Source organism: Variovorax paradoxus (assembly GCF_030811855.1).
Taxonomy (GTDB): Bacteria; Pseudomonadota; Gammaproteobacteria; order Burkholderiales; family Burkholderiaceae_C; genus Variovorax; species Variovorax paradoxus_L.
In genome coordinates, this window is sequence record NZ_JAUSRN010000010.1 from 35001 (window position 1) to 92671 (window position 57671).

The 57671-nt window shown below is 66.2% G+C and carries 44 protein-coding genes and 1 rRNA gene (2 of these 45 cut by a window edge); 20 read left to right on the plus strand and 25 right to left on the minus strand.

What is annotated here, in order from left to right:
* Positions 1 to 165, minus strand: a 16S ribosomal RNA gene (locus tag J2X92_RS18710) (it extends 1370 nt beyond the left edge of the window).
* Positions 166 to 759: 594 nt separating this feature from the next.
* On the opposite strand from J2X92_RS18710, the gene J2X92_RS18715 reads away from it, so the two are divergent.
* Positions 760 to 2664 (plus strand): ATP-binding cassette domain-containing protein, encoded by a 1905-nt coding sequence (locus J2X92_RS18715; RefSeq protein ID WP_307577589.1) that lies wholly within the window; start codon positions 760 to 762, stop codon positions 2662 to 2664.
* A gap of 93 nt (positions 2665 to 2757) precedes the next feature.
* A complete protein-coding gene (locus J2X92_RS18720) occupies positions 2758 to 4506 on the plus strand; it encodes a phospholipase D family protein (protein ID WP_307577591.1) in 1749 nt (582 codons plus the stop codon).
* 36 nt (positions 4507 to 4542) lie between these two features.
* Here J2X92_RS18720 and J2X92_RS18725 read toward each other — a convergent pair whose 3' ends face one another.
* The 4 genes from J2X92_RS18725 to J2X92_RS18740 all read right to left on the minus strand — a co-directional run bounded on the left by J2X92_RS18725 (position 4543) and on the right by J2X92_RS18740 (position 9468).
* A complete protein-coding gene (locus J2X92_RS18725) occupies positions 4543 to 5448 on the minus strand; it encodes a copper chaperone PCu(A)C (RefSeq protein WP_307577593.1) in 906 nt (301 codons plus the stop codon).
* Positions 5449 to 5487: 39 nt separating this feature from the next.
* The gene (locus J2X92_RS18730; RefSeq protein WP_307577595.1) at positions 5488 to 7773 is read right to left on the minus strand and encodes a TonB-dependent receptor; all 2286 of its coding nucleotides are present in this window, start codon (positions 7771 to 7773) and stop codon (positions 5488 to 5490) included.
* 118 nt (positions 7774 to 7891) lie between these two features.
* Positions 7892 to 8263, minus strand: a complete 372-nt coding sequence (locus tag J2X92_RS18735) for a DUF2946 family protein (RefSeq protein WP_307577597.1) — start codon at positions 8261 to 8263, stop codon at positions 7892 to 7894.
* An 11-nt stretch (positions 8264 to 8274) separates the two neighbouring features.
* Positions 8275 to 9468: a TraB/GumN family protein gene (locus J2X92_RS18740; protein WP_307577599.1), complete on the minus strand. Its 1194-nt coding sequence runs from the start codon at positions 9466 to 9468 to the stop codon at positions 8275 to 8277.
* 64 nt (positions 9469 to 9532) lie between these two features.
* On the opposite strand from J2X92_RS18740, the gene J2X92_RS18745 reads away from it, so the two are divergent.
* Positions 9533 to 9946, plus strand: coding sequence for a VOC family protein (locus tag J2X92_RS18745; protein WP_307577601.1), 414 nt, complete (start codon positions 9533 to 9535; stop codon positions 9944 to 9946).
* Positions 9943 to 11136 carry a toxin-antitoxin system YwqK family antitoxin gene (locus tag J2X92_RS18750; protein ID WP_307577603.1) on the plus strand — a complete coding sequence of 398 codons (1194 nt, stop codon included), beginning with the start codon at positions 9943 to 9945 and terminating at the stop codon, positions 11134 to 11136. The genes J2X92_RS18745 and J2X92_RS18750 overlap by 4 nt, the downstream gene beginning before the upstream one ends.
* 20 nt (positions 11137 to 11156) lie before the next feature.
* Here J2X92_RS18750 and J2X92_RS18755 read toward each other — a convergent pair whose 3' ends face one another.
* The 3 genes from J2X92_RS18755 to J2X92_RS18765 are packed head-to-tail and all read right to left on the minus strand — an operon-like array spanning position 11157 to position 14145.
* On the minus strand, positions 11157 to 12131 hold the full coding sequence (locus J2X92_RS18755; protein WP_307577605.1) for a Bug family tripartite tricarboxylate transporter substrate binding protein: 975 nt from the start codon (positions 12129 to 12131) through the stop codon (positions 11157 to 11159).
* Between the two features lie 5 nt (positions 12132 to 12136).
* Positions 12137 to 12367, minus strand: a complete 231-nt coding sequence (locus J2X92_RS18760) for a hypothetical protein (protein WP_307577608.1) — start codon at positions 12365 to 12367, stop codon at positions 12137 to 12139.
* On the minus strand, positions 12364 to 14145 hold the full coding sequence (locus tag J2X92_RS18765; RefSeq protein ID WP_307577610.1) for an FAD-dependent monooxygenase: 1782 nt from the start codon (positions 14143 to 14145) through the stop codon (positions 12364 to 12366). Before J2X92_RS18765 ends, J2X92_RS18760 begins: the two co-directional genes overlap by 4 nt.
* A gap of 81 nt (positions 14146 to 14226) precedes the next feature.
* Here J2X92_RS18765 and J2X92_RS18770 point away from each other — a divergent pair, with 81 nt between their 5' ends.
* Positions 14227 to 15015: a helix-turn-helix transcriptional regulator gene (locus J2X92_RS18770; RefSeq protein WP_307577612.1), complete on the plus strand. Its 789-nt coding sequence runs from the start codon at positions 14227 to 14229 to the stop codon at positions 15013 to 15015.
* 9 nt (positions 15016 to 15024) lie between these two features.
* On the opposite strand, the gene J2X92_RS18775 is transcribed toward J2X92_RS18770, so the two are convergent.
* Together J2X92_RS18775 and J2X92_RS18780 are read right to left on the minus strand one after the other, a co-directional pair.
* A complete protein-coding gene (locus J2X92_RS18775; protein WP_373424860.1) occupies positions 15025 to 15789 on the minus strand; it encodes a M48 family metalloprotease in 765 nt (254 codons plus the stop codon).
* Positions 15790 to 15930: 141 nt separating this feature from the next.
* The gene (locus J2X92_RS18780; RefSeq protein WP_307577614.1) at positions 15931 to 17001 is read right to left on the minus strand and encodes a fumarylacetoacetate hydrolase family protein; all 1071 of its coding nucleotides are present in this window, start codon (positions 16999 to 17001) and stop codon (positions 15931 to 15933) included.
* 134 nt (positions 17002 to 17135) lie between these two features.
* Here J2X92_RS18780 and J2X92_RS18785 point away from each other — a divergent pair, with 134 nt between their 5' ends.
* Both J2X92_RS18785 and J2X92_RS18790 read left to right on the plus strand, forming a co-directional pair.
* Positions 17136 to 18338, plus strand: coding sequence for a DUF3108 domain-containing protein (locus tag J2X92_RS18785; protein WP_307577616.1), 1203 nt, complete (start codon positions 17136 to 17138; stop codon positions 18336 to 18338).
* An 87-nt stretch (positions 18339 to 18425) separates the two neighbouring features.
* The gene (locus J2X92_RS18790) at positions 18426 to 18737 is read left to right on the plus strand and encodes a BTH_I0359 family protein (RefSeq protein ID WP_093017097.1); all 312 of its coding nucleotides are present in this window, start codon (positions 18426 to 18428) and stop codon (positions 18735 to 18737) included.
* A gap of 69 nt (positions 18738 to 18806) precedes the next feature.
* On the opposite strand, the gene J2X92_RS18795 is transcribed toward J2X92_RS18790, so the two are convergent.
* On the minus strand, positions 18807 to 19868 hold the full coding sequence (locus J2X92_RS18795; protein ID WP_307577618.1) for an AbrB family transcriptional regulator: 1062 nt from the start codon (positions 19866 to 19868) through the stop codon (positions 18807 to 18809).
* A gap of 60 nt (positions 19869 to 19928) precedes the next feature.
* On the opposite strand from J2X92_RS18795, the gene J2X92_RS18800 reads away from it, so the two are divergent.
* The gene (locus J2X92_RS18800) at positions 19929 to 20774 is read left to right on the plus strand and encodes a ChaN family lipoprotein (RefSeq protein ID WP_307577620.1); all 846 of its coding nucleotides are present in this window, start codon (positions 19929 to 19931) and stop codon (positions 20772 to 20774) included.
* 15 nt (positions 20775 to 20789) lie between these two features.
* On the opposite strand, the gene J2X92_RS18805 is transcribed toward J2X92_RS18800, so the two are convergent.
* Positions 20790 to 22124, minus strand: a complete 1335-nt coding sequence (locus J2X92_RS18805; RefSeq protein ID WP_307577622.1) for an aminotransferase class III-fold pyridoxal phosphate-dependent enzyme — start codon at positions 22122 to 22124, stop codon at positions 20790 to 20792.
* A 127-nt stretch (positions 22125 to 22251) separates the two neighbouring features.
* On the opposite strand from J2X92_RS18805, the gene purU reads away from it, so the two are divergent.
* From purU to J2X92_RS18820, 3 genes are all read left to right on the plus strand, one after another.
* On the plus strand, positions 22252 to 23097 hold the full coding sequence (gene purU, locus J2X92_RS18810) for a formyltetrahydrofolate deformylase (protein ID WP_307577624.1): 846 nt from the start codon (positions 22252 to 22254) through the stop codon (positions 23095 to 23097).
* A gap of 159 nt (positions 23098 to 23256) precedes the next feature.
* A complete protein-coding gene (locus J2X92_RS18815; protein ID WP_307577626.1) occupies positions 23257 to 23901 on the plus strand; it encodes a DUF2846 domain-containing protein in 645 nt (214 codons plus the stop codon).
* Entirely contained in the window at positions 23898 to 25175 is a 1278-nt protein-coding gene (locus tag J2X92_RS18820) for a S1 family peptidase (RefSeq protein WP_307577628.1), read from the plus strand. Before J2X92_RS18815 ends, J2X92_RS18820 begins: the two co-directional genes overlap by 4 nt.
* Positions 25176 to 25247: 72 nt before the next feature.
* On the opposite strand, the gene J2X92_RS18825 is transcribed toward J2X92_RS18820, so the two are convergent.
* The 4 genes from J2X92_RS18825 to J2X92_RS18840 form a co-directional block, all read right to left on the minus strand.
* Positions 25248 to 25625: a hypothetical protein gene (locus J2X92_RS18825; RefSeq protein ID WP_307577630.1), complete on the minus strand. Its 378-nt coding sequence runs from the start codon at positions 25623 to 25625 to the stop codon at positions 25248 to 25250.
* 119 nt (positions 25626 to 25744) lie between these two features.
* Positions 25745 to 27070, minus strand: a complete 1326-nt coding sequence (locus tag J2X92_RS18830) for a GDSL-type esterase/lipase family protein (RefSeq protein WP_307577632.1) — start codon at positions 27068 to 27070, stop codon at positions 25745 to 25747.
* 63 nt (positions 27071 to 27133) lie between these two features.
* A complete protein-coding gene (locus J2X92_RS18835; protein ID WP_307577634.1) occupies positions 27134 to 30436 on the minus strand; it encodes a carboxyl transferase domain-containing protein in 3303 nt (1100 codons plus the stop codon).
* 10 nt (positions 30437 to 30446) lie between these two features.
* The gene (locus J2X92_RS18840) at positions 30447 to 32060 is read right to left on the minus strand and encodes an AMP-binding protein (RefSeq protein WP_307577636.1); all 1614 of its coding nucleotides are present in this window, start codon (positions 32058 to 32060) and stop codon (positions 30447 to 30449) included.
* 86 nt (positions 32061 to 32146) lie between these two features.
* On the opposite strand from J2X92_RS18840, the gene J2X92_RS18845 reads away from it, so the two are divergent.
* The 3 genes from J2X92_RS18845 (at position 32147) to J2X92_RS18855 (ending at position 37506) form a co-directional block, all read left to right on the plus strand.
* Positions 32147 to 32836: a TetR/AcrR family transcriptional regulator gene (locus tag J2X92_RS18845; RefSeq protein WP_307577638.1), complete on the plus strand. Its 690-nt coding sequence runs from the start codon at positions 32147 to 32149 to the stop codon at positions 32834 to 32836.
* 63 nt (positions 32837 to 32899) lie between these two features.
* Positions 32900 to 34165: a branched-chain amino acid ABC transporter substrate-binding protein gene (locus tag J2X92_RS18850; RefSeq protein ID WP_307577640.1), complete on the plus strand. Its 1266-nt coding sequence runs from the start codon at positions 32900 to 32902 to the stop codon at positions 34163 to 34165.
* A 122-nt stretch (positions 34166 to 34287) separates the two neighbouring features.
* The gene (locus J2X92_RS18855; RefSeq protein WP_307577642.1) at positions 34288 to 37506 is read left to right on the plus strand and encodes a bifunctional cytochrome P450/NADPH--P450 reductase; all 3219 of its coding nucleotides are present in this window, start codon (positions 34288 to 34290) and stop codon (positions 37504 to 37506) included.
* A 16-nt stretch (positions 37507 to 37522) separates the two neighbouring features.
* On the opposite strand, the gene J2X92_RS18860 is transcribed toward J2X92_RS18855, so the two are convergent.
* The 5 genes from J2X92_RS18860 to J2X92_RS18880 form a co-directional block, all read right to left on the minus strand.
* A complete protein-coding gene (locus tag J2X92_RS18860) occupies positions 37523 to 38296 on the minus strand; it encodes an esterase/lipase family protein (RefSeq protein ID WP_307577644.1) in 774 nt (257 codons plus the stop codon).
* Positions 38297 to 38382: 86 nt separating this feature from the next.
* On the minus strand, positions 38383 to 39018 hold the full coding sequence (locus J2X92_RS18865) for a TetR/AcrR family transcriptional regulator (protein ID WP_307577646.1): 636 nt from the start codon (positions 39016 to 39018) through the stop codon (positions 38383 to 38385).
* A gap of 41 nt (positions 39019 to 39059) precedes the next feature.
* Positions 39060 to 39590, minus strand: a complete 531-nt coding sequence (locus J2X92_RS18870; RefSeq protein WP_307577648.1) for a phasin family protein — start codon at positions 39588 to 39590, stop codon at positions 39060 to 39062.
* A 17-nt stretch (positions 39591 to 39607) separates the two neighbouring features.
* Positions 39608 to 40162 carry a hypothetical protein gene (locus J2X92_RS18875; protein ID WP_307577650.1) on the minus strand — a complete coding sequence of 185 codons (555 nt, stop codon included), beginning with the start codon at positions 40160 to 40162 and terminating at the stop codon, positions 39608 to 39610.
* Positions 40163 to 40300: 138 nt separating this feature from the next.
* Positions 40301 to 41980 (minus strand): WS/DGAT/MGAT family O-acyltransferase, encoded by a 1680-nt coding sequence (locus J2X92_RS18880; protein WP_307577652.1) that lies wholly within the window; start codon positions 41978 to 41980, stop codon positions 40301 to 40303.
* Between the two features lie 177 nt (positions 41981 to 42157).
* Here J2X92_RS18880 and J2X92_RS18885 point away from each other — a divergent pair, with 177 nt between their 5' ends.
* Positions 42158 to 44209, plus strand: coding sequence for a prolyl oligopeptidase family serine peptidase (locus tag J2X92_RS18885; RefSeq protein ID WP_307577653.1), 2052 nt, complete (start codon positions 42158 to 42160; stop codon positions 44207 to 44209).
* Positions 44206 to 45129 carry an arginase gene (rocF, locus tag J2X92_RS18890; RefSeq protein WP_307577655.1) on the plus strand — a complete coding sequence of 308 codons (924 nt, stop codon included), beginning with the start codon at positions 44206 to 44208 and terminating at the stop codon, positions 45127 to 45129. The genes J2X92_RS18885 and rocF overlap by 4 nt, the downstream gene beginning before the upstream one ends.
* A gap of 16 nt (positions 45130 to 45145) precedes the next feature.
* On the opposite strand, the gene J2X92_RS18895 is transcribed toward rocF, so the two are convergent.
* The 4 genes from J2X92_RS18895 to J2X92_RS18910 all read right to left on the minus strand — a co-directional run bounded on the left by J2X92_RS18895 (position 45146) and on the right by J2X92_RS18910 (position 50992).
* Positions 45146 to 45826 carry a DUF2242 domain-containing protein gene (locus tag J2X92_RS18895; RefSeq protein WP_307577918.1) on the minus strand — a complete coding sequence of 227 codons (681 nt, stop codon included), beginning with the start codon at positions 45824 to 45826 and terminating at the stop codon, positions 45146 to 45148.
* A 93-nt stretch (positions 45827 to 45919) separates the two neighbouring features.
* On the minus strand, positions 45920 to 46573 hold the full coding sequence (locus tag J2X92_RS18900; RefSeq protein ID WP_307577657.1) for a nucleoside/nucleotide kinase family protein: 654 nt from the start codon (positions 46571 to 46573) through the stop codon (positions 45920 to 45922).
* Between the two features lie 34 nt (positions 46574 to 46607).
* Positions 46608 to 47882 carry a Glu/Leu/Phe/Val family dehydrogenase gene (locus J2X92_RS18905; protein ID WP_055808107.1) on the minus strand — a complete coding sequence of 425 codons (1275 nt, stop codon included), beginning with the start codon at positions 47880 to 47882 and terminating at the stop codon, positions 46608 to 46610.
* 137 nt (positions 47883 to 48019) lie between these two features.
* Positions 48020 to 50992: an L-glutamate gamma-semialdehyde dehydrogenase gene (locus J2X92_RS18910; RefSeq protein WP_307577659.1), complete on the minus strand. Its 2973-nt coding sequence runs from the start codon at positions 50990 to 50992 to the stop codon at positions 48020 to 48022.
* Positions 50993 to 51080: 88 nt separating this feature from the next.
* On the opposite strand from J2X92_RS18910, the gene J2X92_RS18915 reads away from it, so the two are divergent.
* The 4 genes from J2X92_RS18915 to J2X92_RS18930 all read left to right on the plus strand — a co-directional run.
* Positions 51081 to 51554: an Lrp/AsnC ligand binding domain-containing protein gene (locus J2X92_RS18915; RefSeq protein WP_055808103.1), complete on the plus strand. Its 474-nt coding sequence runs from the start codon at positions 51081 to 51083 to the stop codon at positions 51552 to 51554.
* A 269-nt stretch (positions 51555 to 51823) separates the two neighbouring features.
* The gene (locus J2X92_RS18920; RefSeq protein WP_307577661.1) at positions 51824 to 53617 is read left to right on the plus strand and encodes a type IV secretory system conjugative DNA transfer family protein; all 1794 of its coding nucleotides are present in this window, start codon (positions 51824 to 51826) and stop codon (positions 53615 to 53617) included.
* Positions 53618 to 53875: 258 nt separating this feature from the next.
* Entirely contained in the window at positions 53876 to 55111 is a 1236-nt protein-coding gene (locus J2X92_RS18925; RefSeq protein ID WP_307577663.1) for a WD40 repeat domain-containing protein, read from the plus strand.
* Positions 55112 to 55116: 5 nt separating this feature from the next.
* Positions 55117 to 57671 carry the 5' portion of a hypothetical protein gene (locus J2X92_RS18930; protein ID WP_307577665.1) on the plus strand. It continues 238 nt past the right edge of the window, so the window shows 2555 of its 2793 coding nt (coding positions 1-2555); its start codon is at positions 55117 to 55119; its stop codon lies beyond the right edge, outside the window.

Consider the following 57671-nt stretch of genomic DNA (forward strand, 5'->3'; position numbering starts at 1 on the left):
TAGCACAGCTTTCGCTGCGTTATCCCCCACGATTGGGCACGTTCCGATGTATTACTCACCCGTTCGCCACTCGCCGCCAGGATTGCTCCCGCGCTGCCGTTCGACTTGCATGTGTAAGGCATGCCGCCAGCGTTCAATCTGAGCCAGGATCAAACTCTATAGTTCGATCTTGATTTTTGCGCCTGACCTCGCGGTCAAGCAAAACTCATAAAAAAAGAATTAAAGTGAACTTCACTTCTATCTCATGAGCGTTTTTTAAGTCTTGCGACTTGTTCCGAAGAACTTACGCAATTACCTTCAAACGCCCACGCTTATCGGCTGTAAATTTTTAACGAACCCCGAAGCAACTTTCGTCTACTTCGTCTTGCTTTGCTGCGATCAGCGAAGCCTTGTAGTCTATCACGGTTTTTTAAGTACCGTCAAACTTTTTTCGCTTTCAACATCTTCTTGTCGCACCCCGCAACCTTCGCTGCGAGACGCTGAAGCTGTTTCAGCGGAGCCTTCGATTATGCACTGTTTTTTCAAACCGCGTCAACTTCGAAGGAAGTTTTTTCGACTTTCATCTTCTTGCTGCAACCCCTTTGGAGCTACTGCTTGAAGCGCTTTGCAGCGTTGTTAGCCGAGCCCACGAGTATATGCCAATTTCAGGGCACTGCAAGACTGCGGTGAACAAATTTGGCGGCTGAGCCTTTGAACCCGGGGGCAGCGCTTCGCGCCGCCCCCGGGTGCAAAGGAGGCTCCTCCGATAATCGGAGCCACATGGCACTCATCACACTCCTCGACGCCCAACTCGCGTTCGGTCACGTCCCGCTGCTCGATCATGCGGACTTCTCTCTTCTTGAATCGGAACGCATTGGCCTGATCGGCCGCAATGGTGCTGGCAAGTCTTCGCTGCTCAAGATATTGGGAGGTCTGGAGAAGACCGATGACGGCACCCTGCAGATGCAGCAGAACTTGCGGGTGGCCTACGTTGCGCAAGAGCCTGTGCTCGATATGGATGCGGATGTATTCACCGCAGCCAGCGAGGGCCTAGGAAGCGTGATCGCCGTGCGAGATCTTTATCTCTCTGGTGCGGAGGGGCTGGATCTGGACGCTCTCCAGTCGCAGATCGAAGCTTTCGATGCCTGGAACTGGGAGCAGCGCGTCGAAGAGACGCTGCATCGCCTCCACCTCGACCGCAATGCCCGCGTTGGCTCTCTTTCCGGCGGCACCCGTAAGCGTGTGGCGCTGGCCCAAGCCCTGGTGGCCGCCCCCGACGTCCTTCTATTAGACGAGCCCACCAATCACCTGGACCTGGATTCCATCGAATGGCTGGAGCAGCTGCTGATCGACTTCAAGGGAAGCGTGGTCACCATCACCCATGACCGCAGCTTCCTGAACCGTGTCGCCACCCGCATCGTGGAGCTGGACCGGGGCAAGCTGGGTTCCTATCCAGGCAATTTCGAGCAGTACCTCTTGCAAAAGGAAGAACAGCTCGCCCAGGAAGCGGTTATCAGCGCCAAGGCCGACAAGCTCCTTGCCCAGGAAGAGATCTGGATTCGCAAGGGCGTGGAGGCGCGCCGTACGCGCAGCCAGAGCCGCATCAGCCGGCTCGAAGCCCTGCGGGCAAGCCGCACGGCGCGCCGCGAGGTGCAAGGCAGCGTCAATATGGACGTGGCCTCGGGCCAGTCGAGCGGCAAGATCGTGGCCGAACTGGCGGGCGCCACCAAGTCCTTTGGCGAAAAGACCGTCATCCGCAACTTCACGGGCACCATCCTGCGCGGCGACAAAGTCGGCCTGCTGGGCCCCAACGGCGCCGGCAAGACCACGCTGCTCAAGCTCATCCTGGGCGAGCTCGAACCCGACAGCGGCAAGATCCGCCGCGGCACCAACCTGCAGGTGGCTTATTTCGACCAGATGCGCGATAAGCTCGACCTGGACGCCACGCTGGAAGACTTCATCAGCCCGGGCAGCGAATGGATCGAGATCGGCAGCCAGCGCAAGCACGTGAAGAGCTACCTTTCCGACTTTCTCTTTTCCCCCGCGCGCGCCAATTCTCCGGTGCGCTCGCTCAGTGGCGGCGAACGCAACCGGCTGCTGCTGGCCCGCCTGTTCGCGCGTCCGGCCAACGTGCTGGTGCTGGACGAACCGACCAACGACCTGGACATCGACACCCTCGAACTGCTGGAAGGCCTGCTGCAGGACTACGACGGCACCGTTTTCCTGGTCAGCCACGACCGGACCTTCCTGGACAACGTGGTGACCAGCACGATCGCGTTCGAAGGCGACGGCCATTGGCGCGAATACGAAGGCAGCGTGCAGGACTGGCTGATCCAGTCGAAGCGCGCGCGCGAGATCGCGGAGCAACGGCAAGCCGCCAGCCCCCCGTCTTCACCCGCGCCGGCTCCGACACCTGCCGCGGCCGAATCCGCTGCCACCCGCCCGGCGGCAGCGCGCAAAAAGCTCAGCTACAAGGAACAGCGCGAACTCGAGGGGCTTCCGGCGCAGATCAAAGCGCTGGAAGCCGAGCAAAAGCGCATTACCGAGATGCTCGAACTCGATGGCGGGGCGATCTATGCCACCGACGCTTCGCGCGCGGCCGAACTGAGCCAGCGCCACGCCCAGATCGACGACGAATTGCTGGCCGCCCTGGAGCGCCAGGAGGAATTGTCCGCCGGACGTTAGTGCCTTAGTTTTGCATCGGGCTGTCACGCCGTCCCACGCGCAGACGCCGCCAACTGGGCTATATATGCGGCTTCAAAGCTCCCAGAACGCCGCATGTCTTCCATCTACGCGCTCTTCGGCCGGTCCGTTGCACTCCTGGCCATTGTCCTGCAGGGCGCTTGCGCACAGCTGCCCGAGCACGTCGACCGCCCGGTATCGGTGGCACTTCCCTCGCCCAGCGGCACCGCCCTGGAGGCCTTGGTCCAGCAGCGGCGCAGAGCCGACGCGGCGCGGTTCGAATCCGGCTTTTTGCTACTCGGCGGGCCTCCTGCCGCCTATGGCAGCCGGCTCGCATTGATTGAAGGCGCCCAGAAGACGCTGGACCTGCAGTACTACGCGATCCACGCCGACGCCAGCACCGGCCGGCTGTTGCGGGGAATCCGGGCGGCGGCCGGGCGCGGCGTGCGCGTCCGGATCCTGCTCGACGATCTTCACAGCACCGGCCGCGATGCGTTGGTGCTGGGCCTGGCCTTCGTACCCAACATCGAGATGCGCCTGTTCAACCCGCTTGCCGGCGCGCGCGGGTCTTCGTTGGCACGCATCTTCAACTCGATCGGAGACGCCTCGCGGATCCAGCAGCGGATGCACAACAAGCTCTTTCTCGCCGACAACGTGCTCGGCGTGACCGGCGGTCGGAACCTGGGCGATGCCTACTTCGGCAATGCACTGAAGGGCAACTTCATCGATCTGGACATCCTGGCGGCCGGCCCGATCGTGCAGGACCTGTCGCGCAGCTTCGACAGCTACTGGAACAACGAGCGCGCCTACCCTGTGCAGTCGCTGGTCAAGCGCGAAGAGCTGAAGGCCATCCGCGAACGTGCGGAACAGGCCGACCGGGAACTGGCCGATGAATCGGCCCGGGCCTTGAACGCGCCGCCGACATCCCAGACGCCGGCGCCCGCGGAAGGCGAACCGAAGCCCGGCGCTCCCCCAACGGCGGCACAGCTGGCCCGCGCCTGGGACGAAAAACCCCTGGATCTGCGCACCGCCCGCTTCGTCTGGGCGCCCGCGGTGATGCTCGCCGACCAGCCCGGCAAGATTCCCGCCGACAAGGGGCCGAACCAGACGAAAGCACCGGGCCTGGTGGTGAGCCAGCCCAACGACAGGGCCAACCCGTCGCGCCGGGCCGCATCGCTCGAGGCCAGTTCCGACATTGCCGCCGGCAGCGACACGGTGGTGGAAGGCCTGTTGCAACTGATCGGACAGGCGAACAGCGACCTGCTCATCATCTCGCCCTATTTCGTGCCCGGCCCGGACATGAAGCAAGCCTTTGCGACGGCCCGGGGCCGCGGGGTTCGCATCCGCGTGCTGACCAACTCGCTGGCGTCGAACGACGCGCCGGTGGCGCATGTCGGCTATTCGCGCCATCGCCAGGATCTGCTCAAGATCGGCGTCGAGCTTTACGAACTGCGCAGCGAGCAAGCCAGTGTCAGCAACGCCTTCGGCTCATCGGGCGACGGCAGCGTCGGCGCATCGCGCTCCATGCTGCACTCGAAGGTGCTGGTGATGGACGGCCGGCTGCTGGTGGTCGGCTCGATGAACCTCGACCTGCGCTCGCAACTGCAGAACACCGAACTCGCCCTGCTCGTGCGAAGCGCCGAACTCTCCCGCACGGCGTCCGAGCAGATCGAGCGCGGCATGCGCGAAGGCTCGTGGCGGATCGAGCTGAACGACGGCTCGCTGGTCTGGCGGGCGCCCGAAGGCAGCGGCTTGAAGGACACCACCACCGAGCCCGACGCCAGCCTGACCCTGCGCCTGATGCTCAAGCTGTTCGGCCCGCTGGCGCCGGACCAGCTGCTGTAGCCCGAGAGGCCGAGCCCCGCCGCTCGGGACGGCAGGTCAGTGCTTGTGAGCAGCCGGGGCGGCCGCGTCGGCGCCTTCCGGCGCGCCCACCGGCAGCTTCAGGTCGAGCGAGGTCTTCTGGCCCTTCGCATCCTCGAACCTGAGCGTCATCGGCACGGTCGAACCCTTGGCCAGCGCCTGCTTCAGGTCCATCATCATCACGTGGTTGCCGCCCGGCTTGAGCTCGACGGTCTGGCCGGCGGGGAGTTCGAGCCCGCCCGCCAGCTCGCGCATCTTCATGGTGTCGCCTTCCATCTTCATCTCGTGCACTTCGGCCACGCCGGCGGCTGGTGTCGAGACGCCGACCAGCCTGGTGCCAGTGGGCGCGGTGAGCTTCATGAAGGCGCCGGTGCCGCTCTGGCCCGGTACCGTCTGGCGCACCCACGCATCACGCACGTCGACCGTAGCCACGCCTTGCGCCACCACGTCGAGCCTGGCGGCAGGCGTCTTGAGTCCCGCGGTCGAGCTGCCCGACGCCGGCACCTCGGCCCAGTCGATCCGGCCCACGTCGCAGGTCTGCAGCACCTTGAACCACAGCGGCCCCGGCGTGCCGGGCACCTTGCCGCGCAACACGAATTCGGCGCGTTCGTTAGCAGGCAGCGCCGTTTGCGGGCTGTCCGCAGTCCAGCGCACTTCGCCGTCGCCGGCGTTCTTTTGCACGTCGAGCTTCCAGCCCTTGCGCGCCTGCGCATCGCTGAGGATGAAGCCCTTGGGCAGGCGGACGGCCAGGCCGGTGGTGGCCTTGGCGCCTTCGCAGGCATGGCCCACGCGGAAGGCCGCGTCGTAGTCGCTGCCGACGGTGACGCCGCCGCGCGGCAGGGTGACGTGGGCGAACGCGGTTGCGGTGCCCGCCAGCATGGCGCATGCGGCGACGGTCTTGAGGGTGATTCGCGGGTGGTTCATCTGGAACTCCTTGAAGAAAGCGGTGAAAAGAGAAAAAGGTCAAAGGTCGAACTTGAGTTCGGCCACGTAGGTGCGTTGGGTATAGGGATGGAAGGCCCAGTACTTGTTGTTGTTCAGGTTGTCGATGCCCACAGCGGCGCTCCATTGCCGGTCGATGCGATAGCGAATGCGCGCATCGACCACAAAGAACTTCGAAAAGCCCGTGTACGCAGCGCCGTTCGTGTCGCTGTTGTCCAGCGTGCCGTATTGCTTGCCGCTGTAGCGCGCGCCGACCGTGTAGCTCCATCTGGCGTCGGGCCGATAGGTGGCGAGCAGCGTGGCCCGCACCTTGGGCACGCGCGGCTGTTCATGGCCCACGCTGGCGGGAAAGCCGCTGTTGGCGGCGATCTTCGATCGCGTCAGCGTGAGGCTGCCGCTCAAGTCCAACCCCTTCGCGCCCACATCGACCGCGTTCAGCGCCACCTCGAGCCCCCGCGTGCGGATGGCATCGACGTTCTGCACCGTGCTCACCAGGTTGGTGAGTGCCTGGCTGTAGAGCGCGTCCTTGGTGTTCTCTAAGAAGAGCGTGGAGCGGAGAACGCCGTCGAGCCCCCATGTTTTCAGGTCGCGCTCGGCGCTGAGCTCCGTGGTCCACGAACGCTCCGGCCGCAAATTCGGGTTGGTATTGACGATGCGGCTGCCGTCGATCGAGCCCTGGTAGAGCTCGCTCACGGTCGGCATGCGCACCGCGCGGCCAGTCGAGGCCTTGAACAACCAATCGGGCGTAGCCTGCCAGGCGATGGCGGCCTTGGGCGAGTCGTAGCTGTTCTTGCGCGGCGCAAAGTCCAGCAGCCTGGTCGCATTGCCGAGCTGCCCGCCATAGGCTTCCCATCGCTCGTGGCGCAGGCCCAGCGTCGTCTTCCAGTTCCTGGCAAAGCGCCAGGTGTCCTGCACGTAGAGCGACTGGAGCCGCGTGTTGCCGTTGAAGGCGGAAAACGGCGTCACGGCGGGCCCCTCGGTCCAGTCGAGCGTGTTGCCGACGCTGGTGCGCAGGCGCGCCGTGTCCTGCTGGAAACCGAAGTCGACCACATGCGCGCCCACGCCGTCGGCCGAGCCGGTGGGCCGCCACGTGCCTGCCGCCTTGAAGGTGTGCCAGCCAGAGCCGCCCATGTCGGTGGTGCGCCCGGGGCCGCCGTTGAAGGCGCCGGGCAAGGGCGTGGTCGGCGTGCGCGAGGTGTCTCTCGAATAATCGAACAGGCTCGCGGCCACCTCCCAGTCGAACACGCCGCCGGTGTGGCTCTTGGCCGAAAGGCCATGCATGTAGTGCGTGAGCGCTGTCTCCGTCGGCGCCAGCGCGGCGCTCGGCGAATCCAGGTTGTAGGTACGCCCGGCGATATTCACCCGGCCCGAATACACCGGCCGGCCGAGGCCATCGCGCAGGTAGGTGTCGACGCTGCCATGCGTGGTGTTGTTCCAGGCGCCCAGCGTATAGGTGGCGCGAACGGTGGGCGAAAAGTCGTAGGCCACTTTCAGCTTGGCCTGCTCCTGCGTGGTGTCGTAGATGGTGGAGCCGCCCACCAGCCACCAGGGTTGGTTCGACGGGTTCAGCCCCAGCACCGCGCCGGTGACCGGCGTGCCGGCATTGCCCACCATGCCGGCGCTCACCAGCCGGTTGCCGAACACCAGCGCCTGCCCCTTGCTGTGGGTGCGCGAGGCACTGATCCACCACGACCAGTCGCCGCTGCGGCTGCCCAGCGACAGGTCGAGCTGCTGGCCCGCGGGCGACGAGTGGCTGTTGTACAGGTCGAAGTTCGAGGCAAAGCCGCTGAGCTTGACGTGCGCTTCGAGCTTGGTGGGCATGCGCGTCACATAGTCGACCACGGCGCCGACCGAGTTGCCCGGGTAGGCGGCCGAAAACGGGCCGTAGAGCACGTCGACCCGTTCGATCTCTTCGGGCGACACCATGCCCCAGCGCGGCGCATAGGTGGCGCCGTTGCCCAGCGGATTCGACAGCATGATGCCGTCCGCGTACACCATCGAGCGTGCACTGTTGCCCGTGCCCGAGGCGCGTGTGGCAAGCACCGCGTGGTTGAAATCGCCGATGTAGCGCTTGCGCACCACCAGGCTCGGCAGGTACTTGAGCGCGTCCTCGCTGTCGGTCGCGTTGACCGTTTCGACGATCTGCTCGTGCGTCACGCCCTCGATGGTGGTTGGAATCTGCGTCGGCAGCGAGGTCGGGCGGCCGTCACTGACGGTGACGGTGCTCAGCGTACGCGGACCGCCGCCGTCTTTGGGCGGGTCAGGCGCGTCTTGCGCCCACACGGGCGCGCCAAGGGGAAATACCATGGCGATCGCCAAGGCGCGGGAATGCTTTTTCACTGGGAACCTGCTCCACGAACTTCAAGCCGGAAAGGCCGCATGCGCCCCTCGAATTGGGGCGCGCGCGGCTACGGTTTTGGGAGTTTCAGGAGAAGGTCGGGGGTCCGCGCGCCGGCAGCGGCGCGGCGGTGGCCGCGGCAAGTCGCGCGGCGGGAATCGACTGGAGCACGCGGCCCAGCGGCAAGGGAAGATCGAAGGCCACGGCGGCCGGCGACGGAGGTGGTGCGCCAGTCAACAGGCACAGCGGGCAGTCCATGTGCGAGGCGCCCATTTCCTGAACGCCGTCATCGGTCTGCACCACCGCCTTGATCGAACCGGCGCTCGAGCACACCAGCTCCACCGCTTGCGGATGCACGATGGGCGATGCCACCGCCACGCCGAGCGAGAGCATAAACCACAGCAGCGCCCATCGGCCGACGAGGCCGAGGAAGCGGGGGTGGTTTCGCAGCAGCTGCATGGCGAAGGAGATTATCGGCGCTGTTTGCCCTTGGGTGCCGAAGTGCTGCGCTGTGCCGGCTTGGCATTGCCGGCGCTCCTGGCGCCGCTCTTCGCGGTGGAACCCTTGGCGGCCCCCTTGGCGTTCCGCCCGCCCCGCGCCGCGGCCTTGGGCGCTGGCGCCGTCGGCACCGACACCGGCGGCTGCGCGGACAGCGGCACCGCTGAGACGGTGAATCCACGCGCCGCCAGCAACGCAGGCAAGCCCTGCGGCCCCACCATGTGCAATGCACCCACGGCGGCGAAGACGCGCTTGCCGCTCACATGCATGCGTTCGATGCCGTCCGCCAGGGTGGGATTGCGGTCGTCGAGCAGGCGCTTCATCAGCCGCCGCTCGGCCGGCGTGTTGAGGCAGTTGCACCACTCCGGATAGCGGCCCAGCTTGTCGGCGTCGCCGTTGGCCCAGATGTCGGCCAGCTCTTTCATCTGCGTGCGCAGCTGGCCCGATTCGAGTTCGTCCAGGGCGGCGTCGATCTGCTCCGCCTCCTCCGTTTCGGAATCGCCGGTCAGCATCTTCAGTTGCGCAGCGGCGCTTTCCAGGGCGAACACCGGCTTGCCGTTGTTGCGCGCGGAGACGGCGAGTGCCTCGTCCGCACCGAACTCCGGGTAAAGGCCGTCGAAACGTGCCACAAGGCCGGTCAGCGCCATCACCTGCAGGATCGGCTGCAGCCCGGCCGTGGTCTCGGGCGATACACAAGCCACCTCTCTCTGGCGTGCCAGCCGCTGCGCGCGCTCGCCGCTGAGCAGCCGCGCCACCAAGCCAGGGTCCGCCGGCTGGGTCAGGGCGCGCATCGCGGCCTGGTCACGCGTGTCGAGTTCCAGTGCCAGCGCATCGCTCTGCTCCAGCGCCTTCTGCACGGTGGGTCCAGGCCGAACCCATTCGGCGCGCCCAAGATGGATGGTTCCATAGAGCCAGACGGTTCGGCCGTCTCTGTCGGCGCGCCACAGCAGCCCGCGGTCGGCGGCGTTCCATTGCCCGACCGCCGCGCCTGGTTTTCCAAGGCTGGCAATGGCCGTCGGGGGGCAAGCGGCATGCGCTGCCGCGGCAAGAAAAGAACAGGCGCCAGCCAGCGCGAGGCGCGGCAGGCGTTGAAGAAAAGAGGGGCGCAACGGCGCCTTCAGATCGGTTTTGCGCCATGGCGCAATCAGGGCCCGGAGTATCCGCAAGGCTTGCTCCACGATGAAAGAAAGTCCGGCATTCTCACAGCACCGCTGCCCATAATCCGAAACCATGCAGAGCATCTTCCATCTTGCCTTTCACGTCCGGGATCTCGATGCGGCTCGCCGTTTCTATGGCGCCGTCCTGGGCTGCGCCGAAGGCCGCAGTACCGACACATGGGTCGACTTCGACTTCTTCGGCCACCAGATCTCGCTGCATCTGGGCGAACCCTTCGCGACCACGCGCACCGGCCGGGTCGGCGATGCGATGGTGCCAATGCCGCATTTCGGCATCGTGCTCGCGCTCCCCGACTGGCAAGCCCTCGCAGAGCGGCTGAAGGCCGCCAATACCGACTTCGTGCTCGAACCCCAAGTGCGCTTCGAAGGCCAGCCGGGAGAACAATGGACCATGTTCTTCTGCGACCCGTTCGGCAACCCCATCGAGGTCAAGGGCTTTCGCTCTCTGGCGGCTCTCTACGACAAATGAACCCCCTGCGCCGGGCCGCTCCCAGCCGGCTCGCAGCTTCTGCGCGAGCTCGCGGGGTCGCGCCTCGCATTGCGACCGCCGCGCTCTGTTTCTTTGCGGCCGGTGCCGCTCACGCCGCGCTCGACTGCGAGTTCAATGGCCGCAGCATCAATCTTTCGGACGCCAGCAGCATTGCGGGCAAGACAGGGCTCCTGCGCTGCAAGGAACGCGAAACCGGCGAACTCCAGCGCGAGCAGCAAGTGCAGAACGGGGTTTTCACGGGTCTTGCGCGCTTCTACGAAAAAGGCAAGCTGGCCAAGGAACAGACCCTCAATGCCAAGGGCAATATCCACGGCCTCGCGCGTGAGTTCGCGCCCAATGGGCAGGTATTGCGCGAGGCGGTTTACGACGACGGCCGGGAGCGCGGGCTGGTGCGCACCTTCTATCCCAGCGGCCAGTTGCGCCGCGTGACCTTTTATCCCGACGTTGGGACCGACCGTGCCTTCGTCGAGTTCACCGAGCGCGGCAAGATGGCGGCGCTGCGCTGCGGTGAAAAGCCGATGCTCGCGCCGGCGGCAGACGACGCAGCGCTGTGCGGGTTCACCGGCGGGCCTTCGCAAGTAGAGCTGTTCGACGAGCGAGGCATCCTGCGCTCGCGCCTCTCGTACCTGGCGGGCAAGCGGGTGCGGTCGCAGAACTTCTATGACAACGGCAAGCCCTCGGTGCAGGACGAGATCATCGGCAACCAGCGCACCGAACGCCAGTTTTCATCCGAGGGTGTGAAGCGCCGAGAAACCGTTTGGCGGGTGCTCGATCGCGGCGCGGTGCGGCAGCGCGAGCAGGAGTTTTCCGAAAAAGGCGCGCTTGTCCGCGAGCAGCGCTGGAACCCTGCGGGCGAGCCCGTCAGCGACGACAGCTACTACCTGAATGGCCAGCTTCGCAGCAAGGCCGTCTATCGCGCTTCCGGCGATTCGCGCACGGTCGAGATCACCGAGTTCTACGACAGCGGCCAGCGCGCCGCCTTCGGCCGCTTCCTGGTTGTGGGCCGCGGCCGGCAGGTGCCCATTGGCAAGCACCAGCGTTTCAGCGAAAAGGGAACGCTGCTGGCCGAGTCGATCTTCGATGCCAAGGGCCGCGTGACCCGCGAGCGCAGCTGGGACGAGAACGGAGTGCTGGAGCGGGACGACCAGGTCTTCGACGAAAAGAAGTAGCCCGCCCCAGCCTTGCTCGCTCAGTCCAGCTTGACGCCGGCCTGCTTGATGATCGGACCCCAGCGCTGAGATTCGGCGCGCGACAGCGCCGCGAACTGTGCCGGCGTGCCGGGCATCGCTTCCATGCCGAAATCGTCGAAGCGCTTTTGCACCGCCGGCGCGCTGAACGCGCGGTTCAGGTCGCCGTTGAGCTTGGCCACCACGGCGGGCGGCAGGCCGGCCGGACCGAGCACGCCCTGGAACGCGAACACCTCGCTGTTGGGCACTCCCACTTCCGCCAGCGTCGGCACGTTGGGCAGCAGCTTGCTGCGCGCGCCCGAGCCGATGGCGAGCACGCGGACCTTGTTGGCCTGCATGATCGAAAGGCCCGAGGCCAGGTCGAGGAACATGCACGGCACCTGGCCGCCCATGACGTCGGCCATCGCAGGCGCCGCGCCTCGGTAGGGAATATGAGTGATGAAGGTGCCGGTGCGCACCTTGAACATTTCCATGGCCAGGTGGTGCGGCGAGCCGTTGCCTGGCGACGCATAGTTGACCTTGCCGGGATTGGCCTTCACATAGGCCAGGAACTCCTTGAAGTTCTTGGCCGGGAAATCCGGGTGGACCACCAGCGCGAGCGGAAACTTGCCGATGGCGCCGATGTAGGTGAAGTCTTTTTCCGGATTGAACGGCAGCTTGCTGAACAGGTGCTCGTTGAAGGCCAGCACGGCATTGTCGGCCGACAGCACGGTGTAGCCGTCGGGCTTGCTCTTGGCAACCAGGTCGGCGCCAATGTTGGTGGAGGCGCCGGGCCGGTTGTCCACCACGATCTGCTGGCCCAGCGTCTGGCGCATAGCCTCGGCCAGCGTGCGCGCGATCACGTCGGTGCCGCCGCCCGCGGGATAGGGCACCACCCACTTGATGATCTGCGAGGGATAGTCCTGCGCGCGTGCGAAGGGCGTGGCGGCCACGGCGGCGCTCGAAGCGAGCGTGGCAAGAAGTGTGCGTCGGTCCATGTCGATCAGTCTCCGGTTTGTAGTATTTCTGCTGCGGACAGCGATGGTACGGGCAGCGCATGCAGCGCGTCGGCCAAAGCTCGGCGGCAGCGTGCCTCGTCGCCGACCTGCTCGAACAGCAGCAGCGCGAGCCGCGCAAGGAACAGCGATTCGCGCTCGGCGCCGGCTTCGCTGATGGCGCGCGCGCACTCGGCATAGAGATGGTCTCGCGCGTCGGGGTGAAGCGATGTCGTCATGCGGCAATCTCCTTGGTCGCAACGGCGGCGCGCGCGAGCGCGTTCGTCAGTTCGCCGGGTGGCATGCGCCGCCAACGCGCGGCCACGTGGCCGTCGGGGCGCAGCAGGTAGGCGGCTCCATCGCTTGCGCCAAGCGCTTCGAACACGGCCTGGCTGGCGTGCGCATTCGCGCCCGCGACGCCCGGGCTTGCAATGGTGCAAACCGCGAACGGCAGGGCGCCGCCGCGGGCTTGCGCCACCTCGTCCTCCGGCAGCGGGACGGCATCGGCTCCCGGCTGCAGTACCAGCAGCGTGAAGACAGGGCCGATCCAGTCACTCAGGTGGCCACGCTCGAGCTGCTGCTCGGCCACGACCTCGCCAGGCAGCGGCCCCGCCGGCAGCGCATCGCCTTCGCTGGACAGCGCCGAATCTTCGTAGCGCACGGCCTGCGTCTGGCGGGGATTGATCAGTTGCGCAATGCCGCGATGCGATTCCGACAACGAAAGCGCGGCCTCGCGCAGCAGATCGAAGCCGCGCGAAGGCGGCGACATGAACTCGGTGCTGCGCATCGCGTTCTCGGCATTCACGTGAAAGGCTGCAATGCGCTCTTGCGAGTACGAATCGAGAAGCGCCGCGTCCGACAGGCCGCGCGCCACGAAGGCCAGCTTCCAGGCCAGGTTGTCCGCGTCATCGAAGCCGGAATTGAGGCCGCGCACGCCGAAGATCGGCATGGCGTGCGCCGCGTTGCCAGCAAAGAGCACACGGCCATGCCGATAGCTTGCGAGCGTCATTGCGCCCGCGCGGTAGACCGAGGTCCACACCGTCTTCCATGGCAGATGGCCTTCGCCGATCGCGTCGAGATGGCGCTGCACGAATGCGGCCACCGCCGCCGGCTGCAGCGCTTCTTCGGTACTCTGGCCCGCGCGCAGCTGGTAGTCGATGCGCCAGATGTCATCGGGCTGGCGGTGCATCAGCACGGTCGAGCCGGGGTTCCACGGCGGATCGAACCACGCGCGGCGCTCGGTCGGGTGCTTGCTGTGCAGCTCGATGTCGATGATCACGTAGCGGCCTTCGTAGCCCGTGCCCTCGAGTGCGAGCCCCATCGCCTTGCGCACGAAGCTCTGGCCGCCATCACAGGCCGCGAGCCACTGGCCTTGTACCCGATGCGCGCCATCGGCATTGCGCACGTCGAGCGTCACGCCGTCTTCATCCTGCACGATGCCGGTGAGCTCGGTGCCCCAGCGGATGTCGATGAGCCCCGGCGCCTTTTCGTTGCGGCGGAAGATCTCTTCCAGCAGGTACTGCTCGATGTAGTACTGCTCCAGGTTGATCATCGGCGGCAGCTTCTGGCACTCGTCGTGCGGCATCTCGAAGCGGAAAACCTCCGACGTCTTGTAGAAGCTGCGCCCGCCGGTCCACGGCAGCCCCTTGGCCATGAAGGCCGGCAGCACGCCGAGCCGTTCCATGATCTCTAGACTGCGGCGCGAGATGCAGGCCGCGCGGCTGCCCACGCACACCGTGTCGTCGGCTTCGAGAATCACACAGCGCACGCCCTGGTTCGCAAGCCCCAGCGCGAGCGCCATCCCGACGGGTCCGCCGCCCGCAATCACCACGGGGTGGCGGCCGGGCTCCATGCCGCCCTGTTCGAGCGGTGGCGTCCACGGCTTGTAGCGCGTGTAGCGAAAGGCGCCGACGGAGGGCGGCAACGCGGAGGCGCTGGCCATTGGCGGCACGGGGCCTGTCGCGGCATCGGCGGCGCGCGTGCCGGGCGCCTGTGCGGCAATGGTGGGGTTCGTCATGCAGCGGGATTGTCCCGATGTGCGGCGCCGGCCATTGTCATAACTTCGTACGAAGTAATTACCCTAGGGCTACCTGCTCACATGAGGCGCTGGCGCATTCAACCCGCAGCGGACAGCACGCTGTCTACGGCCATCGTCGGCGACGTGCTGGCAGGTGTCGCCACGCCGCATCTGGCGGCCAGCTGCCTCGCGGCCATGCACCGCGTGATGCCCGTGACCTTCTGCACCGTGTTCGCGGTCGATGCCACCGGCCGCATCGAGGCGGTGTCGGCCGCCAGCAGCTACGGCACCACGGCCGAACGAACGGCCGAACGCTACGTGGCGCAGCGCTTCGACCTTCTCGATCCCAACATGACTTGGCTTGCGGCGCGCAAGCTGCCCAAGCGCCCGCAACTCTGGCTAGGCCATCAGCGTGCCGACGAAGTGGCCGACCCCGCCTACCGGGCAGCCTGCTATGGGGACGTAGGCATCAGGGAACGTGCGTCGGTGCTGCTGTTGACACCGGCCGGCCAGCGCGTGGCCGTAAGCTTCTACCGCAGCCTTGCGCAGCCCGAATTCGATGCCGCCGACTTCCAGGCGATCGAAAGGCATGCCACGCTGCTGGCCGATGCCACCCTGGCCCATGGCCGCAGCGCGGTGGGCACACGCGAAGCGGCGGCGCCCGCCCTCGCCTCGGGCCTGATGACTCTGAGCTTGCGCGAACGCGAGGTCATCGGCCACCTGCTGGCCGGCAAGACCGCCAAGCAGGTGGCGCGCGACGTGGGCATCGAACTGACCACGGTGCGCACCCACCAGTACCGGGCGTTCCGCCGGCTCGGGATACGCACGCAGAAGGAACTGCTGCTGCGCGTGACACAGGAAGCGCCGTAGCGCTTCGCCTTACTTGCCGGCGTCCAGGCGCTTTTGCATGCGCGCCGAACGCTCGGCCGATGGCGGATGCGAGCTCATGAGCGAGCTGCCGGAGCCTCCACCGTCGAGCTTCGCCAGCTTGTCGAACGCGCTGACCAGTCCCTTGCGCTCGAGCTTGCGTTCGGTGAGCAGGTCGAAGGAATAGTTGTCGGCCGCGCTTTCGTTCGCTTGCGAGAACTGCGCGTTGACGAACTTCTCGCCCAGGTCGCCGGCTTGCGACTGCGACAGCTGGGCCACCACGCCGCCGGCGGCGCCGGCCAGACCGCGAACGGCCGAGGCGGCGTAGGCCGTCTGCATGCGCGACTTCGAATGGCCCAGCGCCACGTGGCCGATCTCGTGGCCGATGACGCCGCGCAATTCGTCGTCGTTCATCAGGTCCATGAGGCCGCTGTACACGCGGATGCAGCCGTTGGCCATGGCCCAGGCATTCACGTCCTTGGTCATGTAGACCTTGTAATTGGCTGTCTTGCCGTTCACGGTGGTGGGCATCTGCTTGATGACCTGGTTCAGGCGCGTGGCGTAGCGGCTGCTGGCCGGCGCGATCTGGTTCTTCTGGTCCATGGCGGCGCACGACTGGTCGGACATCGTGGCGATCTCGCCGTCGCTCAGCGACATGGCCTTGAAGGCCGAGCCGCTCGCCTGGGTGAGTGCGCCGGTATCGGCGTTCTTCATGGTTTCGCAGCCGACGAGGGCGAAGGCCGCAACGGCGGCGGCCGCAATAGGCAAATAACGCATCGAAAACTCCCGTTTTTCTTGATTTGAATGGCGACCGCGGAAGCAGCCGCCGAACGCACTGCCGCTCGCGAATGATTCCGAGTCGCGGCAGCGGGAGGATCATAGCCATGGCGGGCGCGATGCCCGCGAAGCGCGGAGGCTTCAGTCCTCGCCGGCGTCCTCGGCCGGCGGATTCACCAGCGACACCGGCGCCACCTTCGGCCGCCCGCTCGTCGACACGATCTCCTGGTCGATCGCACCGAACAGCGAACGGCCGTCCAGGCCCTTCATCTCGATGCGGATCGTGTCGCCGAACTTCATGAATTCAGTGACGGGCTCGCCGCCCTGGATGGTCTCGATGCAGCGCTTCTCGGCAATACACGAATAGCCCTTGGGCCATTCCATCTGGCCATTTCTTTCCACGCCCTTGTTGCTCACGGTGCCGCTGCCGACGATGCTGCCGGCGCGCACGTTGCGCGTCTTGGCGATGTGGGCAATGAGCTGGCCGAAGTGAAAGGTCATCTCGGGCCCGGCCTCGCACATGCCGACCTTGCGGCCGTTCCAGCTGCTTTGCAGCGTGAGGTGCACGCGGCCGTCTTGCCAGGCTTCGCCGAGTTCGTCGAGCGTCACGGCCACGGGGCTGAACGCCGTGGCGGGCTTGCTCTGGAAGAAGCCGAAGCCCTTGGCCAGTTCGGCCGGAATCAGGTTGCGCAGGCTCACGTCGTTGGCCAGCATCACGAGGCGGATGCCGTCGAGCGCCTGGTCCGGTGTGGCGCCCATCTTCACGTCGCCGGTGATCACGGCGATCTCAGCCTCGAAGTCGATGCCCATGGCTTCACTGGGCACGACCACGTCGTCGGTCGGGCCGACGAAGTCGTCGCTGCCGCCCTGGTACATCAGCGGGTCGGTGTAGAAGCTCTCGGGCACTTCGGCGTTGCGCGCCTTGCGCACTAGCTCGACGTGGTTCAGGTACGCCGAGCCGTCGGCCCACTGGTAGGCGCGCGGCAAAGGCGCCATGCACATCGAGGGATCGAAGGGAAAAGAATGGCGCGCGCGGCCCGTGTTAACGGCGTCATAGAGGTCCTGGAGCTGCGGGCTCATGAAGCCCCAGTCGTCCAGCACCTGCTGCAGCCGGCTCGCAATGCCGGTGGCGTAGTGCGCGAGCGTGAGGTCGCGCGAGACGACGACGAGCTGGCCGTCGCGCGAGCCGTCCTTCAGGGTGGCAAGTTTCATGATGGCAAAAGCGTGATGAAGGACACGGCGCGAACACGAGAGCCGGCGCCGCGCCCACTAAACTGGTTGAACGGGCGGCAGTGTACCGAGGTGCTCTTGGTGAACCTCGGCGCTGGCGCCCACTCCACCATCCCATGCCGACGCTCGTCGCCCCCCTGACGCCATCCATCTTCCCTCCGAGCCGCCCCTCGTGGCGGGTGCTGGCGGGGCTGACGCTGGCAGTGGGCCTGGTGCACGTGCTGCTCCTGGGGTTGGCGCCGGCCGCCATGGGTCCGGATCCTTCGCCGCTTGCGAACAAGTTCATCACGCGCACCATCGTGATCGCACCGCCGGTTGCCGAGCCAACGGCTGCACCCGCGGCCGCGCCGCCGCCCGCCGCAGCCAAGCCGTCGCCGCCACCAAAGCCGCGGCGGCCACGGGAGCCATCCAGGCCCCGGCCGACAGAACCTCCGGCGCCTGCTCCCCAGGTTTCCGAACAGCCTGCGTCTCCAGCGCCGGATCTCACAGCGCAGAATGCTACTGATTCAGGAGCAGCCACGCCAGAGCCTGCAGCCAGCGCCCCGGCAGGCGCCGCGTTGGGCGGCGCCGGCAGCACGGCCAACACCGGCATGGAGAACGGCGCGTCCGGCGATCCTGCGGGCGCGGCCTCCGCCGCGGCAGGCAACGTGGTCGGACCTGAAGCCTTGCGCATTCCCGGCTCGGTGAGGCTGGCCTTCGCGGTCACGGGCCAGCAGGGCGCCTCGCCGATGCAGGGCGTTTTCGGCGACCTGGTCTGGCTGCAGGACGGCAGCAGCTACGACGCCCGGCTGTCGCTCAAATTCCTGTTCAAGACCATCCGCAGCCAACACAGCACCGGCCGGATCGGCGCTACCGGCATCGAACCGGCGCGCTTCTCCGAAAGCCGCAAGGGCGAGGTGGCCTCGCATTTCCTGCGCGACCAGGGACAGGTGATGTTCAGTAACAACGCCCCGAGCGTGCCCCTGCTTCCGGGGGCGCAAGACCGGCTCAGCGTGGTGATGCAGCTGGGCGGCATGCTGGCCGGGGACCCGGCTCGCTACCCGGCCGGAAGCCGCATTTCCGTCCAGACGGTCGGGCCGCGCGACGCGGGTGTCTGGGTTTTCAACATCGAGGGCGCAGAGCAGATGACCGTGCCGGCCGGGGAATACGCGGTGCGCAAGCTCACGCGCAGCCCTCGGCGCGAGTTCGACGACAAGGTCGAAATCTGGCTTGCGCCGGCCATGGGGTACCTCCCGGTACGGATGAAACTGACACAGCCCAACGGCGATTTCGCCGACATGCAGTTGCGTGAAACCCTTCCCGCCGGGCCGGCCAGCTGAGAGTACAAATAAAGTAAAGAAACACCGTTGTGACAGCGATGCGACAACCCTTCTTGAAACTGGCGCGTTGATTGCTATCTAAGCCTCATGAACGCTATCGACATCCTCACAGGCCCCGCAATGAACATGCTCTATGACTCGGAGTCCTTCGTCGTCGTGCACGTGCAGCCGAACGAAAGTGATACACCGGCGCAACCCAATGTGCCGGTTCTGGAACGCCACGGCTTCGAGATCGTCGACAAGCGTTCCGGCAAGGAGGTCTACCTCGATGGTTCGTGGGCCGAACTGTTCCAGCAGCAAATTGCCGCCTGGCAGCTCAACACGCCGACCCAGGAAGAGGTCGAGGACACGCTCGAGGGCTATGCCGAGCTGGCCCACACGCCCGTGCTGGTGCACTGAAGTCCGCCTCGCGGACCCAGAAAAAGCGCCCGATGGGCGCTTTTTTTGTTTCTTTTCAGGCCGAACCGGTCATTTCTGTCCGTAGATCCACCGGTACATCGGCCCGACCAAGAGCAGCACCGCCACCAGCCGGCACACCTGGAACGCCGTCACCACGGGCACCCCGAGCTGCAGAACCTTGGCCGTGATCGACATTTCCGCAATGCCTCCCGGCGAGGCAGCCAAAATCATCGTGGCGGGATGCAAGCCCGTGGCCCAGGCCAGCAGCCAGGCGGCGCCCGCGCACAGCACGAGCATGGAGGCGGTGCCCAACGCCACCGACCCCAACCAGCGCGGCGCCGTGTGCAGGAACTCGCGGCTGAAGCGCACACCCAGGCTCACGGCAATCACCAACTGCGCGGCGTTCGACACCCAGGTGGGCACCGCCGAAAGCGACTGGCCCGCAATGGTGAATGCCATCGCCACCACCAGCGGACCCATGAACCATGGGTTGGTTCGGCCCAGCGCACGCATCGCAAGGCCGCCGACGCCCGTGGCCAGCGCCAGCAGCAAGAGCCCGCCCGCGTTCACGTTGCGCAACATGGGCGGGTTGATTTCGAGCCCGTGAAGGCCGCTCCACTGCATGGCAAACGGAATTGCGATGGTCACCACCACCAGCCGCAGGCTGTGCGCCGCGGCCACCAGGTCGGTGCGTGCACCGGCCGATTCGGACAGCAGCGTCATCTCCGAGGCTCCGCCGATGGCGCCTGCAAAGTAAGTCGTCGCTCTCATGGATCTCGCCGGCACATGCGGCATGCGCCTGGCGTGCAGCCCGTGCAGCCAGCGCCCAAAGCCCCAGCCGAGCAGCAAGGCCCAGACAATGGCGAGGGCAATGGCCCACCAGACGCCGGCCACCAGCGCAACCACCTGCGGCGTGAAGTAGAGCCCCAGAGCAGTGCCGATGGTCCATTGGCCGGCATTGCGCAGCGGCGTGTAGCTGGCGGTGGGCGCACCCGCAATCGATGCCAGCGACACCGCGAGCAGCGGCCCGATCATCCACGGCAGCGGCGTGCGCAAGGCGAGGCAGAGCACCGCCGCGGCGAGGGCAAGCAACAGCGTGGCCAGCACGCGAACCGGAAAGCGGAAAGACACCACAGGAAAAAGCGGAATTGGACGGCACGGCGTGCGGGCGCCAACGCATAGTATGTCTCGATGCATTGCCCACCCTCCCCCGCGCGGGCCACCCGTTTGCCGTTGCCCGTGTTCGCGGTCGTGGCCGCAGCCATTGCGCTGGCGGGTTGCACAGCCTTCTTCAACGGTCCCAATGCACCCGTGGCACGCCGTGCCGCGGCGCTGCTGCCCACAGACGCTCTGATCATCGGCGAACAGCACGACGCCCCGGAGCACCATGCGATCGAGCGGGAAACCGTCGAAGCGCTGGCGAGCAAGGGCAAGCTGGCCGCGCTGCTGCTCGAAATGGCCGAGGAAGGCCACAGCACCGCCCGACTCGACACCGCGGCCACCGACGCGCAGGCACAGGCCGCGCTCGGTTGGAACGACAAGGCCTGGCCCTGGGACAGCTACGGTCCGGTGGTGATGGCGGCGGTGCGCGCCGGCGTGCCGGTCATCGGCGCGAACCTGCCGCGGGCGCGAATGAAGAACGCCATGACCGACGTCTCGCTCGACGTGCAGCTCAATGGCGAGGCCTACACCGCGCAGCAGGACGCCGTGCGGGAAGGCCACTGCAAGCTGTTGCCCGAGCCCCAGATCGTGCCGATGACAAGGATCCAGGTGGGGCGCGACCGCGCCATGGCACAGGCCATCGTCAAGGCTCGCCAGCCGGGCAAGACGGTGTTGCTGATCAGCGGCGCGGGCCACGCCACCAAGGTGCTGGGCGTGCCGCAGCACCTGCCCACCGATGTATCGGTCAAGGCCGTGCGGCTGCAGGCCGGCGAATCACCTGAAGAAAACGAAAACAACAAAGGGGCTTACGACGCCGTCTGGCGCACGCCCCCTCTGCCGCCCAAGGACTACTGCGCGGGAATGCGCACCGGCTAGCCCGCGCCCCGTGGGTCAGGCAAATTTTTTGATCGAATCCGCCAGTGTGTTGACCAGCGTGTCGATGTGCTGCTTCTCCACAATGTAGGGCGGCGCAATCACCAGCACGTCGCCCGCGGGCCGCACCAGCGCGCCCTTGTGGAAGCAATCCAGGAAGATGTCGTAGGCGCGCTTGCCGGGCGTGCCGGCAATGGGTGCGAGCTCCACCGCCGCGGCAAGGCCGAGGCTGCGGATGCCGACCACGTTCGGCAGGCCCTTGAAGGTGCTGTGAAACGCGTCGCCCAGCACCTTGCCCATTTCGCCCGCGCGAGCAAAGAGGTTCTCCTGCTTGAACAAGTCGAGCGTGGCAATGGCCGCTGCGCAGGCCACCGGGTGGCCCGAGTAGGTGTAGCCGTGAAAGAACTCGACCACGTGCTCGGGCGCGTCGGTCTTCATCATCGCGTCGTACAGCTTGTCGCGGCAGATCACGCCGCCCATGGGTATCACGCCGTTGGTCACGCACTTGGCAAAGTTCAGCATGTCGGGCACCACGCCGTAGTAGTCCGACGCGAAGTTGGTGCCCATGCGTCCGAAGCCGGTAATGACCTCATCGAAGATCAGTAGGATGCCGTGCTTGTCGCAGATGGCGCGCAGCTTCTGCAGGTAGCCCTTGGGCGGCAGATACCAGCCGGCCGAACCCGCCACCGGCTCGACGATGATCGCTGCGATGTTGCTCGGGTCGTGAAGCGGCAGGATGCGGGTCTCCAGCTCGACCAGCGGGTCTTCGGCCCACACCGGCTCCTCGTTGTGGATGTACGCATGGTTCACCGGATCATGGATGAAGCGCATGTGGTCCACGCGCGGCAAGAAGGCCGAGCCGAACACCTTGCGGTTGCCCGGAATGCCGCCGACCGACATGCCGCCGAAGCCCACGCCGTGATAGCCCTTCTCGCGCCCGATGAACACGTTGCGGTGGCCCTCCCCGCGCGCGCGGTGGTAGGCCAGCGCCACCTTCATCGAGGTGTCGGCCGCCTCGCTGCCGGAGTTGCAGAACAGCACCTTGTTGAGGTCGCCCGGCGCCATCGACGCGATCATCTCCGCCGCCTTGAACGCCTTGTCGTTGCTGACCTGGAAGGCCGTGGCGTAATCGAGCGTGTCGAGCTGCTTCTTGATGGCTTCGTTGATGGGCTTCCTGTTGTGGCCCGCGCCCACGCACCACAGCGACGAGATGCCGTCGATCACCTTCTTGCCGTCGTGCGTGGTGAACTCCATGCCGTCGGCCGCCACGAAGATGCGCGGGTCTTTCTGGAAGTGGCGGTTTGGAGTGAAGGGCAACCACTGGTTGCCCATGTTGAAGTCCTGGTAGGCCATGCGTGCGTCCTTCTCTTGTCTCTTGGAATGCCGCCGTCGAGCGCGGTCGCTGGCATTCTTGCACTTTTGCCCGCCGGACGCCCTTCCCGGCGCGTCCCCTCGCCCGCGCTGCGACAATCGGGGCCTCATGAGTGCATACATCCTGACCCTTTCCTGCCCGGACCGCGTGGGCATCGTGCATGCCGTTTCGGGCTTCCTGCTCGAACGCGGCGGCAACATCGAGGAAGCCGCCCAGTACAACGACCACGACACCGGCCTGTTCTTCATGCGCGTGCGCTTTGCCTGCAGCGACCACACCGAGGCGGCGCTGCGCGAGCAGCTCGCCACCTTTGGCGCCGGCTTCGGCATGAGCCTGCAGCTGCACGCGGCGGCCCAACCGATGAAGACCGTGATCCTCGTCAGCAAGGAAGGCCACTGCCTGAACGACCTGCTGTTCCGCTGGAAGAGCGGCCTGCTCGCCATCGACGTGCGCGCCATCATCTCGAACCACCGTGACTTCTACCAGCTGGCGGCCAGCTACAACGTGCCGTTCCACCACATTCCCGTGACGGCGGCCACCAAGGCGCAGGCCGAAGCCAGGCAGCTGGAAATCATCGAGGCTGAGGGCGCCGAGCTCGTGGTGCTCGCGCGCTACATGCAGATCCTGAGCAACGACCTGTGCAAGAGCCTAGCGGGACGGGCGATCAACATCCACCACTCGTTCCTGCCCAGCTTCAAGGGCGCCAAGCCCTACTACCAGGCTCATGACCGCGGCGTGAAGCTGATCGGCGCCACCGCCCACTACGTGACGGCCGACCTCGACGAAGGCCCGATCATCGAACAGGACGTGGCGCGCGCCGACCACACCGACACGGTCGAAGACCTCACAGCCCGCGGCCGCGACACCGAGAGCCAGGTGCTCGCACGCGCCGTGAAGTGGCACAGCGAGCACCGCGTGCTGCTGAACGGGCACCGCACGGTCGTGTTCCGCTAAAGCGCTCGCCGGTACACCGCTACCCGTGTGTAAGCGGGTGTAGCATCCAGCGCCAAAAGAGGAGAAGGCGCAATGCGACGTTGGATCGGTGGTTTTCTGTTGGCCGCAATGGCGGCCTGCCTGTTCGGGTGTTCCGCCACGGGACCGCGGTATTCAGAGATGGCTGAAAGCCTCCCTTCGCTCGGCGAGAACGCGGGACGGATCTATTTCTATCGCAACACGCTAGCTGGCATGGCGGTTCAACCCGAGGTCACCATCAATGGACAGGTCGTCGGCAAGTCGCAACCCAACAGCTTCTTCTTCATCGATCGGCCGGCCGGCACCTACCGGGCCAGTGCCCGCACCGAAGCCGAGAACAGCATCGACATCGTGCTGCTCGCCAGGCAGACCGCCTATGTCGAAATGAGCATCGGCCTGGGCTTCGTTGTCGGCCGTCCGGCGTTCGAGCGGGTGGCGGAATCGGAGGGCCGGAAGGCGCTGCCATCGCTGGCCTACGGCGGAACGATGCCGGTGATGGCCAAGGCGGCGAATGCATCGGCGCCGGCACAAGCCGCTCCGATTGCACCGGCTACCACCGCTGCCGTAGCAACTGCCTCTACGGCAACACCGTCTTCCGGCGCGCCAATGGCCGCACCAGTCGTGCAGCGCACATCCATTTCAACAGCAGCGCCGCCCGCCACACCACCGGCACCTCCACCTGCATTGCCGCCGGCCCGCAGCACCGCGACCGCGGCGCCCGAAGCGACGCCATTTGCCAAGACTTCGATCAACGATCTGCGACTGCTTCTGCAAGCCAACCGATGAGATACCTGCCTCTGCCTTTCACACTGGCCCTTGCAGCAGCGCTGGCCGTTCCCGCAGCGTCGGCGCAGGAAGCGCGAAGCGGCGCGGCGCTCGCGCCCGACGCACTCTTCGCTCGTGTTTCGTCCAACGTCTGGGTGGTTCAAGCCCATGACGCGCAAGGCAAAGTGCTGGCCACGGGCAGCGCTGTCGCCACCGGCGCCGGCACCGCCGTCACGAGCTGCCAGCTGCTCGCAAAGGCTGCCAGCGTGGCGCTGAAGCGCGACAATGTGAGCTACGGAGCCACGTTGGTCTACCCGGACGTGGCACGCGATCTCTGCCAACTGCGGATCGCAAATTTTTCCGCGTCGCCAATCGGCATCGCGCCCGCGAATGCGCTGCAGGTCGGCATGCCGCTCTTTATCGTCGGATCGCCGCGCGGCAAAGAACTGACGCTTGGTACCGGCATGCTCGCCGGCTTGCGGCGCAACGATGCCGGCGAACTCGAAGCCTTGCAGCTTGCGGCACAGCCGGAGGCGGGCCTCGGTGGCGCAGGACTGTTCGACGCGCAGGGTCGGCTGGTCGGCTTGATGAGCGGCGCGGCCGCCGGTTCGGGCGCGGCAATTCTCGCCATGCCGGCGGCGTGGATTGCCGACGTGCCGGTGCGTGGCCAGCTTGCTATCGAGCGATTGGCCACGCAACCCGCAGCGGCCTTCGCAACCGGCGTGCCAGCACCGGGCCAGAGCGCCGCCCGGCCGAGCGTCGTGGAGTACCAACTGCACGACCGTCTCACAAACATCTATCGCAAGGTGATCTACCGCGCGGACCCCGCCACGGAGGATCGAATCAGCTTCAACAGCGGTGGGTGGGTCGAGAAGCCCGGAGGCGAAGTAGTCAGCCTAACCAGCGCCATTGCGGGCGAGTTCGACGCAGCGATGCCGCCAGGCGGCTGGGCCAAGACAAACTTCAAGCAGGAAGCCGCCTGGAAGACGCGCTACAACTCCACGTTGGGCGGGACTCGCATCAACATGGATCTGTCTGCGACGGTGATGGAAGACACTGTGCTGACGGTAGGCGGGCAGGAGATCAAGGCCGTTCGCATCGAATACCGCGGATTCACGCAACGCTTCGCGGATGCGGGCGCGGTTACCGGCAACCAGTACGGTCCCTACCGGGCCCAAGTGTGGTTTTCACCCGAGCTCGGGCGTGTCATTCGCTTCGAAGTCAAAACGCGCGGCGGCGCAAGCGGCGGAGCATTCCAAGTCAGCGAAGTCCTGGAGCTGGTCAGCCTGCGTTAGGCCCGCCTCGCGGCGGCAGGCGGACGCCCAGCATTGCCGAGGTCGTGGCCGCCTGCCGCCGCGGAGACCGCATCAGTTCCGGTTCGGATTGTCCGGACGGCTGTCGCGGCGGTTCGGCACGCCGTCGCCGTCACGGTCCCATTCGCCACGGCGGTATTCCCAGCGGCCGTCGCGTTCGCGCCATTCCGGCGGACGGTAGGCATAGCCCCGACGGGCACGCACCCACGAGCCCCGGACCCACACGTGTTGTCCGTTGCGCCATTCGTAGTGCCCCGGAGCCCACACGTAGCCACGGCGCGGAGGGGGCATGCGCTCCGATCGCGGCGGCGGCGGCGGCGTCTCGACGATCACTGCGCGCTGCGCATGCGCGGTGGTCGGCAGCGTGAGTGCGCCCCCGACGGAAAGCAGCGAAGCTGCGCCGATGGCCAAGGTGATTGCGACTTTTTTCATGGGTGTCCCCTCATGAGTGGTTGGAGCCTTCATGCTGCCGCGGTCATGTGAAGCGCCTGTAAGCACTCGACGGGACTTTGTGTAGAGGTGTTTCGCAGGAATGACGCCTTTGTTGGCACTCACTCTTGCAATTCGCGAACATCGATGGCGGCGGCCATGGCGGCGTGGCCCGCCTTGTTGGGATGCAGGTGGTCGCCGTTGTCGTACAGCGGGTTCAGGGACTGGGGATCGGCTGGATTGCGCAGGATGGCATCGAAATCGATCACGCCGTCCACGTCCTGGCGGCTGCGGATCCAGCGGTTGACCTCGCCGCGCATGGCCTCGGAACTTTCCGCCCAATAGGGCGTGTTCTTGAACGGCGGAACGGTGCCGATCAGCACTTTCACACCCTTGGCCCGGGCTTGCTTGGTCAACTGCTGCAGGCCTTCCGTGATGCGCGCAGCGGTCGCCACCTCGTGCTCGGGCGTCGGCCGCGCCGGCAATACGAACACGCTGCGGCCGATGTCGTTGGTGCCGAGCAGCACGATCACGTGCGTCACGCCCGACTGTCCCAGGGCATCGCGTGCAAAGCGCGAAAGCCCATTGGGGCCGATGCCGTCGACCAGCAGCCGGTTACCGCCGATGCCCGCATTGAGCACCGACACCGGCTGCGCTGCCGCAGCACCGTTGCGCAGGCGCGTTGCAAGCAGGTCGGGGTACGAACCATCGCCCGCCTCGCCGCCGCCCGCGGTGATCGAGTCGCCGAACGCGACCACCGCCCGCGTCGGCTGCGAGGTCATCACGTCGAGCCCGGTCACCACGTGATTGAGCGGCAACGGCTCGGCATTTGGGAGCGTGGCAGCAGAAATGGCGTTGCCCCCGCCCACCCAGCTCGCATCAGCCGCCTGCAGGTGAACGGTCGCGAAAGGCGCTGCGCGGTCGAAGAAGGCACTCGCCGCCACCGCCTGCCCGGGCTCGACTTTCAGATCGACGCCGTCGCTCCAGATTTCCGCGCCGGGTGCGACCACCACGCTGTTGCGCCCGCCGAAGCGCAGCACCCGCACCGTCGACGGCGAGATCGCGCCGCTGCCGGTGCTGCGCGCCACGCTCGCAGCGGCAACGCGCAGGGGCGTCTTGCCGAACCGGTTGGAGAAACGGATGCGAACACGGTCGCCACCGAGCGCGGGCTCGAACTGCTGACGGACCGTTTGTCCGCGAAAGGCGTCACCGCCGGGCCGGGGTGCCGCAGCCGTGAGCAGGGGGTTCGCGCTCAGCTCGCGAAAGTCCACCGGAGCAGCAGTCCACGCGGCCACCCATTGCGCCTCGGCGGGTTGGCGCGGACGCGCGGTGGGCTGAACGGCCTGCACGGCCACCGCAGCGGCCAGCAGCACGAAGCCGACTGCGGCCACTCCATGCCGCAGCACACCTTGGCGAAGAACAGAAAGCCAATGCGAACCCAGTTTCATGCGCAAAGCGACTCAGTGTACGGAGCCCCTTTGCACTCGCATGTGACGAGGTCTAGTGGATCGTTACCAAGTGTCTACGTAAGGCAAGGGCGCCTCCATGGGGCGCGTTGCGGAAGCAAGCCCGCGCACCAGCCAAGTGCGCGTATCCGCGGGATCGATCACCGCATCGATCTCCAGCGTCTGCGCCATGTGGATCGCCTCGCCGTTGGCGTACTGCTGCGCCACGAGCTTCTTGAACAACGCATCGCGCTCGGCACCTTCGGGCACTCCGGCCAGCTCCTTGCGGTAGCCCAGCCGCACCGCACCTTCGAGCCCCATGGCGCCGAATTCACCCGTGGGCCAGGCCACCGTGAACACCGGCGCATCGAAGCCACCGGCCGTCATGGCCTGCGCCCCCAGGCCATAGCCCTTGCGCAGCACCACCGCAAAGAAGGGCACGCGCAGATGGGAAGCCACCATGAACATGCGGCACACGTGGCGAACCTGGGCCTGTGCCTCGATCTCCGGCCCCACCATGAATCCGGGCGTGTCGCACAGCGAGACGATCGGCAACCCGTGTGCGTTGCACAGCTGCATGAAGCGCGCGGACTTGTCCGCGGCATCCACGTCGATGGCGCCGCCGAGGTGATGCGGGTTGTTGGCCATCAGCCCCACCGGCTTGCCCTCGATGCGCGCAAGCGCCGTGACGATACCCGCGCCGAAGCCGGCGCGCAGTTCGAGCAGAGAGCCCGTGTCGGCCACGCCGCGCATCGCGGCGCGCACGTCGTACACGCGAAGCCGGTTCTCGGGCACCACGTGGCGCAGCATGCGCGGATCGGCGCAATGCCAGTCGGCAACGGGGCCTTGGAAGTACGAGAGGTATTGCTTCGCCGCAGCCACCGCCGCAGCTTCGTCTTCGACCAGGATGTCGATCACGCCATTGCGCGACTGCACGCTGCTCGGCCCGATCTGCTCCGGCGCAAAGGTGCCGAGCCCGCCGCCCTCGATCATCGCGGGCCCGCTCATGCCGATGTTGCTGCCCTTGGTGGCGATGATCACGTCGGCGCAGCCCAGCAGCGCCGCATTGCCCGCGAAGCAGCGGCCATGCACGATGCCCACGACCGGGACCTTGCCCGACAGCGCGGCAAACTGGCTGAAGGTATGGTTGTTGAGACCCGCGACGATGGGCATGTCGGTGTCGCCCGGCCGACCGCCGCCGCCTTCGGCAAACAGCACCACCGGCAGCTTGAGCTGGTGCGCCACCGCCAGCAGCCGGTCGGTCTTGTGGTGGTTGCGCATGCCCTGCGTGCCAGCCAGCACCGTGTAGTCGTAGGCCAGCACGGCGCAGCGCGACACCTCGGGGCCGAACTGCTTCGCGTTGATGCTGCCCAGGCCGGTGACCATGCCGTCGGCTGGCGTGTTTGCGATCAGGTCTTCGAGCGTGCGGCGCCTCGTTTGAGCGGCAACTGCCAGTGCGCCGTACTCGATGAAATTACCTGAGTCCGATGCGGTGTCGCACAGGTCGGCGATGTTTTCTCGCGCGGTGCGACCGCCCTGCGCGTGCCGCTTGGCGACGGCTGCGCCGCGATTGGCATCGAGCGTGAAGGCGTGGCGGTCGATCACCTTCTGCAGGTCGGGGCGGACAGTGTCGAGGTTGTGCTCGGCGCGCGCCTCGGCTTCGACCGCTTGCGCGTCGACCGGCTCCAGCCGCACCAGCGATTGGCCCTCGACGAGGTAGTCGCCCGGTTCGGCCAGCAGCGCCACCACCCTTCCTGCGGTGGGCGCCTGCAGCAGGTGCTCCATCTTCATGGCCTCGAGCACGCCAAGCTGCGCACCGGCCGGCAGCACGTCGCCCACGGACACTTCGAACTGCACCAGCCTTGCAGGCATCGGCGCCTTGACCGTCAGGCCGTCGGTTTCTTCCAGAGCGCTCAGCGCCTGTGCGCTTGCATCGAAAACGGGTGCGATCTTTTTTGGTCGCTTGATTTCCAACGCGGCCGCCGAGGCCAGCAGATCGCCCAGATGCGCCTCCACGAAGCGCGTGTGCACCGCCTGGCTCGCGAACTCGGGCCGCGCCGCAATGGCACGCAGCAGCGCAAGATTGGTGGCGATGCCGTCGATGTGGCATTCGTCCAGCGCGCGCAGCGAGCGGCGCAGCGCATCGGCGAAGTTGGTCGAGGGCGAATGCACGATCAGCTTGGCCAGCAAGGTGTCGTAGTGCGGCGATGGGGCGAGCCCCGCGTAGCCGTGCGTATCGATGCGTACGCCCGGCCCCGTCGGCAGATCGAAGCGCGCGAGCGCACCACCGGAAGGCCGCGCATCGCCATCTGCATCGAGCGTCTCGGCATTGATTCGCCATTGCACAGCGAAGCCGCGCTGCGGTGCGGTGCGGTCCACGTCGACGCCGAGCGCGCCAAGCGTCTTGCCGGCGGCCACCGCGATCTGCAACTGCACCAGGTCGAGCCCGGTCACGGCTTCGGTCACCGTGTGCTCGACCTGTAGCCGCGGGTTGGCCTCGATGAAGACGAAGGGAAGCGTGGGCGACTCGGCATCGACCAGGAACTCGAAAGTACCCAGGCCGCGATAGCCCACGGCCTTGGCCATGCGGAGCGCCGCCTGCGTAACCTGCGCACGCAATGCATCGGGCAGCGAAGGACTGGGCGCAATTTCCACCAGCTTCTGGAAGCGCCGCTGCAAGGTGCACTCGCGCTCGCCGAGGCTGGCCACGGCCTGCCCATCGCCCAGCACCTGCACCTCGATATGGCGCGCGTTGCGCATCAGGCGCTCGACATACACGCTCTCGACGCCGAAGGCAGCCTTGGCTTCGGACATGCAGCGCGCGTGAGCTTCGGGCAACTCGCCCGCATGGAGCACCGCGCGCATGCCGCGCCCGCCGCCGCCGCCGATCGCCTTGATCATCACGCCCGCACCCTGCGCATGCTGCTCGGCAAAAAACGCCTGTGCCTCTGCGAGCGTCACCGCGCCCGCGCTGCCGGGCATCACCGGCACGTCGCACCGCGTGGCGAGCGCACGTGCGCGCGCCTTGTCGCCGAACAACGCCAACTGCTCAGCGGTCGGGCCGATGAAGACCAGGCCGGCTTCGACGCAAGCCTGTGCGAAGTCGGCGCGCTCGCTCAGGAAGCCGTAGCCGGGATGTACCGCGTCGCAGCCTTGCGCGCTCGCAATGCCGATCAAGGCCGCAATGTGGAGATAGGCAGACGGCCCAGTCGCATCGAGTGCCACCGCCGTATCGGCCAGCTGCACATGTAGCGCAGATGCATCATCGCGCGCATGCACCGCCACGCTCGCAATGCCCAGGTCGCGCAGCGCGCGCACCAGCCGCACGGCAATCTCGCCGCGGTTGGCAATCAGGATCTTGGAGAACAAGAGAGGCCTTTCAGGTCTTGTCTTTCAGCAGCCGGCGCAGCACCTTGCCGGCACCGGTGGTCGGCAACGCATCGATGAAGCTCACGGCTCGCGGCGCTTTGTAGCTCGCCATGTTGTCGCGCGACCAGGCGATGAGCGCCTCGGCGTCGAGCGTGGCGCCGGGCTTGCGCACGATGAAGGCCTTGACCACCTCGCCCTTCTCGGGGTCGGGCTGCGCGATGACGGCCGCCTGCGCCACGGCGGGATGCTTGATGAGAATGGTCTCGACCTGTTCCGGAAACACGCTGTAGCCCGAGACCTTGATCATCTCCTTGATGCGGCCCATGAAGGTGAGGTAGCCGTCCGCGTCGAGCTTGCCAATGTCGCCGGTGTGCACCCAGCCATTGCGCAGCGTGGCGGCCGTGGCCTCGGGCTTGTTCCAGTAGCCTTTGAAGCAGCCGGGGCTGGTCAGCACGATCTCGCCAACCTCGCCGGTGGGCAGGTCGGCTTGCGTCTCGGTGTCGACGATGCGGATGGTCACGCCCGGCACCGCAATGCCCTGCGTGCCCCAGCGCGGCGAATGATGCGGCGTGTAGGTGTCGCAGGTGTGGGTTTCGCTGAGCCCGTACGCGGCTTCGAACGACGTGCAGTTGGGCGCATGCGAGCGCCACTGCGCGGCCAGCGCTTCGGTGAAGGTGATGCCGAAGCTCGTGACCGGATTGCGCCGAAGGCTCGAGAGATCGAAGCTCGCGATGTCTGGCACCTGCATGCAGGCCACGTTCATCGGCGCGATGCTGTACCACCAGTTCACCTTGTACTGGGCAATGGCCTGCAGCACGGCGCGCGCATCGAAGCGATGCAGCAGCACCGACGTTGCGCCGCTGAGCACGGGCACGTTCACACCCATCAGCATGCCGGCGATGTGATAGAGCGGTGGAATCGACAGCAGCACGTCGCTGCTTGCCACGCTGTTGCAGTCGGACGCCGCGCGTGTCTTGAAGAGTGCGTTGCCATAGCTCAGCATGGCGCCCTTCGGAAGCCCCGTGGTGCCCGAGGTGTAGGTCATGAGCGCCACGTCGTCGAGATCGATGGCCACGGGTTGCGGCACGGCGCCGCTTTGCATCACGGCCAGGAAGTCTTCGCAGTCCGCAGGCACGCTGCGCGTGGCGTCGCGCTCGGCCGCCAGTTCAGCGGGCAGGTCGAGCGTGGGCTGCTCGGGCAGCAGGTCGGCGTAGTGCACCACGAACACGTGCGCGAGTGCGCTCTCCGGCTGCACCTTTCGCACCACCGGCAATAGCGGCGCGGCGGCAACGATCGCTCGCGCACCGAGGTCGTTCACCTGGTAGGCCAGTTCGTGCTCCTTGTTGAGCGGACTGCACGGGCAGACGATCGCGCCGATCTTCTGGATGCCGTAATGCGCGACCAGGTACTGCGGGCAGTTGTTGAGAAACAGCACCACCGGCTCGCCCTTCTTCACGCCAATGGCCTGCAGCCTGGCCGCGAAGGCGTCGCTCGCGCGGTCGAGCTGCGACCACGTCATGGCATGGCCGTACCAGATGCAGGCGGCGGTGTCGGCGCGCTCTCGCGCATGGGCGCGCAGGTACTCGTGCAGGGGCTGTTGCGGGCGGTCGGGCAATGTCTCCATGGCGTCACTTTCTCAGGGTTATCGATAGCCGCCCGTGCGGGGCGGACGCTTGCCAACGAGCGCATGGTGCACCAACAATCCTACCCATGGGTATAACTTCGGCGACACGGCAAAAACCCTCTGGCAAGGGCACCGCGCAGGCGCACCAGCCCCAGGGCACGGGCCGCCAGCGCGCGGCCACGCAGGGCACCGACCTGCAGCGCGAGCGCATCCTGCAGGCCGCCGCTCAGCTCTTTGCCGCGCAGGGCTACGCCAACACGACCATGGCGCAGATCGTTCGCGCGCTGGGCGTGACCAAGCCCTTCGTGTACTACTACTTTCGGGACAAGCAGGAGATCTTCGAAACGCTTTCCTGGCGCCCAACGGTCGATTGCTTCACCGCGCTCGACTTCGCGGCGGGCGATCCGCGCCGCGCGAGCGAGAAGGTGCTCGAAGGCATCGAGCGGCTGATACGCGCCACCATCGCGCACCACCCCTGCGCCTTCTTTGCGTACCGCGAACCGCAGGTTTACCGGCCCGAATACGTCACCGCGCAGAAGAAGCTCGCGCACCACTTCTACGACCTGCTCTGCCCGCTGCTCGAAGAAGCGCGCCGCGATGGCGACCTGGATTTCACCGAGACAAAGATCACCGCGCTGGCCGCCTGCAGCCTGCCGGGTTTTCTGTACAGCTGGTACCGGCCCGACGGCCGCCTCTCGCCCGAGGAAGTGGTGATCGAACTCACCAAGCTGGCGAGCCGCGTGATCGGCTTGCGCAGCGCCAAAGAACCGCGTTGAAGCGAAAGGCGCGTCGCGCGCCCTCCGCGGAAGTTTTTCCAACGACACCGGAGACAGACGGACATGCCCAAGTTCACTCGCGCGCCATTGGCGCCCATCGCCCTCGCCTCACTGCTGGCCCTTTCGGGTGCAGCACAGGCCCAGCAGCCAACCTACAAGATCGCCTATATCGACCCGTTGTCAGGCCCGTTCGCGAACGTGGGCGAACTGATGCTCATGCACGTGCAATACGCCATCGAGGAGATCAACGCCAAGGGCGGCGTGCTCGGCGGCACCAAGCTGCAGCTGCTGCAGTTCGACAGCAAGCTCTCGGCGCAGGAAAGCCAGAGCGCGCTGCAGGCGGCCATCGACCAGGGCGCCAAGGCCATCGTCACGGGTGGGTCGGGTTCCTCGGTGGTCACCGCGCTCGTGCAGTCGGTGGCACGCTGGAACCAGCGCAATCCGGGCAAGGAACTGATCGTGCTGAACCATTCGTCGATCGACCCCGAGATGACGGGCAAGACCTGCAGCTTCTGGCACTTCCAGACCGAGGCCAACACAGCGATGAAGATGAAGGCGCTGGCCAACTACATCAAGAAGACGCCCGACGTGAAGAAGGTCTACCTGCTGAACCAGGACTATGCCCACGGCAAGCAATGGGCGAGCTACGGACGCCAGCTCGTGGGCCTCGCGCGGCCCGACGTGCAGTTCGTCGGCGAAACGCTGCACCTCATCGGCCGCGTGAAAGACTTCTCGCCTTACATCGCGAACATCAAGCAAAGCGGGGCCGACTCGGTCATTACCGGCAACTGGGGACAGGACATGACCCTGCTGCTCAAGGCCGCGGGCGATGCAGGCTACAACCTGCGCTACTTCAATCACAGCGCGGGCTCGGTGCCCGGCACGGTGCTGGCGGTGTCGCAGGCCAAGCTGGGGCAGCTGACCTGGGTTGCCGAATGGCATCCAGGCCAGGCCAACACGCCGCGGGTCGATGCGCTCGCCAAGGCCTACAAGGCCAAGACTGGCAAGGATTTCCTGTCGCCGCGCATCGACTTCACGCCGCGTCTGCTGGCCGCCGCCATCAACAAGGCCGGCAGCACCGACACGGTGAAGGTGGCCACCGCACTTGAAGACATGACCTTCGATTCGGTGGTGGGCCCCATCCGCATGCGCGCCGAGGACCACCAGCTGCTGTTGCCGCAGGTGGTCAACACGATCGCGCCGGTCGATGGCAAGAGTGTCAAGTCGGGTTGGGAAGGCACCAACTATGGCTTCCGCACCGACGCGGTCTATACCGGGAACGAGCTGGCCCAGGGCACCGACTGCAAGATGGTCCGCCCCGGCGGCTGAAGCCCGATGCATGGGGCCTCCTAAGGGAAACCCCGTCCTGCCGCGCACCCGTGCGGTCGAGATACTCCGGATGTCACACCCCGGATCTCCGAAGCGGGTCCATACCAAAGGCGCAAGAACCCATGGCAGGCAAGAACTCGCTCCATCCGATACCGCATCCTGCAAAGAAGCCGTTCGTCGGCAACCTGCTGTCGATCGGATCGGACTCCCCCGTGCTGGACATGTGGAGGATCGCGCAGGAACTCGGCGGCATCTACTGGCTCGACATGCCGGGCATGCCGGTGATCGTGGTCTCATCGCCCGCGCTGATCGACGAGCTCTGCGAAGAGGCGCGCTTCGACAAGAGCACGCGCGGCGCGCTGCGCCGGTTGCGGGCCGCATCGCACGGGCTCTTCACCTCCGATACGCACGAGGAAACCTGGTCCAAGCCGCACAACATCCTCCTGGCCAACTTCAGCCAGCGCGCCATGCAGGCTTACCACCCTATGATGCTGGACATCGCGGACCAGCTGGTCACCAAGTGGGAGCGCCTGAACTTCGATGAAGAAGTGGACGTGGTGCGCGACATGACGGCGCTCACGCTCGACACCATCGGGTTGTGCGGCTTCGGCTACCGCTTCAATTCGTTCTACCGCGAGGGCTTTCATCCCTTCGTCGATGCGATGGTGCGCACGCTCGAAACGGTGCAGAACCGCCGCGGCCTGCCGCTGGAGGAGCTGATGCTCAAGAAGGAGCTCGCCCAGCAGCGAAAAGACATCCGCTTCATGCACAAGATGGTGGAAGACATCATCGAAGAGCGCCGCGCGAGCGGTGCCGACATCGCGACCAAGCCCGACCTGCTGAGCTACATGATCGCGGGCGTCGACAAGAAGAGCGGCGAGAAGCTCACCGACAAGATGATCCGCGACGAGTGCATCGAATTCCTCATCGCGGGGCACGAGACCACGAGCGGCCTGCTCTCGTTCGCGATCTACTTTTTGCTGAAGAACCCCGAAGCGTTGGCCAAGGCGCAGGCTGAGGTCGACAGCGTGTTCGGGCCCGACACCTCGCAAAAACCGACGTATGCGCAGGTCAACCGCCTGCAGTACGTGATGCAGGTACTGAAGGAGGCACTGCGCCTCTACCCGACCGCGCCTGCGATCTCGATGCGCGCGAAGGAAGACACGACCATCGGCGGACAGTACACGATCAAGAAGAACAACATGATCATCATGCATGCGCTGGCGCTGCATCGTGACAAAGGCATCTGGGGTGAGAACGCCGACCAGTTCGACCCCGACCACTTCAGCCGCGAAGCCGAGCGCGAGCGTCCGGCCAATGCCTTCAAGCCCTTCGGCAATGGGCAGCGTGCCTGCATCGGGCGCCAGTTTGCCTTGCAGGAAGCGGTACTCACGCTGGGCATGATCCTGCAGCGCTTCACGTTGATCGATCACACGGACTACAAGCTCAAGATCAAGGAAGCGCTGACGATCAAGCCGGAGAACTTCAAGATCAAGGCGCTGCTGCGCGATCCGGCCACGCGGCCACGCGGCAACGGCGAAGCGGCCGCCGCGATTGCAACGCCGGCACAGCCCGCCGCACGCAAGCCGCAGGCTCAACGGCACGGCACGTCGCTGCTGGTGCTGCAGGGTTCCAACCTCGGAACGGCCGAAGACCTGGCGCGCCAGCTGGCCGAGGCCGGCGAATTGCGCGGCTTCTCGACCCAGGTGGCCTCGCTCGACGACTACGCCGAGCGGATGCCCGCCAGCGGCGCGGTGGCCATCGTCTGTGCCTCGTACAACGGCGTGGCGCCCGACAACGCCGCCGAGTTCCATCGCTGGCTCGACAAGGCCGATGATTCGCTCAACGGCGTGCGCTTCAGCGTCTTCGGCTGCGGCAATACCGACTGGGCCGCCACCTACCAGGCGGTGCCGCGCCGCATCGACGAGCGGCTCGAAGCGCTCGGCGCCACGCGCGTGCATCCGCGCGGCGAAGGCGACGCGCGCGAAGACATGGATGGCGCCTTCCAGGACTGGAGCGATGCGCTCTGGCCGCAGCTGGTGAAAGCCTTCGGCATTCAATCCGGCGCCGACACGCCCGCCGAGGCCGAGCCGCTCTACACACTCGAGGAACTGCCCCCGCCGCAGAAGAACGCCCTCGTCGATGCGCTGGGCGCCGTGGCACTGCGCGTGATCGAGAACCGCGAGTTGCAGAATCCCGGCAGCGACACCGAGAGCGGCCGCTCCACGCGACACGTCGAGCTGATGCTGCCCGAGGGCGTGAACTACGTGCCCGGCGATCACCTGAGCGTGGTGCCGCGCAACAGCCCGGCCCAGGTGGAGCGCGCGATGGCGCGCTTCGGATTCGACCGTTCCGCGCATGTGCGGCTGCAGGCCGCTCCAGGACGCAAGACCGCGCTGCCGGTCGACCAGGTGATTGCGGTCGATCGCCTGCTCGGCGACTACGTCGAGTTGCAGGACGTAGCCACGCGCAAGCAAATCGCCACGCTGGCGGCGCACACCGAGTGCCCGTTCACCAAGCCCAAGCTCGCTGCACTATCGGGCAGCGACGACGCCTCTCAGGCCACCTACAAATCCGAGGTGCTGCACAAACGCAAGTCGCTGCTCGACCTGCTCGAGGAGCACCGCGCCTGCCAGGTGCCTTTCGCGGTGTTCCTCGAAATGCTGTCGCCGCTCTCCCCGCGCTACTACTCGATCGCGTCCTCACCGACGATGACGCCGGGGCGCTGCAGCGTCACGGTGGGCGTGGTGAGCGCACCCGCGCTTTCGGGCAACGGCACCTTCGAAGGCGTGTGCTCCAACTACCTCGCGCGCGCCGAAGCGGGCGACACGGTGCACGGCGTGATTCGCGAAACCACGGCTGAGGGGTTCCGCCTGCCTGAAGACCCGCAGCGCCCGCTCGTCATGGTCGGGCCCGGTACCGGGCTGGCGCCGTTCCGCGGCTTCATCCAGGAGCGCGCGGCGCAGGTCGAGCGCGGCGAAGCGCTGGGCGACGCAATGCTCTTCTTCGGCTGCCGGCACCCCGAGCAGGATTTCATCTATGCCGAGGAACTCAAGGCCTGGTCGCACCGCGGGCTCATGACGCTGCACACCGCGTTCTCGCGCGCTGGCGAACGCAAGGTCTACGTGCAGGACTTGATTCGCGAACAGGGCGCAGCCGTATGGAAGCTGCTGGAGGCCGGCGCGGTGATCTACGTGTGCGGCGACGGTTCGCGCATGGAGCCCGATGTGCGGCGCACGCTCGCAGACCTTGCGCGGGAGCACGGCCACGACAGCAATGCCTGGATGGACAAGATGATTGCCGACCAGCGCTACGTGCTCGACGTCTGGGCGGGGGCATAGCCCCGCTACAACGAACTCAGGCCTTGCGTTCCGGATCGGGATAGACCAGCGGCCCGAGCAGGCCGCGGTTGAACGGCTTCCACTCGCCCTCCGGCTGCGCAAGGCGATCGGCCAATGCATAGAGCACCGCGGGATGCGCACCCAGCCCCATGTGGCTCGCCACCACCTCGATGTTTTCTGCCTGCGGGCCCGGCTTCTCGATGCTGCAGCGCCACGCGACGACGCCGTCGGTGCGGCTGAAGATCGAGGTCGTGGGCACCGGGGGCGTCGGCTGCACGAACTTCATGCGGCGCGGGTCGTGCGAGCTCTGCCCGCTCACGCCCTCGTACACGCGCCATGCATTGGTGGCGCGCGGGCTGCCGGAGAACGGGCTGCCGAGGGTGATGACGTTGCGCACCAGGTCCGGTTGTGCCGACGCCAGGAGGCGCGCATAGACGCCGCCCAGGCTCCAGCCGATGACGCTGACTTTTTGTCCGCTTTCCTCGTGCAGAGACTTGAGCAGCGCGACCATGCCGTCTTCCACGCCCTGGCGCGGGCCGAAGTTGCGGCCCAGGCCCCAGCCGCGCGCGTCGTAGCCGCGGCTGCACAGGTAGCGGCGCAGCACCAGCGTGGAGCCGTCGCCCGCCACGAGGCCGGGCAGCACGAGCACCGGGTGCCCGTCGCCGCGCGGCGTGAGCTGCAGCAGCGGCCACATGGCGATGCCGGCGCCCGTTTCCCAGAGGGCGCGCGCTTCGGCCAGCAGCAAGAGGCCCGATGGCGGCGCGATGGGTTCTCGGGTTGCGGTGGTCATGAGGGCAGCTTTCCTTTGCGGTCTTTGTTCTATGGAGCGAGCATGGCGAACCAAAGTTTCACTGGCTCGTCGGACAACTGCGATGTTTATCCGAGGTATTTGCCCCGCAGGTAATCAAGGTAAGCCCTCGATTCGCTCGAAACATACGGGGAAATCAAGGTGAGCGTGTAAAAAGCCGCCAATCCGGGGTCGGCCTGCGCCAGCGCGTCGCGCCCCGGCACCAGGCGTTCGAACGACAGCCAGCAGGTGGTGGTGAAGACCATCTGCAGCGCAAGGATGCGCGCCTGCTCGGCGCTGGTCTCGATGACACCCGAGGCCACCAGCCCTTCGCAGAGTGCCTGCGCCGCCAGCAGGTTCTGCGCGGTGAGTGCCTGCGCGCGCTGGCCGAGCGCGGGGTATTCGCCGGCCAGGAAGGCCATGTCGCGATAGATGAACCGGTACTGGTCGATGGCTTCGAAGCGCAGGTGCAGCGCCAGCCAGAGGTCGTCGATGGCGGTGATCGCGCCGGAAGAACCGTCGAGCACCTCGAGCCGCTGCTCGAAACGCCGGAACAGCCACTCGACGATCAGCTGCTTGGCCTTGAAGTGATAGTGCAGGTTGCCCGGACTCATGCCGAGCTCGGCCGCGATCTTGTGCGTGGACACCGCCGCGAGGCCTTCCGCGTTGAACAGCGCAAGGCTCGCCTGCAGGATGCGATCGCGCGTGGTGTTGGAACTGGCCACAACCGGCTGCTGCGTGCGTCGGTGCTTCGCTGGGCCGAGGCTCAGCGCTTGCCGCTGCCGCGCGGGCCGGCGTTCTTGGGCTCGAGTTGGGCAAGGCGTTCGTGCAGCCGGGCCACTTCTTCGCGCAGGGCTTGCACCTCTTCGGCGCTGGGCATGCCCAGCCGCTGAAGGGCGGTGGCAACGCGCTGGTCGAAGACGTCTTCGAATTTGCGCAGACCAAAACTGTCGAGGCTCGGAAAGCCGCGCGGAACGGCCGCCTTGGCCGCCTTGGCCGCAGCGGCCGCGTCGGGCTTGCCCTGGCCGATGCCCAGCAGCCCCTCGATCACGTTGGCCTGGCGTTTGGCAACGTCGTCGCGCACGTTGCCGAGTACCTTGAGGCCTGCGCGCAGCAGGCCTTCACCGACGGCCTTGGGGCTCGGCGGTGCATTGGGTGTGACAGCAGCAGTTTTTTTCTTTGCCGCCGCAACCGTCTTTTTGGCTGCGGGGGCCTTCCTGGCCGTGGGAGCTTTCTTCGCAGGCGCCGCCGCCTTCTTCTTTTTCAGGCTTGCGGTAGCGTCGGGGCGGGTCGCCATGCGTTCTTGCTCCAGGATCAGGCTGCCTTGCGGGCGGTGGTGCGGCGAACCGGCTTCTTGGCCGCGGCGGCCTTGGCCTTCACGGTACGCACGGTCTTGGCTTCTTCGGTGCCGCTCACGCGCACTTCGATCTGCTTGGCGCCGGCGGCAACCTTGTCGGCGATCTGCACCGACACGTTGGCGATCGGCTGGTTCAGCGCGTTCAGGGTCTTGACCACCGAGGTGACGATGGGCGATTCGACACCCGCCACGCGGCCGGCCACGGCTTCGATGCCGCTGGTCGTGCCCGCGGCCACGCGGTCCATCACCGAAACGATGCGGCCGGTGTCGATGTCCAGGCGGTTGGCCAGGAAGCCGTTGATCTTTTCTTGCGCGCCGATCAGGTTGGCCTTGATCTGTTCGCTCACCAGCGGAATCTGGCGGCTGCCGAGGAATTCGCTGTAGCGCGAAGAAGCGCCGCCGAGCAGGCGATGCACGCCGGCGCGGTAGGCACCCACCAGGGTCTTGCCGGCGTCGTTGTACTGGCCGATGACGTGGACGGCTGCGGAAGAGAAAGAAGCTTGCGTGGTCATGTGGATTTCCTGGAAGTTGATTGATCGGTCGCGGGATTCGCGATGAAGTGATCTTCTTCCAGAGTGCCTAGGCCTGAAAAGCTAGAACCGTCGGAAAACTAGTCCAACTGCCCCAATTTTCTGGCTGCGGCCTGCCGATCATGCCGCAGCAGCCGCCCTGGCGCGCTTGGCCGGCGCGGCGGGCTTGCGCGGCGGCGCCTTGCCGGCCGCCGCCTTGACAGGCGCTTTTCTGGCGGCTGTCTTGGCGACCGGCGCCTTGGCCGCGGGGGCTTTTGCTGCGGGCGCCTTCTTGGCTGCGGCCTTTTTCACGGCAGGCTCCGCCGTGGGCTTGGCGGCCGGCTTGGCCGCCGCCTTCGCGACGGGAGCCGGCTCGGGAGCCGCCGCCTTCGGGGCCTCGGCGGGATGCGTCTGCGTGAGGCTCATCAACAGCTGGTGCTCAGCCAGCAGGTAGTCGCCGATCTCGGTGATGTCGGGCACGGCGCGGCGGCAGGCGATGAGGCCGTAGTCCATGCGTCCGTTGTAGCTCTGCACCGTGACGTTGAGCGCCATGCCGTGGCCTGCGATAGACACCGGGTAGTAGCTGGTGACGAGCGCACCCGCAAAGTACATCGGGAAGGGCGCGCCGGCTACATTGGAAATGGCCACGTTGGCCCCCGGCGGCAGCAGGTTCACGAGCCCCGATCGCCCGACCATCGAGGCGATGCCCGACACCAGCCAGGGCGCGGCAAAGGTGGGAAAGTCGTCCAGGATCACCGCCTTGAAGCGGTTCATGGTCGACTTCGAGCTGGTCGACGAGGCGTTGATGGCCTTGAGCCGCTGCACCGGGTCAGTGATGTCGGTGGCCAGGCTCACGAGGATCATGCTGGCCTGGTTGTTGGCCGTCTCGTCGCCCGCTTCGCGCAGGCTCACGGGCACGCCGGCCACCAGGGGCTTGGCGGGCAGCTCGTTGTTGTCCGCCAGGTAGTGGCGCAGCGCGCCGGCCACCGTGGCCATGACCACGTCGTTGAGCGACACGCCGAAGTGCTTGGCAATGTGCTTGGTCTCGGCCAGCGAAATGGTGCGACCCGCAAAGGTGCGCTGGTTGGTGATCGACACGTTGAGCGAGGTGCGCGGCGCAAAGAGGTTGAACTTCTTGGGCGCTGTGGCTGCGTTCTTTTCGGCCGCCTTCTCGTCGGGCTTGGCGAGTCCGCCCAGCGCACGTGCGATGGCCGGCGCCATCTTGAAGAGCTTGACGTACTGCTGCGCGGTGTTGCGCAGCGCCGCGGTCGCGAGCTCGGCCATGCCCAGCTGGTAGCCGCTGCTGCGCGGGCGTGCGCGCGGCGGCTTCACCACGCGGCCCGTGGCCTCGAGGTCGAAGATGGCCTTGCCGAGCGCCACGCCGGCCTGCCCGTCGATGCCCGCATGGTGCACCTTGGTGTAGAGCGCCACCTGCCCGCTCTTGAGGCCGTCGATGATGAAGAACTCCCACATCGGGCGGCTGCGGTCGATCAGCGTGGAATGCAGCCGCGCCACGTACTGCTGCAGCTGCCGGTTGGTGCCGGGCTTGGGCAGCGTGATGTGGCGCACGTGGTAGTCCAGGTCGATGTCGTCGTCTTCCACCCACACCGGGTTGGTCAAATCGAAGGGCATCAGCGCGAGCTTGCGCGTGAACACGTCGGCCAGGTGGATGCGGCTGGCCATGAACTGCTTGGCGTCCTCGTAGAAGTCGCCCTTGTAGCCCTTTGGCAGGTCGAGCACGTTGAGCGAGCCCACGTGCATCGGCATCTCGGGGGTCTCCAGGTGCAGGAAGGTGGCATCAAGACCGCTCAGGTGTTTCATGTGTCATGTCTCCTTGTGTGCGCAGGCGCCGTCCGGCAGGATACCCGTGCACAGCCCTGCGAATCGGGGCTAAAGCAGCGAACACGGGTTTGTCCCGAGAGCCGCGCGCGGGGCGCTATTAATTCAATAGCTCGCCGCGGCACGCCCTCCTTCACGCCGGATTCGTACACTGGGCCCATGACATCCATCGCTTCCACGCAGACCGACGAGTTCCTGTGGCTCGAAGACATCGACGGCGCCGAACAGCTCGACTGGGCCCGTCAGAACAACGCGAAGACCGTGCAGCGCTATGCGCAATCGCCCGCCTTCAAGCGCATGGAGCAAGGCATTCTCGAAGTGCTCGACTCCGATGCGCGCATTCCGATGGTGCGCAAGATCGGCCCGCTCTTCTACAACTTCTGGCGCGACAAGAAGAACCCCAAGGGCCTGTGGCGCCGCACCACACTGGCCGAATACCGCAAGCCGCAGCCCGACTGGGAAACGGTGATCGATCTCGATGCGCTGGCCGAGGCCGACAAGGAAAACTGGGTTTGGCACGGCGCAGAGGGCCTGCAGCCCGAGTACAAGCGCTGCCTGGTTTCGCTCTCGCGCGGCGGGGCCGATGCCGACGTGGTGCGCGAGTTCGACCTCGAGCTCAAGCAGTTCGTCTCCGGCGGCTTCACGCTGCCCGAGGCCAAGAACAGCGTGGCCTGGAAAGACATCGATCACCTCTACGTGGCCACCGACTTCGGCCCCGGCTCGATGACCAGCTCCAGCTATCCGCGCATCGTGAAGGAATGGAAGCGCGGCACGCCGCTGGAGAGCGCGGCAACGGTGTACGAAGGCGGCATGGACGACATGACGGTCAGTGCGTGGCGCGACAACACGCCGGGCTTCGAGCGCGACTTCGTCTCGCGCCAGATGGACTTCTACGACAGCGAGACCTGGCTGCGCGGCAGCGACGGCCGGCTCGCGAAGATCGACGTGCCCGACGATGCCAACGCCGACATCACGCGCGAGTGGATGCTGGTCGAGCCGCGCAGCCCCTGGACTGTGGGCGGCACCACCTACAAGCCAGGCTCGCTGCTGGCCACCAGGTTCGACGACTATATGGCCGGCAAACGCGAGATCACGGTGCTGTTCGAGCCCGACGACACCACCGCGCTGGACGACCATTCGTGGACCCGCAACCACCTGATTCTCAACGTGATGCACGACGTGGTGAACAAGCTCGAAGTGCTCACCCCGCAAGCCGGTGAATGGAAGCGCGAAAGCTTGGGCGGCGCGCCCGAGCTCTCGACTATTGCGGCCGGCGGCATCGATGAAGATGAAAACGACGACTATTTTCTGACCGTGAGCGGCTTCCTTCAGCCGACCACGCTCTACATCGGCACCATCGGCAAGGGCGAGCCCGAGCCGCTTAAAGACAGCCCCGCTTTCTTCGATGCCTCGCACCATCGCGTGAGCCAGCATTTCGCCACCTCGAAGGACGGCACGCGCGTGCCCTATTTCGAGATCGCCCCGAAGAACCTGCAGGCCGACGGCCGCAACCCGACGCTGCAGTACGCCTACGGCGGCTTCGAGATCTCGCTGCAGCCGAGCTACAGCGGCAGCATCGGCCGTGCATGGCTCGACCAGGGCGGCGTCTACGTGGTGGCCAATATTCGCGGCGGCGGCGAGTACGGGCCACGCTGGCACCAGGCCGCGCTGCAAGAGAACCGGCTGCGCACCTGCGAAGACTTTGCCGCTGTTTCCGAGCACCTGATCGCGCGCAACATCACCTCGCCGGAGCACCTGGGCGCCATGGGCGGCAGCAACGGCGGCCTGCTGATGGGCAATATGCTCACGCTCTATCCCAAGCTCTATGGGGCCATCGTGAGCGAGGTGGCGCTGCTCGACATGAAGCGCTACACCCAGCTTTCGGCCGGCGCCTCGTGGATCGCCGAATACGGCGACCCGGAAGATCCGGAGGAATGGGCGTGGATCCAGGCGTTCTCGCCGTACGAGAACGCCAGGCCGGAGCAGCCCTACCCGCCGGCGCTGTTCACCACGTCGACGCGCGACGACCGCGTGGGCCCGGTGCATGCGCGCAAGATGTACGCGAAACTGGCCGCCATGGGCTACGACGCCAGCTTCTACGAGAACATGGAAGGCGGCCACAGCGCGGCGTCGGACAACAAGGAATCGGCCTTCATGGACGCCCTGGGCTACGCCTATTTGTGGAAGCACATCGGACGCACATCGACATGACCAACGGCAACGGCACCACCCTCGAACTGATCGGCGCGCCCACCGACATCGGCGCCAGCGTGCGCGGTGCCGGCATGGGCCCCGATGCGTTGCGCGTGGCGGGGCTTCCGGAGGCGCTCGCACGGCAGGGCTTCACGGTACTCGACCGCGGCAATCTCGCCGGGCCGGCCACCCCGTGGACGGCGCCCACCAATGGCCTGCGCCATCTCGACGAGGTGATCGCGTGGAACCGCTCCGTCTATGCGGCGGTGGACACCGCCCTGGGCACCGGCCACGTGCCGCTCATGTTGGGCGGCGACCATTGCCTTGCCATCGGTTCGATCAGCGCCGTGGCCTGGCATGCGCGCAAGCGCCGCAAGAAGCTGCGCGTGGTGTGGCTCGATGCGCACTCCGACGTCAACACCGAGACCACCAGCCCCAGCGGCAACCTGCACGGCATGCCCGTGTCTTGCCTGCTGGGCCATGGGCCCGCGGTGCTCACTGGCTGGAGCGGCGAGCGCGCGGCGCTCGAGCACGACGCCATCCGCTTCATCGGCATCCGCAGCGTCGATGCGGAAGAAAAAGAAGCCATTCGCACCCTTGGCCTGCACGTGTTCGACATGCGCCACATCGACGAGCACGGCATGCGCACCACCATGACCGAGGCGCTGCAGGACGTGGGCGAAGACACCCACCTGCACGTGAGCTTCGACCTGGACTGCCTCGACCCGAACATCGCGCCGGGCGTGGGCACCGGCGTGCGCGGCGGCCCGACCTACCGCGAGATGCAGCTGTGCATGGAAATGATCGCCGACACCGGCCGGCTCGGCTCGGTCGACGTGGTGGAGCTCAACCCTGCGCTCGACGTGCGCAACCAGACCGCCGAGGTGGCGGTGGAGCTGATCGAGAGCCTGTTCGGAAAGTCAACGCTGGTGCGCTGAACGCGTCAGGCCGGTCTCAACCCGGGTTCGGTACCGGCTTCACCGGAAAAGGCGTGGCCGGCGCCGGGGGTGCCAGCGGCGCCAATGGCCGCGGAGCTTCGGGCGCGACGCTGGGGGTTGCCGGCTCTTCGCCGCCCTGGCCTTCCAGGAAGCGGTCGAGCAGCGCAAAGAAGCGGTCGTAGAAGAGTTCGTCGGTGAGCGTCTCGCTGGCCACCTTGACCATGGCGTCGTCGCTGCCGGCAAAAGGCAGCGAGAGCGAGCCGAAGGCGCCGACGCCGACGCTGGCCGAGTTGTTGACCTTCTTGATGCCATAGCGGTCTTGCAGCGCGGTCGCAAAGGCCACGGTGCTTCGCTTGCCGGCCTTGCCGCCTTCGCGCGCGCACACCACGCGGAACTCGACCTCCACGTGCACCTCGAAGGCCGGCTGGAAACTCTTGCGACCCGTCACCAGGTCGGGATTGGCCGCGTTGATCATGTAGCCTTGGCTCAGCAGGGCGCGGCGCGCCGCTTCGCAGGTTTGGGCCTCGGTGGCAGCGTAGGTGCGCGTGTGGGTGGTGGTGGAGTCGAACTCCTCGGTTTCGTACGACACCCGGCGCGGGCTGCTGCCGCAAGCGGAGAGCATGAGGGCCGACAACAGGCCGAGGACCAGAACCGGCGTGCGAAGAACGGAAAAGGCAGAAGAGAAGCGAAGGGGCATGATCATGGCGCGGCGAATCCTAACCGGCGTCTCCGCCGGCGAGGTTTCGAGCATCGCCGGGCGCGGGCGTTCCCCAACGCGGCGCAAGAATTTTCAGGACCAGTGCAGCACGTGGTGCGCACGCACTCGCGTCGCGGCAATCAAGCGGGCATTGGGCGCGTCGGTGCGAGCCACCCAGTCGCGCGCCGCCTCGGCGCTGCGGCCGAACTGCTGGTGGCGCCTGAGCAATCGCTCTTCGCGCACCGCATCGTCGATGTCGACGTACCAGACCTCGTCGAGCATGGCCGCCGCGCCGGCCCAGGGGCCGTCGTCGTGCAGCAGATAGTTGCCCTCGGTGATGACCAGCTGCGTCTCTGGCAGCACTGCGATGGCGCCGGCGATCGGCTCCTCGATCTCGCGGCGGAACTCGGGGGCGTAGACGATCGGGTCGTCAGTCCCCTGCTCGCGCAGCCGCTGCAACAGCGCCACGTAGCCGGCACTGTCGAAGGTATCGGGGGCGCCCTTGCGGCCGGCGCGGCCGAGCCGTTGCAGCTCGACGTTGGCCAGGTGAAAACCGTCCATCGGCACGACCTGTGCGCGGTCCGCGCCCGCCGCCTGGAGCAGCGCCAGCGCGAGCGTGGACTTGCCCGCGCCCGGCGCTCCGACCAGCCCCAGCAGCTTGCGCTGCCCGCCGGCCATCAGGGCCTGCAGGCGGGACAGGCTGTCGGCGGGAATGGAGGGAAGTTCTTGCGCGGGGATGGTGCTCATCCCCCGAGCGTACAACCCTCCTTCGCTTCGAGAATCAGGGGTACAGGCCGCGTTCCTGGCGAGCCATCAGGATGCGCTCGCAAGCCACGGCATAGGTTGCGGTGCGCAGCGAAATCTTGTGCTTGTCGGCCGTGTCCCAGATCTGGTTGAGCGCGTTCATCATGATGCGGTCCAGGCGCACGTTGATCTCGTCCTCGTCCCAGAAGAAGGACGAGAAGTCCTGCACCCATTCGAAGTAGCTCACCGTCACGCCGCCAGCGTTGCAGATCACGTCTGGCACCACCAGCACGCCGCGCTCGGCCAGGATGTCGTCGGCCACCGGCACCGTGGGGCCGTTGGCGCCTTCGAGCACCAGCTTGGCGGTCGTCTTCTGCGCGCGCTCGGCCGTGATCTGGCCTTCGAGTGCGGCCGGAATCAGGATGTCGCAGGCCACTTCCCAGAAGTCTTCGTTCGGCACGACGTCCCCGCCGGCCTTGAAGCCGACCACGCCTTCGGTGCGCGAGATGGGTACCAGCTTCGTCAGGTCGAGGCCGTTCGCATTAACGATGGTGCCGGTGTGGTCCTGCACAGCGACGATCTTGGCGCCCGCTTCGGCAAAGAGTTCGGCCGCGACCGAGCCCACGTTGCCGAAGCCCTGCACCGCGATGCGCGCGCCGCGCAGGTCCATGCCGAGGCGTCGCGCCGCTTCGCGACCCGTGACGAACACGCCGCGGCCGGTGGCCTTGACGCGGCCGAGCGAGCCGCCCAGGTGCAGCGGCTTGCCGGTGACCACGCCGGTGGCGGTGCCGCCGACGTTCATCGAGTAGGTGTCCATCATCCACGCCATGATCTGCGCGTTGGTGTTCACGTCGGGTGCCGGAATGTCGGTGTGCGGGCCGATGATGATGCCGATCTCGCTGGTGTAGCGGCGCGTGACCTTCTCCAGTTCTTGCAGCGACAGCTTCTTGGGATCGACGCGGATGCCGCCCTTGGCACCGCCGTAGGGCAGGTTGACGGCGGCCGTCTTGATTGTCATCCAGGCCGACAGCGCCATCACTTCTTCGAGCGTGACGTCGGGGTGGAAGCGCACGCCGCCCTTGCCCGGGCCGCGGCTCATGTTGTGCTGCACGCGGTAGCCCTCGAAGTGGGCGATGGTGCCGTCGTCCATTTCGATCGGCACGTCGACGATCAGCGCGCGCTTGGGGCGCTTGAGCGTTTCGACCCAGCGGGCCAGGGGGCCGAGGTAGGGCACCACGCGGTCGACCTGCGAGAGGTACGTGCCCCAGGGGCTGTTGGCGGTCGGATTGACGAAGGAGAGCTTTTCACTCATGGGAGGTCCCTTGGTTTGAATGGATGGCCGCAACGATAGACCTCTCCCGCCCGTAGCGCCATGGCTTATGCGCGCCGCGCTGGCGGGTTATGCAAGAGAGGCTTGGCCGGCCAGCCCGCCCAATCCGGCCAAGAGGCCTACGCCACAGCGCTCAGCAGCGCCGCATTGCCGCCGGCTGCCGTGGTGTTGACCGTGACCGTCTGCTCGCCGCAGAAGCGATACAGATAGTGCGGCCCGCCGGCCTTGGGCCCGGTGCCGCTCAGGCCCTCGCCACCGAAAGGCTGCACGCCGACCACCGCGCCGATGATGTTGCGGTTGATGTAGATGTTGCCCACGTGCGCGCGGGTGGCGAGCGTCTGGGCGCGCGAATCGATGCGGGTCTGGATGCCCAGCGTGAGGCCGTAGCCGATCGCGTTGATGCGTTCGATCACGTCCGCAGGGTCGCTCAGCTCGCCATGACCCCAGCGCGCGATTTGCAGCACCGGGCCGAATATCTCGCTGGTCACGCGGTCGATGGAGCGCACCTCGTAGGCCTGCGGCGGAATCAGGTTGCCCTCGGCCGAAGAAGACACCGGCGCGAGCAGGCGCTTCGCTTCCGAGTCCAGCCGCTTCAGGTCGCGCCGGATGTTGTCGGCGGCTTCGCGGTCGATCACCGGCCCTACGTCGGTCGAGAGCAGCGAAGGATCACCCGCTGCCAGTTCCCCGGCCGCGCCGCGGATCATCTCGATGACCGCATCGGCAATGCTGTCGTGCAGCACCAGAAGGCGCAGCGCCGAGCAGCGCTGGCCGGCCGAGCGGAACGCGCTTTGCACCACCGCATCGACCACCTGTTCGGGCAGCGCGCTCGAATCGACCAGCATCGCATTGATGCCGCCGGTCTCCGCGATCAGCGGCACTATGGGGCCGTCCTTGGCCGCCAGAGCGCGGTAGATGATCCGCGCCACCTGCGTCGAGCCGGTGAACACCACGCCCGCCACGCCGGGCGCCGACACCAGCGCGGCACCGACTGTTTCGCCCGGCCCGTGCAGCAATTGCACCGCGTCGGCCGGCACGCCAGCGGCGTGCAGCAGCTTCACGGCTTCGAGCGCGACGGCGGGCGTCTGCTCGGCCGGCTTGGCCAGCACGGTGTTGCCCGTGGCCAGCGCGGCCGCCACCTGGCCCATGAAGATCGCGAGCGGAAAATTCCAGGGGCTGATGCAGACCCACGGCCCGCGCGCGGTGAGCCGCAGTTCATTGCTCTCTCCCGTCGGGCCGGGCAGCGTCACGGGCTGCATGATTCGCTCGGCCTCGTCGGCGTAGTAGCGCAAAAAGTCGACGGCCTCGCGCACTTCGGCGACCGCATCGCCCCAGGTCTTGAAGGCCTCTTTCACCAGCAGCGCGCAGAAGCGCGGCAGCTCGCGCTGGAGCGCATCGGCGGCTTGGCGCAGCAGGGCGGCGCGCTTTTCCACCGGCGTCTTGCGCCAGGTGCGGAAACTCGCGACGCTGGCGGCGACGGCTCGTGGTGCGTTGCCGGCATCGAACTCTTCAACCCGCGGCACCGTGGTGGTCGACAGGGCCGCAAGCAGCGGCGCGCGCATCGACTCGACGGCAAGGTCCAGGCCTTCGCTATTGCGCCGCGCAGGAAGCAGCCCATAGAGCGCCGGCGGCAGCGGCAAGGCCGGGTTCGTAGCCTCGAGCCAGAGCGGCGACATGAGCAGTTCGTCGATGTCCACCGTTTCGTCGCCCAGCTGGTTCACGAAGGATGAATTGGCGCCGTTCTCCAGCAGGCGCCGTACGAGGTAGGCGAGCAGGTCCTTGTGCTGGCCCACCGGCGCATACACGCGCACCGGCGCGGCCGTGCTCTTCATGACTTCGCGGTACACGCCCTCGCCCATGCCATGCAGGCGCTGCAGCTCGAAAGGCGCCCGCGCCGCTTCGGCCATCTGCAGGATGGCCGCGATGGTGCCCGCGTTGTGCGTGGCGAATTGCGGATAGATCGCGTCGGGCGCCGAAAGCAGCGCACGCGCGCAAGCCAGGTAGCTGATGTCGCTGTGATGCTTGTGCGTGAAGACCGGGTAGTGCGACAGCCCGAGCTCCTGCGCGCGCTTGATCTCGGCGTCCCAGTAGGCGCCTTTCACGAGCCGGCACATCAGGCGCAGCCCGTGCTTGCGCGCCACGGCCGTGACATGTTCGATCAGTTCGAGCGAACGGGTCTGATAGGCCTGCAGCGCGAGACCGAAGCCGCGCCACTGCGGCTGCTCGGCCGCCACGCGCGCGGCCAGCGCCTCGAACACGTCGAGCGAAAGTTCGAGCCTGTCGACTTCTTCGGCATCGATGGTGAGGTTGAGGTTGGCCGCGGCCGCCAACTCGCACAGCTGCCACACGCGCGGCACCAGTTCGCGCATCACGCGCTCGCGCTGCGCGTCTTCGTAGCGCGGATGCAGCGCGCTGAGCTTGATGGAGATGCCGTCGTTGTGCTCGGGCGTGCGTGCCGCATCGGCGCCGGTTGCGATGGCGCGGATGGCATGCGTGTAGCTGTCGAGATAGCGCAGCGCATCGGCGTCGGTGCGCGCGCCTTCGCCGAGCATGTCGTAGCTGAAGCGGAGGGCGCCCTGTTTGCGGTGCGCCGAGCGAGCCTCGTCCATGGCTTCGGCGATCGTCTGGCCCAGCACGAACTGGCGTCCCAGCAGTTGCACCGCGCGCAGCGTGGCGGCCACCACGGTTCGCGCGCCGAGCTTGGCCATGAGCCCGGGCGGATTGTCGCCCTCGGGCAGGAACCTCTTCGACATCGCAATGGCCGCGGAAGAAAGCCGCGACAGCGTGGAATCGGCTGCGCCCTCGAAATCGGCCCGGCCCAGCTGGTCGGCCGTGAGCGCGATGGCCGTGGCGGCGTCGGGCACGCGAAGCAGCGCTTCGGCCAGCCGCATCAATGCCAAGCCTTCAGCGCTCGAGATCGGGTATTCGCGCAGCAGGCTTTCCATGGCCCAGAACGGGGGCGGATGCTTGCGCACCGCCTCCACCCAGGGGCGGGCGGCCGCTGCCGCGGCGCTCCAGTCGAGGGCCCCTTCGAGGGAGGCGAGGCGGTGTGAGACGACGTCGGCTTCGGGCCGGTAAGGGATGGGTAGGCGCATGGCAGTTCCTTGGTTCTATCCCCTATGGTCTTTGGATATAGACCGAATCTTTTGCCAAAAATTACAGCCTCAGCCGGATAATTCACCAATGCACGACCTGGACCTGGACCGCATCGATCTCCGGCTGCTGAAGATTCTTCAGCAGGATGGCCGTATCACCAACCTCAAGTTGGCCGAGGCGGTGGCGCTCTCGCCCACCGCAGTGCTGGCCCGGGTGCAGCGGCTCACGCGCGATGGTTTCATCCTGGGCTACGAGGCGCGGCTCGACCCGCACAAGCTCGGGCGCGGCCTCACGGTGTTCGTCGAAATACTGTTGGACCGCACCACGGCCAATGTGTTCGACCAGTTCAAGGCCGCCGTGCAGGTGCGCGACGAAATCATGGAATGCCACATGGTCGCGGGCGGTTTCGACTACCTGCTCAAGACCCGCATGGCCGACATGGCGGCCTACCGCGAGTTCGCGGGCACCGTGCTGTGGCAACTGCCCGGCGTGCGCGAAACGCGCACCTACGCGGTCATGGAAGAAGTGAAAAGCAGCGCGCGGCTGCCGCTGGGCATCTAGCGCGCGACGACGCGAGCAAAGAGTAGCGGCGGCCACTCAGCCCGTCGTGTTTTCCATGCGCTTGGTGAGCGTGCCCAGCTGCAGCCATGTCAGCTTCAACCTCATTGCTGCGGCCTTTATGGGTGCCCACCAGATCGCAGGCAGCTCCAATGCGTGAAGAATTTGGCAACAGGGTCGCAGTCTTATGTTCGGCGGCCTATCGCACAACCTGCTGAGGCTGCCTCGCCTTGTATAAGCATTTCCTTATTAAAAGGGAGATGGCGCAGGATATGAGCAAAAGCACGGTACTTTTCGCGTTGGTGATACTTCTGGGGGTCTTGGCGGGTGGCTGGTTCCTCTCCAATTACCTTGTTCTGCTCATCCTCGATCTGCGAAATGCATCACTGACCTGGAACACGTGGTGGCAATATATTCAGGCGACAGACCTGCCGCAGTACGCCCCCTACGCTACCAAGATCAAGCTCAGCGGCGCCATAGGCTTCGGCGTACCCCTGTTGGGCTGGGCCGCATTGCTCATCCCACTCTTTCGAGCCAAGGCCGAATCCCTGCACGGCGACGCCAGCTTCGCCGAACTTTCCGATCTCAAGAAAGCCGGCCTGCTCGAGCAGACCCCGCAAAGCATCCTCATCGGCAAATACAAAGGCCAGTACCTGTGGCTGGGCGGCGCGCAGCACGTGATCACCGTCAGTCCGACACGTTCAGGCAAGACCACCAGCATCGCCATCCCGGTGCTGTTGTCGTATTTGCACTCGATGGTCGTGCTCGACCTCAAAGGTGAACTGCGCAAAGCCACCAGCGGCTGGCGCGAGACACAGGGTCACACCATCTATGTGTGGGCGCCCTACGACGACCAGGGAAAGACCCATCGCTTCAACGCCTTCACCCTGCTGGTGGGCATGGATGCGGGCAAGCGCATCGGTGAAATCCAGACCATCGCCGCCATTCTTTACCCGGACGAGCCTGGCAAAGACCCTTTTTGGACGAGCCAAAGCCGCGCCGCCTTCACCGCCTTCGCCTCATACATGTTCGAGGTATGGGACCACTGGGGTCGGATTCTCGTGCGCGCCCAGGACCCCAACACCGACGAGAACTTCCCCAGTCTTGAACGCATCCTGCACCTGTCCAGCGGCGCCGACGGCCAGGGCACCTTGGCAATGCTCAAGGAGATATTGAACGACCCGCAACAGTCGGGCTTCATCAGCACGCAAACGCGCACCGTCTTTGGCAACCTCGCTGGCCTGGCCGAGCAAACCTTCTCCTCGGTGATCGCCACCATGCAGGCGCCACTGCAGCAGTTCCTCAGTCCGGTGCTGGCCGCTGCCACCAACGCGACCGACTTCGACATTACCGCCATCCGCAAACATCCAACCACGCTGTACGTCGACATCCCGACCAACAAGCTCGACGAAAGCGGCAAGCTGCTGAACATCTTCTTCAGCAGCGTGATCGGCAACAACCTCACCAAGCAACTGGGTGACGAGCCGGATTTGAAATACCAGATGCTCATGCTGATGGACGAATTCACCGCCATGGGGCGAGTGGATGTGTGGGCCAAGCGCATCTCGATCTCGGCCAGCTACGGTGTGCGCGACCTGTGCATCGTGCAAAGCCGCGCTCAGCTGCGCTCGGCCTACGGCGACAACGACGCACAGAACTTCATCACCAACCACGGCGCGCAGATCGTGTTTGCGCCACGCGAGCAAAGCGATGCGGCTGAATACAGCGAAATGCTGGGCTACAAGACCATCCGCAAGGAGCACCGCAGCACCAGCCGAGGCGGCGGCTCCAACCAGGTCTCGACCAACTACACCGAAGAGCGCCGGGCCCTGTTTCTGCCGCAGGAGATCAAGGAGCTGCCCGCCGACGAGGAGTTGATCTTCTATGAAGGCTGCAAGCCCATCCGGGCCCACAAGAACTGGTTCTTCAAGGACAAGATTTTCAAGGAGCGGGCGAGTATTGCGCCGGCGCCGATCAAGGGGGCGGCTTCGGTGCGCGAGCATCGATTCAAGGTCCCTGTCCACGCAACGGAGCAAGGACGGCATGCTCTCGAACAGGGTGGATGAAATAAGACTGTGCACTTGCATTGCGGCGTGATCGCGACGGGGATTTCATGTCACAGATTTGGATCGCGGGCGCTGAGCGCCCCCCTCCGCAAATGACACACCAGCGAGTAGCAAAATCATGTCATCCAATCTCACAACTACCCAACTGCTGGGGTTCACCCGCTCGCCATCGCCACCGCCGGGGCTTGTAGCCGTTCCGGCAGATCGATGGCCCTTGCCGCTGCACGTCGCACGCGATGAAGCAGCAGGAGCGGTCACATGACCATCAAAACCTTGTTCGCCGGCATGGCGGCGTTGGCGCTCTTGCTCCTGAACGGCTGCAACGTGCGCGCCAAACCAGTGATGGAAGAAGTGGGCGTGCTCGAACTTCCCTACACGGTTCAGTCGTTGGCCTGGCATCCCGAAGGCCGGCTGCTCGCCGTCGGCTACTTCATGCGCGATGTGGTCGAAGTGTGGGATGTGCATACGAAGAAGCCGGTGTTCTCGGTGCCAAGCAAGCGCTGGGCGGGGAATCGCTCGGGGCAGGACGTGCTGTTCAGTCCGGATGGGAAGCGTCTGATCGTCCAGGACTACCAGGACATCAAGCATGGAGAACTCAAAGTTCCAGAAAGCATCGATGAGGCCGCGGAGATCGCGGCGCGAAACGACAAGGATCGCTATGTGCTTGCACGCATATGGGACGTTGCCCAGCGGCAGGAAGTTGCCCAGATTAGGGGTCCGGGAACAAGACGCATCGGTGTTACGCCGAGGGCGATGTGCGTACTGGCAAACGGCCGCGCATTGGTCGTCCTGCGCAAGACAAGTGTTGCAATGTATGGCTTGCCATCCGGAACGCTCGAAAGCGAACTTGACCTTGCACATCCCTTTCATGATCAGCCGCAAGTTGGACGCTCCTACGAGACGATGAGTTGCAACCCGGCGCGTGACGAGATCTCGTTGGGCGCGCTGCAGTTTTTTCTGGATGCCGAGCAGTTTGGCTTGACGAACTGGACGGGCGCAACGGCCATCGTCATTGCCGATCTGGAGCGCAGAGCCATCAAGAAAGTCCTGTTCAGCCCCACGCCCCTGAACGGCGTCGCCTACAGCGCCGACGGTGGCAAGCTCGTGTCCTTCGGCATGTCGCCCATTCGGGTGTGGGATGCGAACAAGGACTTCGCGGCGCTGGGCGAGATCGAGAACCCGCCTCAATTGGATTGGGTTCGAACCCAGCGCACCCCGGTCGACGTTCTTCACCCTCCGGCTGATGCGCCCCGAGGCAACTCGGGCGACTTGATCGCCGTTCCCGACTCGGACGTGATGCTTGGCCTGGCATCGGACTTTCATTTTTGGGACACCGCACAACGACGCGTCGTGGCGACCGTTCGCTCGCCCCGCGACGTATCGCGCCTTGCCGTGCACAAGCCGAGCGCCACTCTGGCGGCGGCTGCAATCAATCGAGTTCATTTCTATCGAATCGATGCTGCGGCCTTGCAGCACGCCACTAAGGGAGAGTAATACGCATGAGCACTTTGACCACGGCCCAGTTGCTGGGCCTCACGCGTCCAGGCAAAGACACCGCACCGCCTGCCGGATTCGGTGCGGTGTCTGCAGATCGATTGACGTTGCCGCTGGACGTACAGAGCACCCGTATCAACTACCAAGCCTTCTTCAATCCGGCAACCAACGAACTGGTCATCACCGGCACGCCCAGGGCAGTGCCGCGCCTGGATCTGGTGACGCAAACGAAGGTTGAAGACACCAACATCTTCTCGGACAGCGTGCGCATTACCCGTGGCCCGCGGGCGGGTGGATTTGATGGGCCGTCTGATCCTGTGACTCAGACCCTCACGCTGGTTGAGAGTCTGACTGCCAATGACGAGAGTCCCTACCCCAACGCCACCGTCAGCTTCGCCGGCGAAGGCGCGGTTGGCCTTGCCTTCTCCGCGGCTTCATATGAGTTACGCAACGATCCCACTGCCTCAGCCCGTGTCGGCAGCACCGTCACCCTGAACGCCTGGACAGGCCACTGGACACCCGACGGCAGCGTCGACACGGGCGTGCTCGATGTGCGCACGCCCAACCCCGCCAATGGCGACCCCGGCATCGGCAGCCTGCACGTGGGCGTCGAACCCTGGAGGCCTGGCGGTGTCGTGGCTGCGGTGAACACCGGCAATGCCCAACGGGCGGGCGCAATGGCCGATATCGGCACCCAGGGCGCGATGGCCATGGCCGAATTGCTGACCAGCAAATTGGGCGGCCGGGTCCTCGGCGAAAGCGCCGCCTGGGTCGCGGACAAGCTCATCGGCAAGGGCGCCGAAGCCTTCACGGAACCGGCAGCCGACGCCGCCGCCGGCGCTGCCGCCAACTACATCGACAGCCCCGCCCGGGCCGTCAAGGCATTGGGCTGGCAAGCCAACCTCACACCCGCCGAAACCACCCAGGTTGTGCAGCAAGGCATCGGACAAGGTCAGTGGAACGTCATGCATGGCCTGAGCCCCGCAGGCTATGCCGTCGACGGCACGTACTACGAGAACACCGGAGCCGCGACGGTCGCGGGCGCGGGCAGCACGGCGGAAACCCGGCAACCCGCCGTGCAGGTCACCACCTGGCGCGACGAGACGACCGGCGCCATCATGGAGGCGCGCATCTCCGGCCAACGCGTGGATGGTCAGTTCGAGGGCGACAGGTCGAGTGTCTTCGCCTCGGGCATGGACACCGCAGGGCGCATGATTCTGACGGGGAGCGCGGCACAAAGCGTGGCCGACTATCAGATGCGCCCCGTTGCTTCGAGGGGCACCGACGCGTCCGCTTCGGAAGACCCGGCTCTTGCACCCGTGGTGGTGGAAGCAGGAAGCGGCCTCGGCACCTACACAACCGTCAGCATCCAGACCCACGCCAATGGCACTGCAAGCTTCGACTTCGTCGGCGAGGACGGCAGCCGCGCCTGGGTGATGCACGACGCGGAAACCGGCGACCGGACCGTGACCATCAACAGCGGGCAAGAGGTGGCTGGCGAGCCGCGCACCGTCATCTATGATCTTGATCGAAACGGCGTGCGCGTCGGGCAAGAGCGCTACTTCGACGCCATGGGCGCGCCCGTCAACGAGCGGGGCGAGGTGCAGGCGCCGCAGGCTGCTCCGGCGCAGCAGGAACCCATCCCCCAGATCACCACGCATGAATCGCGCATCGTGCCCACGCCGGGCGGCATGAGCTTTGCCGAGGCGCACAGGCGCCGCGACGAACCCGAGCAGATTTCTGCGGGCTCGTTGCAGCCGGTGGGCAAGCTCGATGAAATCCACCGGGCCAAAAGCAGCCCGCTGTACCGGGTGCACCAGGCGCAGGAGCAGGACCTGATGCGAGGCCTGGGAATTGCGCAGGCGCAGGACAGGGAGCGGTTCAAGAACGAGCCGAGCCCCCAAAGGACGCTGCAGCCTTCGGGGGAGCGCACGCAGGAGCAGGCGTCCAGGCGCGTGCTGGAGGAGGCGCCCGCGCAGAAGCAGGCCGAGGCTCAACCACCTGCTCTGGCTACTCCCGCAGTGCAGGCGCCGACAAGAGGAGAGCATGTGGCGGCGCCTCTGGCCCACACGCGCTCACCGGTCCATGCCAACCCTGCGCCGCCTGTTGCCCCGGTGCACTCGCCCCCTCAAGACGCTGCGCTCGCGCCTTCTCAGCCGATGGCCCAACCCGCTGCGGCAGCCGTTACAGCAGCCATCGCGGCGGCGCAAGCCGAGGCGGCCGCGGCGCGGGCCGAAGCGGCCCAGATACGCCAGCAGATGGCGCGGATGGCCGCAGAGCGCGGACACGACGGCCTGGCGCGGCGTGATGAGAGGGATCAGAGGGAGACGACGCAGCTCAAGCACAGCCGCGACACCCGGCAACACCTGGGGGCTGCCGCGCACGGCGAGCAGATATCCGCCACTGCCGTGGCTGATGCGAGCCGCCCGTTGCTGCGCGATTTCAGCGACCCGAGTCATCCGCAAAATGCGCTGTACAGCACCCTCAAAGACCTCCTCCCGAAGGGAATCTCCGAAGAACGCCTGGCCCAAGGCACGGCCGCCTGCCACCGGTCGAGAAT

What these genes read in the sequence shown, in the direction of transcription:
- J2X92_RS18715 (WP_307577589.1), top strand. Translation starts at nt 760, where the DNA reads ATGGCACTCATCACACTCCTCGACGCCCAACTCGCGTTCGGTCACGTC.
- J2X92_RS18720 (WP_307577591.1), top strand. Translation starts at nt 2,758, where the DNA reads ATGTCTTCCATCTACGCGCTCTTCGGCCGGTCCGTTGCACTCCTGGCC.
- J2X92_RS18725 (WP_307577593.1), bottom strand. Translation starts at nt 5,448, where the DNA reads ATGAACCACCCGCGAATCACCCTCAAGACCGTCGCCGCATGCGCCATG.
- J2X92_RS18730 (WP_307577595.1), bottom strand. Translation starts at nt 7,773, where the DNA reads ATGGTATTTCCCCTTGGCGCGCCCGTGTGGGCGCAAGACGCGCCTGAC.
- J2X92_RS18735 (WP_307577597.1), bottom strand. Translation starts at nt 8,263, where the DNA reads ATGCAGCTGCTGCGAAACCACCCCCGCTTCCTCGGCCTCGTCGGCCGA.
- J2X92_RS18745 (WP_307577601.1), top strand. Translation starts at nt 9,533, where the DNA reads ATGCAGAGCATCTTCCATCTTGCCTTTCACGTCCGGGATCTCGATGCG.
- J2X92_RS18750 (WP_307577603.1), top strand. Translation starts at nt 9,943, where the DNA reads ATGAACCCCCTGCGCCGGGCCGCTCCCAGCCGGCTCGCAGCTTCTGCG.
- J2X92_RS18755 (WP_307577605.1), bottom strand. Translation starts at nt 12,131, where the DNA reads ATGGACCGACGCACACTTCTTGCCACGCTCGCTTCGAGCGCCGCCGTG.
- J2X92_RS18760 (WP_307577608.1), bottom strand. Translation starts at nt 12,367, where the DNA reads ATGACGACATCGCTTCACCCCGACGCGCGAGACCATCTCTATGCCGAG.
- J2X92_RS18765 (WP_307577610.1), bottom strand. Translation starts at nt 14,145, where the DNA reads ATGACGAACCCCACCATTGCCGCACAGGCGCCCGGCACGCGCGCCGCC.
- J2X92_RS18770 (WP_307577612.1), top strand. Translation starts at nt 14,227, where the DNA reads ATGAGGCGCTGGCGCATTCAACCCGCAGCGGACAGCACGCTGTCTACG.
- J2X92_RS18775 (WP_373424860.1), bottom strand. Translation starts at nt 15,789, where the DNA reads ATGCGTTATTTGCCTATTGCGGCCGCCGCCGTTGCGGCCTTCGCCCTC.
- J2X92_RS18780 (WP_307577614.1), bottom strand. Translation starts at nt 17,001, where the DNA reads ATGAAACTTGCCACCCTGAAGGACGGCTCGCGCGACGGCCAGCTCGTC.
- J2X92_RS18785 (WP_307577616.1), top strand. Translation starts at nt 17,136, where the DNA reads ATGCCGACGCTCGTCGCCCCCCTGACGCCATCCATCTTCCCTCCGAGC.
- J2X92_RS18790 (WP_093017097.1), top strand. Translation starts at nt 18,426, where the DNA reads ATGAACGCTATCGACATCCTCACAGGCCCCGCAATGAACATGCTCTAT.
- J2X92_RS18800 (WP_307577620.1), top strand. Translation starts at nt 19,929, where the DNA reads ATGCATTGCCCACCCTCCCCCGCGCGGGCCACCCGTTTGCCGTTGCCC.
- J2X92_RS18805 (WP_307577622.1), bottom strand. Translation starts at nt 22,124, where the DNA reads ATGGCCTACCAGGACTTCAACATGGGCAACCAGTGGTTGCCCTTCACT.
- purU (WP_307577624.1), top strand. Translation starts at nt 22,252, where the DNA reads ATGAGTGCATACATCCTGACCCTTTCCTGCCCGGACCGCGTGGGCATC.
- J2X92_RS18815 (WP_307577626.1), top strand. Translation starts at nt 23,257, where the DNA reads ATGGCTGAAAGCCTCCCTTCGCTCGGCGAGAACGCGGGACGGATCTAT.
- J2X92_RS18820 (WP_307577628.1), top strand. Translation starts at nt 23,898, where the DNA reads ATGAGATACCTGCCTCTGCCTTTCACACTGGCCCTTGCAGCAGCGCTG.
- J2X92_RS18825 (WP_307577630.1), bottom strand. Translation starts at nt 25,625, where the DNA reads ATGAAAAAAGTCGCAATCACCTTGGCCATCGGCGCAGCTTCGCTGCTT.
- J2X92_RS18830 (WP_307577632.1), bottom strand. Translation starts at nt 27,070, where the DNA reads ATGAAACTGGGTTCGCATTGGCTTTCTGTTCTTCGCCAAGGTGTGCTG.
- J2X92_RS18840 (WP_307577636.1), bottom strand. Translation starts at nt 32,060, where the DNA reads ATGGAGACATTGCCCGACCGCCCGCAACAGCCCCTGCACGAGTACCTG.
- J2X92_RS18845 (WP_307577638.1), top strand. Translation starts at nt 32,147, where the DNA reads ATGGGTATAACTTCGGCGACACGGCAAAAACCCTCTGGCAAGGGCACC.
- J2X92_RS18850 (WP_307577640.1), top strand. Translation starts at nt 32,900, where the DNA reads ATGCCCAAGTTCACTCGCGCGCCATTGGCGCCCATCGCCCTCGCCTCA.
- J2X92_RS18855 (WP_307577642.1), top strand. Translation starts at nt 34,288, where the DNA reads ATGGCAGGCAAGAACTCGCTCCATCCGATACCGCATCCTGCAAAGAAG.
- J2X92_RS18860 (WP_307577644.1), bottom strand. Translation starts at nt 38,296, where the DNA reads ATGACCACCGCAACCCGAGAACCCATCGCGCCGCCATCGGGCCTCTTG.
- J2X92_RS18870 (WP_307577648.1), bottom strand. Translation starts at nt 39,590, where the DNA reads ATGGCGACCCGCCCCGACGCTACCGCAAGCCTGAAAAAGAAGAAGGCG.
- J2X92_RS18875 (WP_307577650.1), bottom strand. Translation starts at nt 40,162, where the DNA reads ATGACCACGCAAGCTTCTTTCTCTTCCGCAGCCGTCCACGTCATCGGC.
- J2X92_RS18880 (WP_307577652.1), bottom strand. Translation starts at nt 41,980, where the DNA reads ATGAAACACCTGAGCGGTCTTGATGCCACCTTCCTGCACCTGGAGACC.
- J2X92_RS18885 (WP_307577653.1), top strand. Translation starts at nt 42,158, where the DNA reads ATGACATCCATCGCTTCCACGCAGACCGACGAGTTCCTGTGGCTCGAA.
- rocF (WP_307577655.1), top strand. Translation starts at nt 44,206, where the DNA reads ATGACCAACGGCAACGGCACCACCCTCGAACTGATCGGCGCGCCCACC.
- J2X92_RS18895 (WP_307577918.1), bottom strand. Translation starts at nt 45,826, where the DNA reads ATGCCCCTTCGCTTCTCTTCTGCCTTTTCCGTTCTTCGCACGCCGGTT.
- J2X92_RS18900 (WP_307577657.1), bottom strand. Translation starts at nt 46,573, where the DNA reads ATGAGCACCATCCCCGCGCAAGAACTTCCCTCCATTCCCGCCGACAGC.
- J2X92_RS18905 (WP_055808107.1), bottom strand. Translation starts at nt 47,882, where the DNA reads ATGAGTGAAAAGCTCTCCTTCGTCAATCCGACCGCCAACAGCCCCTGG.
- J2X92_RS18910 (WP_307577659.1), bottom strand. Translation starts at nt 50,992, where the DNA reads ATGCGCCTACCCATCCCTTACCGGCCCGAAGCCGACGTCGTCTCACAC.
- J2X92_RS18915 (WP_055808103.1), top strand. Translation starts at nt 51,081, where the DNA reads ATGCACGACCTGGACCTGGACCGCATCGATCTCCGGCTGCTGAAGATT.
- J2X92_RS18920 (WP_307577661.1), top strand. Translation starts at nt 51,824, where the DNA reads ATGAGCAAAAGCACGGTACTTTTCGCGTTGGTGATACTTCTGGGGGTC.
- J2X92_RS18925 (WP_307577663.1), top strand. Translation starts at nt 53,876, where the DNA reads ATGACCATCAAAACCTTGTTCGCCGGCATGGCGGCGTTGGCGCTCTTG.